Source organism: Pararhodobacter marinus, from assembly GCF_003122215.1.
Taxonomy (GTDB): Bacteria; Pseudomonadota; Alphaproteobacteria; order Rhodobacterales; family Rhodobacteraceae; genus Pararhodobacter; species Pararhodobacter marinus.
The window spans coordinates 1-57,671 of the sequence record NZ_QEYD01000002.1; the positions used below are offsets into that span (position 1 = coordinate 1).

Here is a 57,671-nt window from a genome sequence, read left to right on the forward strand (position 1 = left end):
CCAGCACCAGCACCAGCACCAGCACCAGCACCAGCACCAGCACCAGCACCAGCACCAGCACCAGCACCAGCACCAGCTTAGACCTTGTTACCCTCGCTGCCGACCTCCGTCGTTTCGAGCGAGGCCGCGACGCCAAGCAGGTGCACAGCCCATGCCGGCAAGCCCGGCGGGCGCGGTGTCAGACCTTCTTGTCCAGTGCGTGCGGCGGTTCGGCGCCGGTGCCAAGAAGGGGCGGGCTGCGCAGCCCGTCGTCGGGCAGGTCGACCGGCTCGCGCGAAGGGGCCGCGCGGTCGTCCTGCGCTTGCCGGGGCGGATCGGGTTCGTCGCCTGCGCCGGGCGCATCGGTGTGGGGCGTGTCGCGCGGGGCGGCACTGGCGGGGGGCTCATTGGCCGGCTCTGTCGGCGGCGTGGTCAGCCGTGAGCGGATATCCTGCAACACGTTGATATCGAAAGCCGGCGGCGGGCCGACCGGGCGTCCGGCCGGCACTTCGGGCAGCGCCTGGTTGCGCGCGGTGTCGGGGCGGTGCGCGGCGTCAAGGGGTTGCGGGGCGCGCGCGGTCAGGGGCGCGGATGCCGGCGCGGCATTGGTCGGCGCGTTCGCCGGGGCGGTGGGCGGCGGCGATCCGGCGGCGTCGCGCAGCGCGGGCGGCATCGTCGGAGAGATCGGCGAGAGGACGCTGGTCATCGTGAACTCCTCGTCAACGGGAAACCGTTACGGTCGGTAATGTCCCGGTGATCCGCAGGTCCTTTACGGGGAGGCCCGCGAAGCCGGGTGCCTTCGCTCCAGATAAGCCGATCGCGCTTAACACTCCCTTAACAGATAAAATTCGTTCGAAGTTTAGACCGACCAGACCCCGCCTGATACCTTGGCGCCCCAACAAAAAGCGCCGCGCAGGTTTTCCCGCGCGGCGGTCGTCAATTGGCGCCGTCCGTTCTGGGCGGCAATCAGCCCTTCAGGATCGAGCGGCCGGCATATTCCGCCACGTCGCCCAGCATTTCCTCGATACGGATCAGCTGGTTATACTTGGCCAGCCGGTCCGAGCGCGCGAGCGAGCCGGTCTTGATCTGCCCGCAATTCGTGGCCACGGCCAGATCGGCGATGGTCGAATCCTCGGTTTCGCCCGAGCGGTGCGACATGACGTTGGTGTAGCGCGCGCGGTGGGCCATATCGACGGCCCGCAGCGTTTCCGAGAGCGAGCCGATCTGGTTGACCTTGACCAGCATCGAGTTCGCGACCCCGGCCTTGATGCCCTCGGCGAGACGCGCGGGATTGGTCACGAACAGATCGTCGCCCACCAGCTGCACCTTGTCGCCCAGCTTGTCGGTCAGGATCTTCCAGCCGTCCCAGTCATCCTCGGACATGCCGTCCTCGATCGAGATGATCGGATATTGCGCGCAGAGCTTGGCGAGATATTCGGCATTCTCTTCCGAGGTCAGCGACAGGCCTTCGCCCTTCATCTCGTACTTGCCGTCCTTGAAATACTCGGTCGAGGCGCAGTCGAGCGCGAGGTAGATGTCCTCGCCCGGTTTGTAGCCGGCTTTTTCGATGGATTTCAGGATCAGGTCCAGCGCGGCGGTGGTCGAGCTGAGATTCGGCGCAAACCCGCCTTCATCGCCCAGACCCGTCGACAGGCCCGCCGCCGTCAGTTCCTTTTTCAGCGTGTGGAACACTTCCGAGCCCATGCGCACGGCGTCGCGGATATTGCCCGCGCTGACCGGCATGATCATGAATTCCTGGATGTCGATCGGGTTGTCGGCATGTTCGCCGCCATTGATGATGTTCATCATCGGCACCGGCAGGATCCGGGCCGAGGTGCCGCCCACATAGCGATAGAGCGGCTGGCCGCAGGCATCGGCGGCGGCCTTGGCCACGGCCAGCGATACGCCAAGGATCGCGTTGGCGCCCAGCCGCCCCTTGTTGGCGGTGCCGTCGAGCTCGATCATCGCGCGGTCGATGCCCACCTGATCGGTCGCATCCGCGCCCACCAGCGCCTCGGCCAGCTCGCCGTTGACGGCGGCAACGGCGTGCAGGACGCCCTTGCCCAGGTAGCGTGCCTTGTCGCCGTCGCGGCGCTCGACCGCCTCGTGCGCGCCGGTCGATGCGCCCGAGGGCACGGCGGCGCGGCCCATCGAGCCGTCTTCGAGGATCACGTCGACCTCGACCGTGGGGTTGCCCCGGCTGTCGAGGATCTCGCGGCCGACGATGTCGAGAATGGTGGTCATGATGCGCCTCTTTGGAAACTGGTTGGCGACTCTATACGGCAGCGCTTGTGGCGATGAAAGGGCGCCCCTGTGGCGTTACCGCTGCCGGTAGCGCCCGATTGACCGCTCAGGGCAGGGTTGCCGTTTCCGGGGTCGGAACCGGCTTCCGGTTGAGCCGGATCTCCCGCATCAGCGTATAGAGCCCGGCGCCCACGATCACGGCCGAGCCGATCAGCGTCAGCGCGTCGGGACGCTCGCCGAAGACGATCACGCCGATCAGCATCGCGAAGAGCAGGCGCGCATAGCGAAACGGCGTGGTCGAGGCGATGTCACCCAGCCGCGTGGACAGAACCAGCATGACATAGGCGCCCATGCCCACGGCCACGGTCAGCGCCATCAGCAAGGCTTCGACGGGCGTGGGCACAACCAGGGATTCGCCCCGGATCAGCAGCAGCAGGATCCCGCCCGGCACGACCGAGAAGAAGCCCCAGGCCGACAATTGCAGGGACGAGATCGTCGGATCGACCTTGCGCGTGGCGATGTCGCGGGCGCTGAGGAAGAAAACCGCCGCCAGCGGGATCAGCGCCAGCGCGTCGAAGCCCTGCGTGCCGGGGCGCAGGATCAGCAGGACGCCCCCGAAGCCCACAAGGATCGCGGTCCAGCGCCGCCAGCCCACCGATTCCTTCAGGAACAGAGCCGCACCCAGCGTCACCGCCAGCGGCATCGCCTGCAGGATCGACGAGACCACGCTCAGCGGCACCAGCGCGACGGCCAGGATCATGCACATGGCGGCGCACATCTCCATCACGTTGCGCATCAGCGCCGCGCCGCGGATCGCGCGAGGGTCGAGAAACCGCTCGCCCTTGCGGCGCAGCGCGACCCAGAAGGCAAGCGCGCCGCCCAGCCCCAGCGCAAGCCCGACCTCGCCTGGGGGGACACTGGCCGAAAGCGTCTTGATGAACGCGTCCTCGATGGCGAAGCCGCCCATCGCCGCCGCCATCAGCAGCGGCCCTTTCAGGCTGGAATTGCCGCCGGACTGATCCCCGGCCCGAGAACCGGCTTGGGAACTGGACATGGATCGTTCTCCTCTGGTCCGGACCGAATACCCGGGCGGGCAGGGGGCGGAAAGGGCGAAGTTGGGCCCCTGGTCCCCCGACGCGACGTTCCGCGCGCCATGCCCCGACCCGGGGTTGACCCCGGCCCGGATCGGCGGTTCAGTCTCCACCCTTAACTTGTGCAGGACCACCATGTCACCCGCAGAACGCCGCCCTCTCGATGTCCCGGGTTTCTGGATCATGCTGGGGCTCGCCACCCTGTTCGCCGCCAACAACCTGATGATCAAGATCGGCAATGACGGGCTGCACCCGGTTTTCTTCGCCGGGGTGCGGTCGATCCTGGCGGTGCCGGTGATCGGCGCGTGGATGGCGTGGCGCGGCTATTCGCCCCGCTGGGACCTGTGGCGCGGCGGTCTGATGCTGGGGCTGTTGTTCTCGTGCGAGTTCTTCTTCCTGTTCCTCGCGCTCGACAATACCTCGGTCGTGCGCGCCTCGTCCCTGTTCTACGCGATGCCCATCTGGCTGGCGCTGGCCGCGCATTTCCTGTTTCCGGGCGAACGCCTTACGCCGAAACGGGCCTTGGGTTTCGCGCTGGGGTTCTCGGGGGTGGTGCTGACCTTCGCGGGCAGGGGCAGCGTCAATGCGGGGGGCAGCGTCTGGGGCGATCTGGCGGCGGTCCTGGGGGGCATGAGCTGGGCGGGGCTGGTGATCGTGTCGCGGCTGAACCCGATCGGGCAAGCCCGGGCCGAGACGCAGATCTTCTGGCAAGTGCTGATCTCGGCCCTGCTGCTGACCGCCGCGGCACCGCTTTTCTCGGACGAACTGGTGCGCGATTTCGACGGCTTTCAGGCCGGTCTTCTGATCGTGCAGGCGGTGGGCGTGGTGTCCGTGGGGTTCATCACGTGGTTCTGGCTGATCGGGATCTACAAATCCTCGACCGTGGCCAGTTTCAGCTTCCTTACGCCCGTGCTCAGTGCCGGGCTGGGCTGGCTGGTCCTGGGCGAAAGCGTGGGGATCGTGACGCCCGTGGCGCTGGCGCTTCTGGTGGGCGGGCTTTTCCTGATCAACCGGCGCTGAGAGCGGGGAGGCGCGGGGCGCGCCGCCCGACAGGGTCAGAGCCGCGCGAGACGCTCGGTCAGCAGCGCGTAGAAGCCGTCCGCATCGCACGAACCCACGAAATACGCGTTCTTCGCCCGGTCCGTCACGCCCCACCAATCGGCGACCGTCATGCCCAGCGTCAGGTCCGAGACGGTCTCGATCTCGACATTGATCTGGCGGCCGCTGAACAGCGTGGGGTCGATCAGCCAGGCGATGGTGCAGGGATCGTGCAACGGCGCGCCCTCGGAGCCGTATTTCTCCATGTCGAACCGCTCGAAGAAATCCGTCCAGCTGGCGACGACCTCGCCCACCGGACCCAGCGCGCGCAGCGCCTCGATCCGCGGGCGGGTGGTCAGGACCTTGTGCGTCACGTCGAGCGGCATCACCGTGAGCTTGACGCCCGAGCGGAACACGATCTCGGCCGCCTCGGGGTCGACAAAGATGTTGAATTCGGCCGTGGGCGTGATGTTGCCCACCTGGAAATAGGCGCCGCCCATGATGACGATTTCCGCGATCCGTCCGGCAATGTCGGGCGCGCGGGTCAGGGCCGTGGCGATATTGGTCAGCGGCCCGATCGGCACCAGCGTGACATCGTCCTCTGCACGGCAGGTCTCGATGATGAAATCGACCGCGTGCTGGTCCTGCAAGGGCATGCGCGGGTCGGGCAGGGTGATCCCGTCCAGCCCGGTCTTGCCGTGGACATGCTCGGCCGTCACCAGCTTGCGCCTGAGCGGCGCATCGCAGCCCGCGAAGACCCGGACGTCCGTGCGCCCGGCCAGTTCGCAGACGATCCGCGCGTTCTTCGCCGTCAGCGGCAGCGGGACATTGCCCGCCACGCAGGTGATGCCCAGCACCTCGATGTCCTCGGGAGAGGCCAGCGCCAGCAGCAGGGCAACGGCGTCGTCCTGTCCGGGATCGGTGTCGATGATGATCTTGCGGGGCATTCAGGGTCCAATTCTTCAGAATCAGTGCATCTTTTGCGGAAGCGACCTGCCTAAGGCATTTCCCCCCTCCGTGTCGAGGGAGGTGGTCGCGGCGCGACGCAGGGTTATTTTGCCGCAAAATGGCCCGGTTTGACTGGCATACCGGGCGCAACACAGGCTAGGAAGACCGTAATGAGTTATGCACGCGCGGAGCGTATGAGCGACCCGACCGAGCCCGAGACCTTCGTACCCGGCGATGGGAACCAGCGTCAGTTCCGCGATGCGCTGGGCGCTTTCGCGACCGGAGTCACGGTGATCACGGCGCAATCGCCCATCGGCGCGCTGGGCATCACCGCGAACAGCTTCGCCTCGCTGTCGATGGACCCGCCGCTGGTGCTGTGGTCGCCCGGCAAGTTCTCGCGCCGTTTCGACGGCTTCATCGAGGCCGATCATTTCGCCATCCATGTGCTGGGCGCCGAGCAATACGATCTGGGCGCGCATTTCGCGCGGCAGGGCCACGATTTCGACCTGCCGGGCGTGGCGCTGAACGCCCAGGGCGTGCCGGTGCTGCCGGGTTGTCTGGCGGTTTTCGAATGTGCGCGCGAGGCCGTGCATGACGCGGGCGATCACGCCATCGTCGTGGGCCGCGTGCTGGCCGCGCGGCATCGGCAGGGGGCGCCCCTGGTGTTCCAGGGTGGCAATTACGGCGGCTTTGGCGGCTGATTTTCTTGTATTTCTGTTGTCCGGGAGCGAGGGAGGATTTACCCTTGCGTCAACCCGGCACAGACCGGGGCAAGCGAGTTCGGGCAGTGAAAGACAACATGACAGACGGTGCGTCCTTCGGCGCGGCCTCGTTCGAATCCCATCCTTGGGTCGATCAGGGCGATGCGGCGCCGTTCCTCTTCATCGACCGCACGGCGGGGCCGGGCGGCGCCCAGGCGATGGTGCAGGGGCAGGCGGTGGCGACGGTCGGGCACAAGATGCGCGTGCCGGGCGACGCACGGCCGCGCGGGCTGTGGGGCGCCTGGCGCTGGGACGGCGAGACGCTGACGGCCGAGGTCGACGCGCTGGGATATTTCACGCTCTTCGTCTATCAGAAGGGCGACCAGATCGGCGTCTCGCCCTCGATCTTCCAGCTTCTCGCGCATGGCGCCGATGCCGAGATCGACCCCGTGGCGCTGGCCGTTTTCCACCGCGTGGGCTTTTTCGTCGGCGGGGACACGCCGTTCCAGCATATCCGCGTGATGCAGCCCGCAAGCCGCCTGACATGGCGCGCCGGGCAGGCGCGCTACGAGGGCGGCGAGCCGATCCCGAAACCGCTCGACATCACCCGCGATCAGGCGGTCGAGGCTTTCATCGACCTGCCCCGCGCCGCGATCCGCCGCTTCCTGCAGGATTGGGGCGGCCCCATCGCGCTGCCGCTTTCGGGCGGGCGCGATTCCCGTCATATCCTTCTGGAAATGGCCCATCAGGGTCGGCTGCCCGATACCTGCGTGACCTTCCATCATGGCGGCAAGGTGATGAACGCCGAGGTGCAGGCGGCGCGGGCCGTGGCCGCGCGGGTGGGGGTGAAACATACCATTCTGGGCCATCCCCGCTACCGGATGCGCGACGCGCTGCGCGGGCTGTTGATGACCCAGCTTTGCGCTGACGAGCATGCGCAGATGATGCCGATGCACGATTTCCTGTCGGGCAGCGACTATTGCGCGGTGGACGGGATCGGCGGCGACATCCTGACCAATCCCGACGACTGGGCCGCGGGCTTCATGGAGCGCGCGCGTCGCGGCGACTGGGAAGGCATCGCGCGGGGCATGGCGGATGGCCATGGCGGCGTGATCAGCCGTCCGGGGCATCACGGCGGCGCCGGGGCGGTTTTCTCTCCCGACCTGGAAGAGGCCGCGATCGACCGGCTTGCGCGGGCCATCGCGGTCTACAAGGACGCGCCCGATCCCTATCAGTGCTTCTGGTTCTACCACCGCACGCGGCGCGAGATTTCCTTTGTCTCGACCGCCGTGATGGGCGGGGCGCCGATGGTCTTCTGCCCCTATCTGGATCCTGATTTCGTCGAGCTGGGCCTGTCTTTGCCGTGGGACGTGACTTGCGACCAGAAGCTGCATGACGACGCGATTTTCCGCGCCTATCCCGATTATGCCGACATTCCCTTCGCCTCGGGCTTCCGCAACCAGCCGCTGCCGCGCCTGCGCGCGCACCGGCTGACCAACGCGCTCGACAGCCTGCGCATCGCCGCGCTGACCGGGCGCGAGGGCGCGCTGTCGGGGATGCGCGCGGCGCTGAAATCCACGCCGCTCAAACGCGGCCCTTCGGATATCCTGCGCCTGCATGACGAGATGGTGCGCGGGATGGATCCGCAACGGGCGCGCCATCTCATGAGTCTCGACCGGCGCCTTCGGGCCGCCGCCCCCAAACGGCAGGAGCTGGTGAGCGATGTCCATCTCGGCGCTTGAAGTCCAGATCAACCGCATCCGGCTCTATGCCCGCCGCCGCCGCGCCGAAAAGGCCCGGGCGGGCGCCATGGACAAGCCCTTCGACGCGGGCGCGGGCGAGACGCTGTTGCTCGTCACCCAGCCCGAACGGATCCCGCAATCGCAGATCTACCCGTTCCACCATTACGCCGGTGACCTGAAGCGGCTCTACGGCGCGCAGGTGCGCGAGGCCGATACATGGGCCGTGCTGAGGGGCGAGGAACCGGCGGCAAAGGGCGCCAGCACCGTCGCCTTCCAGACGCCGTTCGATATCGGCGACGACGAGCTGCACAAGCTCGTCGAGACCCTGCGGGCGCAGAATCCCGGTGCGCGGATCGTCTGTCTGGACTGGTTCGCGCCGACCGACCTGCGCAACGCCGCGCGGATGGATCCTCTGGTCGATCTTTACGTCAAGAAACACGTCCTGCGCGACCGTTCGCTTTACGGTCAGCCGACGCTGGGCGACACCAACCTGACCGATTACTACAACCGTCGCTATGGCATCGACGAGCCCGAGCAATGCTTTGAGGTCCCGCCGGGCTTCTGGGACAAGCTGGTGGTCGGCCCGTCCTTTGCCACCGCGCCCAATATCCTGCCCGCCCTGATGGGCCGGATGCCCGGCGGACGCCGTCCCATCGACATGCATGCCCGCTTCGCCGTCGGCGGCACGCCGTGGTACGCAGGAATGCGCGGCGAGGCGGAAGAGGCGCTGAACCAATTGCCGGACCTCAATATCGTGAAGGGCGAGGGCGTGCCGCTGCCGCGCTTCATGGTCGAAATGACCAGCTCGAAGATCGGCTTCTCACCCTTCGGCTATGGCGAGGTTTGCTGGCGCGACTACGAATCCGTCATGGCGGGCGCGCTGCTGCTCAAGCAGGACATGAGCCATATCGAAACCGCGCCCGATATCTTCCGGCCGTGGGAGACCTATGTTCCCGTGGCCTGGGACCTGTCGGATTTCGAAGCGGTCACGCGCCAGGTGCTGGAGGACGACGCCTTGCGCGCGCGCATCACGCGGAACGCGTTCGACTTGCTGCACGACTGGCTGCATTCCGACGCCTTCGCCCGCGCCATGGCGCCGCTTTTCGGACGCTGAAGACGGGCCGTTCCTGAAAAGGGAGGCGGCAGGCACGGGGCCCGCCGCCGGGAACAAAGGATCAGGTCATTGCAAAAGGCTCACGTGGAGGAACCGCGACGCGCCTGACCGTGCCGGAAAGCGGGCCGGGTCGCCGACGATTCGACGCCAGATTACCCGCAACCCGGCGGCGTGGTCTTGGCCCCGGCGGAAGTCTTGCGGGCTGGACGGCAGAAACGGGCGATTTGTTAACCGACAGCCCGCAGGAACGGGCAGGGCGCGCGGGCTAGGACGACCTCTGCGCGGTCATCGCCTCGATCCGCGTCGTGCGCGAGGTCTGGCCGAAGCGCCGCCGATAGCTCGTGTTGAACCACGACAGGTCATCATCCTCGCTGGTGAAACCGATCTTCGGAACCCGTTCCTTTCCACAAAATCTGATCGCGCACGACGGCTTTGGGATCGGAACGGTGATTACGCAAACCCGCTTCGAGTTCGCCTCCGGCAAGCTTAGAGCATCGTCACCGCTGCGCGCCATTCGCCCAGCGCACCCAGCGGCTACGCCTCTCGCTTGTTGCGGCTCTGTTCCCTTTGAGAGCGATGGAAACAGGGGGAGAGTTTTTGGCGGAGTTGAAACTCAGGCCATTGGAAAAGCGTGAAGAAATTCGACCGAACCGAATTTGGCGAGGTTCGCCCGAACAGAGACGGAGGGCCATTCAGAGCCCGAAACAGGCCTGGCGCGCAGTCTCAGAGGTTCGCATGGCGGAGGCAAAGTCCTTTGAAAACACAACTATCTCAGCGCCGAAGGGGGCGCCTGTCCGTGTTCGCAACAGGGATGATGGCGGAGGGAAAGCGATACGCAAAAACTCCGCTCAGCGGGCAGGTTCGAATCCCGGCCACCTGCCACGTTTCTCCAAGCATAGCGTCCGATACGATTGCCTTCTCTCGCTCTCGCCGGGTGCGTTGACGGCTCTGCGCGGCCGCGGCTCCTTTGCGCACAGCGCCTCAAGACACTGACTTGCCTCTCTTTTTCTTTCACGCCTTCGTACTCCTGCAACCGCCGTGAGTTGCGAAGAAGGAGATGACGATGAAACCAAACTGCTTGAACCAGAAAGAACTGGCGGAACGCTGGACCATTTCGCACCGCACCCTGGAGCGGTGGCGGTGGGCCGGCGAAGGTCCTGCATACATGAAGATCGGAGGGCGCGTCGTCTATCGTATCGCCGATATCGAGGCCTTCGAACGCGACGTGATGAATGCCACTTCCGATCAGGGCGTCCCGGCCTACTGACACCGACCTTATCCTCCCAATCCTCGATGTCGCTACAAAGCTCGGGCGCATAGCTGGCGATGTCGTAGCCCGCGCCGTCGCCGTCCTCCTCCGAGACCCAGCGGACCTTGCGCGCCAGATCATCCCGTCCTGCAGCCTTCAGCGTGGCATGCTCATGGGCCAGGACGCGCTCCTCACCCGCGCGCCCAACGATGCGATTGCGCTCGTCCCGGCCCGCGACGTCGAACTTCCTCGCGATGTGCAGCATCTGATCCATCTCCTCTGGCGGAGGCTGGTTGGAGAGCGTGGGCGGAGGACCGATCCAGATCGGTGCCGCCTCGCGCAAGCCGTCCGCGGGCCGCATGCCTGGTAAGCGGCCGAGCCAGTCCGGATGCAGCTCCAGCCACCGCGCCACCGCGTCGACCAGCGTCATCTGGAAATTGAAGGCGGGCTTGTAGCCGGGGATCCAGTCCTCGCCGAGCCCCTTCAGCACCGCGCTGATGTTCTGGTGCTTGAACTCGACGGACCCCTCGGACCGGTCGTTCAGCAGCGGCAAGAGCGCCCGGCGGTGTTCGGCTTTGCTGTAGCGGCGCGCGGAGATGTCGTCGGCCAGCATCGCGAAGTAATCCGCGACGATCAGGTCGTTCTCTTCATCTGTCCACGCCCTGTTCGACATTGCGCCAGGCTATGGGCGTGAAGTCTGTTTGTCATCAGAGACTTCTGGCAGGGTTCTGGCTCGCTTCGAACGCTGCCGCCTGCCTTCGGGATCGGCCGCTACGGAACCGTCCTCCCGACCGTCCTGCGCTTTCGTGTAGGTCTCCGCCATCAGATTATGTCGCGAACGGGACGACCCCATGAACGCGGCAACCCATTGGAAATGCGAGGATGTTTCACGCCGTCCCGTGACCACCGAGGGGCGCTTGAAGAGAGACACGGGCCATTCGGAGACCCATTCTGCGTCAACCGCTGAGTCTCCGAAGGGCGGACGACCTTGCCAACGCCCTTTGAAACAAAAAAGAAAAAAGGCCCCAATCGGGGCCCTTGGACGCATTCAGTAGCTGAATGTGGCGGAGCGAGAGGGATTCGAACCCTCGAGACGGTTTCCCGCCTACACACTTTCCAGGCGTGCGCCTTCGACCACTCGGCCACCGCTCCGTGGGCGCAGCAATACCGGTGCGGGGCAGGCAAGGCAAGAGGGGGGAAGCTCGGTCGATGCGGGATTGCGTCAGCTGGGTGGCGTCGGCTCCGGCGCAATAGTGTCCATGCTTATCGTCAGCATGGATCGTATTCCCTCAGCCCTGCAGCGGAGCGGTGGAGTGGCGCACGACGAGATGGGCGTCGATCAACTCTCGACCGGGGGCGAGGGGGCGGTGTTCGGTCAGGGCGGCGATCAGTCTTTGCGCGGCGAAGCGGCCAAGGCGCACGCGGGGCTGGTGGATCGTCGTCAGCGCCGGAATATAGTGATCCGCGAAATCCACATCGTCGAAACCCACCACGCTGACATCATCGGGAACCGAAATCCCCATACGGTGACACTCGGCGATAAAGCCGAAGGCGCATTCATCTGAGGCCGCGAAGACCGCGCTGGGACGGTCTGGCCGGGATACCCAGTCCCGCGCCGCACGCGCCCCCGAGGCCATGGTGAAATCGCCCGCCGCAATCGACGCTGCGACACCGCGTTGTGCCGCGCTGGTCAGGAAGCCGTCGCGCCGGGTGACCGCCAGCACGTTCCCCTCGGGCCCGGCGATATGCAGCACGCGCCGGTGGCCCAGATCGGCCAGATGATCCACCGCCAGCCGCGCCGCGGCTGCGTTGTCGATGGCGAGCCCCGGCAGCGTCGCGCGCGTGTTCCATTCGCACAGCTCGATCACCGGAAGACGCCAACGGGCGAGGATCTCGGGGGCGAGCGAGCCGTCGAGAAGGATGATGCCGTCGGCGCGCCCGTCATGGCCCAGCGCCTCGATCCGGCCGGCCTCGGCGCGGCTGTCCGAGACCTGAACGCTTAACCCCGCTGACCCGGCAACCTCTTGAATTGTCGCGATGATCCGACCGAAAAACGTGTTCGCAAGGTTCGGCGCCAGCACCAGGATCGAGCGTGCGCGCCGCTGGCGCAGATCGCGCGCGGCTGTGTTGACGCGGTAGCCCGTCGCCTCGACCGCGGCCATGACCCGGGCGCGTGTCTCGATCCCCACGACCGCCGGATTCGACAGCGTCCGGCTGACCGTCGCGGTCGAGACGCCGGCCGCGCGGGCCACGTCGGCGATGCGGATGTTCTTGTTCATGACGCATCTGGGGACGCCAGCGCGCGCCTAAAGTCAAGGCTTGCCAGACGGCATGAGGTGCGATGTAATCGATTACACGACGTCGATTCGCGGCTGCAAGACCGCCATTTGACGCAGGGAGGATATATGAAGACGATCAAGGGCCCGGCCCTGTTCCTCGCGCAGTTCGCGGGGGACGAGGCGCCGTTCAACTCATGGGACAGCATCACCCGCTGGGCCGCCGATTGCGGCTACAAGGGGGTGCAGGTGCCAAGCTGGGACGCGCGGTTGATCGATCTCGCCACAGCGGCCAGCAGCAAGGATTATTGCGACGAGTTTCTCGGCGTCGCCCGAGACAACGGCGTCGAGGTGACCGAACTTGCAACCCATCTGCAGGGCCAGCTGGTCGCGGTGCATCCGGCCTATGACGCGGGTTTCGATGGCTTCACGGTTCCCGAAATGCGCGGCAATCCGAAGGCGCGGCAGGAATGGGCCGTCGACCAGGTCAAGAAGGCGCTCAGCGCATCCGTAAACATGGACATCAAAGCCCATGCGACGTTTTCGGGCGCGCTGGCCTGGCCCTATCTGTACCCGTGGCCGCAGCGGGCGCCAGGGCTCGTCGAGACCGCGTTTGACGAGCTTGCCAAGCGCTGGCTGCCGATCCTGAACCATGCCGAGGAATGCGGCGTCGACATCTGTTACGAGATCCACCCCGGCGAAGATCTGCACGACGGTGTCACGTTCGAGATGTTCCTTGAGCGGGTGAGCAATCACGCGCGGGCGAACATGCTGTACGACCCGTCGCACTACGTCCTGCAATGCCTTGATTACCTTGATAATATCGACATCTATGCGGACCGGATCAAGATGTTCCATGTCAAGGATGCCGAGTTCAACCCGACCGGGCGGCAAGGCGTCTATGGCGGGTTCCAGTCCTGGGTCAACCGCGCCGGGCGCTTCCGCTCGCCGGGCGACGGGCAGGTCGATTTCAAACAGGTCTTCTCGAAACTCACCGCTGCCGGCTTCGACGGCTGGGCGGTGGTCGAATGGGAATGCTGCCTGAAACATCCCGAGGACGGCGCGCGCGAGGGCGCGGCCTTCGTGCGGGATCACATCATCCGTGTGACCGAGAAAGCGTTCGACGATTTCGCCGATGGGGGTGCGGACGACGCCGCAAACCGCCGCATGTTGGGGATCTGAGCATGAAACCGATCAGACTGGGCATGGTCGGCGGCGGGCAGGGCGCCTTTATCGGTGAAGTGCACCGCTTCGCCTCGCGGCTCGACGGGCATTACGACCTGGTGGCGGGGGCGTTGTCGGCCTCGCCGGACAAGGCAAAGGCGAGCGCCGAGGCGCTGAATATCGGGCGCGCCTATACCTCGTACGAAGAGATGGCGAAAGCCGAGGCCGCGCGTCCCGACGGGATCGAGGCGGTCGCGATCGTCACGCCCAACCATGTCCATGCGGGCCCCGCGATCGCCTTTCTCGAAGCCGGCATCCATGTCATCTGCGACAAACCGCTGACCGCGACGCTGGATGAAGCCGAAGCGCTTCAGGCGGCGGTCAAACGCTCGAAGGCGTTGTTTTTCCTCACGCATAATTACACCGGCTACCCGATGGTCCGGCAAGCGCGCGAGCTGGTCGAGAGCGGTGCCCTGGGCAAGCTGCGGCTCGTGCAGGTGGAATATGTGCAGGATTGGCTGACCGATCCGGTCGAACGCTCGGGCGGCAACAAGCAGGCCGAATGGCGCACCGATCCCGCGCGGTCGGGGGCAGGCGGCTCGGTGGGCGACATTGGTACCCATGCTTACAATCTGGCCGGGTTCGTCTCGGGGCTTGCCGTCGAACGTCTGGCTGCCGATCTCGACGCCTTTGTCGAGGGGCGCGCGCTTGATGACAACGCGCATGTGCTGCTGCGCTATCAGGGCGGCGCCAAGGGGATGCTGTGGTGCAGCCAGGTCGCGCCGGGCAACGAGAACGGGTTGAAACTGCGGGTCTTTGGCGACAAGGGCGGGCTGGTCTGGGCGCAGGAAGATCCGAACCGGCTGTGGTTCACCCCGCATGGCGAGGCGACGCGCCTGATCACCCGGCGCGGGGCCGCCGCGAGCGCCGCCGCCGATGCCGTCAGCCGCATTCCCGGCGGCCATCCCGAGGGGTACCTGGAAGGCTTCGCCAATCTTTACACCGGCGCCGCGCTTGGCATCCGCGCCCATCAGGCGGGTGAGCCCATGCCCGAGCTCGCCCGGCTTGTGCCGGGGATCGAGGCGGGAATGGCGGGCATGCGCTTCGTCGGCGCCTGCGTCGAAAGCAGCCGCCGCGACGCCGCCTGGGTGTCGCCGTGACGCCGATCCTTGCGCTCGATGACGTCTCGAAGCATTTCGGCCCCGTCGAGGTGCTGCACGGGCTGTCCTTCGCGCTCTATCCCGGCGAGGTCCACGCGCTGATCGGCGAGAACGGCGCGGGGAAATCCACGACGATGAAGATCCTCGCGGGCTATCAGCCGGCGAGTTCCGGTCGGATCCTGCTCAACGACGCGGCCGTCACGTTCGACACGATGCGCGACGCCGAAGAGCAGGGCATCGTGATGATTCACCAGGAATTCAACCTGGCCGAATTGCTGACCGTCGAGCAGAACATGTTCCTGGGACGCGAGCTGCGGCGCGGGCCTTTCCTGCGCGGCGCCGAGATGCAGCGCCAGACGCGCGAGCATCTCGCCCGCGTCGAATGCCATGCCGATCCGCGCGCGCCGGTGCAGGAATTATCCAATTCCGACAAGCAGATGCTGGAAATCGCCAAGGCCCTGTCGCGCGACGCACGGGTGCTCATCATGGACGAGCCGACCGCCGTTCTGACCAGCAACGAGACCGAGATCCTGTTTCAGCAGGTGCGCGCCCTGCGCGAGCGGGGCACGGCGGTGATGTTCACCTCTCACAAGCTCGACGAGGTCAAGGCGATTGCCGACCGGGTCACCATCATGCGCGACGGCAAGGTTGTCTTCTCGGGACCGGCCGAGGGTCTGAGCGAGCATGACATGGCCGAGGCGATGGTCGGGCGCGAGCTGTCCGACCTGTATCCCGCCCGCCCGGAAACCGTGCCCGGCGAGGTGGTGCTGCGCGTGCGCGATCTCGACGTGCCGGGCCATGCCCGTGATATCGGCTTCGAGCTGCATCGCGGCGAGATTCTGGGGATCGCCGGGCTTGTCGGTTCGGGCCGGACAGAGGCGATGGAAGGGCTTTGCGGCCTGAGGCCCGCCACCGGCGCGGTCGAGATCGAGGGCGAGCCTGTCACCATTCGCCGCCCCTCGGACGCGCTGGATCGCGGGCTGTGCTACCTGACTGAGGACCGCAAGACGCGCGGCCTTCTGCTGGACAAATCCATGCGCGAGAATGTCACGCTTCAGGCGCTGCCGCGCCGCGCAGGCATGATGATCGACCGCGCGGGCGAAGAGCGCATCCTTGACGAGGCGATCCGCGATTTCGACATCCGCGGCGCGCGCGGGGTTAGGGTGGGCAACCTGTCGGGCGGCAATCAGCAAAAACTGTTGCTGGCCAAGGTCATGCAATCCGAACCGCGTATCCTTGTCACCGACGAACCCACGCGCGGCATCGATATCGGCACCAAGCAACAGATCTATCGCTTCCTGCGCGGGCTGGCCGATCGGGGCACCTCGGTCATCGTCGTCTCGTCGGAAATGCAGGAGCTCATCGGCCTGTGCGACCGCGTGCTGGTGATGCGGCTGGGCCGGATCACGGGCCAGTTGGCCGGGCGTGACATTACCGAGCGCGGCATCGTCCGGCTGGCGATGGGCATCGCGCAGGAGCCGGGTAGCCGGACAGGGCAGGGCGACGTGACGCCCGCTTCCAACACCATTGACGCGGACCGACCCACATGACGCAGACCGATACCGCAACCGCCAGACCCGCGCGCCGCCTGCCACCGATGACCGTGATCGGCCCGGTCGTGGCGCTGATCGCGCTCATCGTCATCGGCGCGATGCTCAATCCCAATTTCCTGGGTTACGCGAACCTCACGAACGTGCTGTCGCGCTCGGCCTTCATCGGCATCATTGCCGTGGGCATGACGTTTGTGATCACAGCCGGCGGGCTCGACCTGTCGGTCGGCTCGATGGCGGCTTTCATCGCCGGGCTGATGATCGTGGTGATGAATGCGGCCCTCCCGGTTCTGGGCGTGGGGCTGCCCGTCATCCTGCTGGGGGTCGCCACGGCGCTGATCGCGGGCCTGATCGCGGGCCTTATCAATGGCTTGCTCATCACCAAGGTGGGGATCGAGGCGTTCATCGTCACGCTGGGCACGATGGGGATCTATCGCTCGCTGGTCACCTGGATGGCCGATGGCGGCACGCTGTCGCTCGATTTCGGCCTGCGCACCTTTTACCGGCCGGTGTATTACGACGGCATCCTTGGCATTTCCTGGCCGATCATCGTCTTCGCGCTCTGCGTGATCGTGGGCGAGATCTTCCTGTCTCGCGGTGTCTTCGGCCGCCATGTCGCCGCGACCGGCGCCAATGCCGAGGTCGCGCATTATTCCAGCGTCAACACCACCCGCGTGCGGCTCGCCACCTATGTGCTTCTGGGCCTGCTCGTGGGGGTGGCCACCATCATGTATGTGCCGCGCCTCGGCTCGGCCTCGCAGACGACCGGCATTCTTTGGGAGCTTGAGGCGATCGCCGCCGTGATCATCGGCGGCACCTATCTGAAAGGTGGTTTCGGGCGCGTCTGGGGCACGGTGATCGGCGTGCTGATCCTGAGCCTGATCGAGAACATCCTCAATCTCACCGACCACGTGTCGCCCTATCTCAACGGCGCGGTGCAGGGGGTGATGATCATTCTCGCTGTGATCCTGCAGCGCGGAGCGAAGACCGGCAAATAGGCCCCGATGGCCGCTGCCGGAAGACTATCCATCGGTCAAACAGGGAGGAGAACCGACATGACCCGCCATTTCCCCAAAGCCGCCCTCGCGGTCAGCTTTCTGGCGCTCGCCGCACCCGCGGTCGCGCAGGACACGACTGTGATCGGCGTGTCCATTCCCGCCGCCACCCATGGTTGGGCGGGGGGCATGAACTACCACGCCCAGGCCACCGTGGACCGGCTGGAAGAGGTCTATCCGCAGCTCGATTTCGTGCTCGCCACGGCCTCGAACGCGGCCGAACAGGTCAACGATATCGAGGACATGGTCGCCACCCGCGACATCGCCGCGCTGGTCGTTCTGCCCTTCGAATCCGAGCCGCTGACAGGCCCGGTTCAGGCGCTGTCGGAAAGCGGCATCTGGATCACTGTCGTGGATCGCGGCCTCTCGGTCGAGGGGATCGAGGATCTCTATGTCGCCGGCGACAATCCGGGCTTCGGCCGCGTCTCCGGGGAATTCTTCACCCAAGCCATGCCCGATGGCGGCCAGATCGTCGTGCTGCGCGGCATCCCGACCACCATCGACAACGAGCGTCTCGCGGGCTTCGAGGAAGCGATCGAAGGGTCGGGGATCGAGATCCTCGCCGCCGAGCACGGCAACTGGAACCGCGACGACAGCTTCACCGTCATGCAGGACTTCCTGTCGCGTTATCCTCAGATCGACGCGGTCTGGGCGTCGGATGACGACATGGCCATCGGCGCCATGGCCGCCATCGATGCCGCCGGCCGTGATGATATCCAGTTCGTCCTGGGCGGCGCGGGCATGAAGGAGATGATCCAGCGCACGATGGAGGGCGACGAGATGGTCCCCGCCAATGTCACCTATCCGCCGGCGATGATTGCCACGGCCATCGAGATGACGGCGGTTGGCATGACGTCGAACGCGCCGGTTTCGGGTACCTTCACCATCGGCTCGGTGCTGATCACGCCCGAGAATGCCGAGCAGTACTACTATCCCGACAGCCCGTTCTGATCCTCCCGGACAAAACGCCGTCGGCAGGGCCGGTTCTTTCGGGGGCCGGCCCCTTCTTTGCCGTTGCCGTCGGGCGAAGGGCGCGATCCGGATGTCTCGTCGCCGGAGTGTCGCGGCCGGTCGGTGACGTGCTGCTCCCGAATGTCGTCCTGCCTTCAGGCCGGTTTCCGATTCCAGACCGGCCGTTGAAGCGGGGCCCCCTCTGCAACCGTCCTCAACGCGCTTTTTGAGATACATCTGTAAACAATCGCGGTCATCGTCGGATCGCTCGCCGCACCTGGACGCTGAACGTGGCCTGATCTGGCGAAGCAAGGGCTGTTTGGGGGCCGCAGAAGGGGCAGCAGCGCAGGGTATCGCACTATCCGCTACAGGTTGCGGCTGACGAAAACACCGCCCGGTCATCTGCTCCGGTTCGGCTCCCGCACGATCGCATCGGCGCGGCCCTGATCGCTCGCTTGCGGCTGCTACGCTCGGGTATCTTCATTCCCTTTGCCGGTGGAGTCCCTCCCTCTTCTTCCCGCTTACGTTTCGCTCTTCTTTCCACGCGAATGACAGCAACCGGCAACAACCGACCTGCCGCCATTCGCCAGACGCTCCCGTCCGCTTTCGCACCGCAACATCGGCAGCCGTTCGCGCGTCGCGGACAGAACACGTCTATCGAGTCACGCGATCTGGCGTCAGGCTTGGAACCGAAGGGCGATCATGACGCCGGCAAAGGCGGAGAAGCCGGTCAGCACGGTGCCCCACAAGGTGTCTGTCACGACCATCGACCACGACCAGTCCTTCATCACCGACATCGAGGTGAACTCGTAGGTTCCATAGGCCATGGCGCCGACGAGAGCTCCGTAGAGCAGCGCGCGCATCGGATCCGCGTCGCGCAAGGCGGGCAGCGAAACCAGCACGACAAGGCCCGCGACATAGGCGAGGTAAAAGGCGCCCGCCGCGCCCAGCATGGGCGAATCGCGCATCGCATCGCCGAGGTGACGGGCAAAGAGCGGTTTCATGACAAGGCTCAACATGACAGCGTCGAGCGCAAGGAAGATTACGGCAGTAGCGATATACAGGATCATGACCATCTCCGGTTCGTTTGAACCGCAGGTAGCGCACCGCACGCTGCCGGACAGGCCCATTGTCGGAGAGGCCCGTGTTAGGACAGGCCTGTGGGACGACTGGCTCGTCTGACCGTATGCTGACCGCGGAGATTCCGCAGGCGAGGCCCTTGCGTCGACGTCCAAGAGCCTGCTTTCCCCGCTTCTTTATTATCAGCACGTGTCTCAGTTGCCTGGTCTGCACCTTTTGCGTCCCGACGCCCGGCGCCGGGTAATCCCTTTCAGAAAGACAATCTGGACCGATGCCACCTCCTTTCGTCTGCGCGCGGCGTTTAAGGAACACGGATTCGAAGCCTCGCCCCGTTATGAAGGGAACATCTTATCGAAACGCTAACGGGGTCCTGCCCATCGCGGAATTATCACGCCAGACGCCAGCAACGGATCGCGCGCTCTTGTACGTTTAGCGCGTGCTTGTGTATACATAGAGCGGGTCTTGATGGAGGATCCCGTGGCCAACCAGACTGAAACCATCCTTGCGGCGCTTCACGACTGGATCGATGCGGGGCGGCTCAACCCCGGGGACGAGATCGATGAAGCGTCCTTGGTGCAGCATTTCGGCGTCTCGCGCACCCCGGTGCGCGAAGCGCTCATGCAGATCGAGGCAACGGGTCTCGTACGGCGTTTGCCGCGCAAGGGAGCGGTGGTGTTCAAGCCTACCCTGAGTGATTTCCTGTCCATTCTCGAAATCCATGCTCAGCTCGAAGGGCAGGCGGCGGGGCTAGCCGCGCGGCGCATCTCGACCCCCGGGCGCGAGGATTTGCGCTTGATCACGCAGGCTTGCGAGGACCACGCGGCGCGTCATGGCGATCACGATCCCGATGCTTATTACCAGTTGAACCTGCGCTTTCACGCCGCTGTGGGCGAAGCGGCGTCCAATCCGTTCCTGCTGGATCTGATCAAGACGAATGCGCGAAAGCTCATGGCCTATTATCGGGCACGCTATCGTTATGCCGGCGCCATTGCTGAATCCGCGCGCGATCACCGCGCGATTGCCGACCTCATCCTGGCCGGCGATGCTTCCGGGGCCGAAGCCGCCATGCGGAACCATGTCCAGCTTGACCAGCTTACCGCGATGGATGTGCTGGCCGCGCTGGGTTAGGCGGATTGGGCTAGGCGGATTGGCGAAGTATCGGGACCGAAGGCCCGATGCTTGCGGGGACGCCGTCTTCGCCAATCCAGAACCAGGAAACCCGATTCGGTTTAACAAAGCGTGAAGACAGGGTCACCGCCAAGAGGCGCCACGGAGACCCTGTTCGCGCGCCCCATTTTCATGGGCGATGAGCGTGCGCAAAAGGATGCGCATCGCCAATCCCGCCTGGGTTTCGCTGTCTCCCAACGGTTCGACCAGCCGCGCTTCAAGCGCGGCAACCCGGCTGCGCGCCTGACGCAAAACGGTGCTGCCGCGTTCGGTCAGAACAAGACCGCGGGCCCGGGCATCGCCGGCGACAGAGGCCCGCGCGATGAGGCCATCGCGCTCCAGCGCGCGGGCGAGTTTCGAGGCGAAGATCGGCGAGATGTCCAGCGCCCGGGCAAGATGGCTTTGGATGAAGGGCGGGGCGGAAGACGGTGTATGCGCTTGGCCCGAACCAGAAAACGCCGGCTCGCTGCTCTGACCGAGAAGATCGAGCGCCGCGAACTGGGCGTGGGTCAGGCCGAGATCGGCGAGCGCGCGATCGGTCAGGTTGCGCCAGCGAAGAGAGAGCGACCAGACGAGAGCGCCGAGGCTGGGACGGTGCCGCATATCATGTCCATGGTTACAATCAGCATGGACATCAAAGACAGCCAGTCCTTGCCAAAAGGCTAACACGGCTCAGCGCGAAGAGGCTTGCGCGAAAAAATCGGCAATCCACCGGGCCATCCGGCCGTTGTCGACATTCTGGTCCAGCGACGCGCGGGCCCGGGCGAGCGCCTCGGCCGGAACATCGGCGGGGTCGTGACTGGCCAGTTCCTCGATCAACGCGGCCATGAAATCCGGTGTGATTTCAGGGTGATATTGGGTCGTGAAGACGGTGTTGCCGATCGCGAGATGACCGTAAGGCGTGGCCTCGGTGCCGCCCAGAACGCGAGCGCCCGGGGGCGGCATGAGGACCTGTTCATTATGCGCGGCGTTCAGGGCGACAGGGCCGGCCGCGGTCCAGGACGCCGGATCGCGCAGATCGCTTTCGACCCGACCCAGAACCCAGCCGCCCGGATTGCGCCCGACGCGCCCGCCCAAAGCGCGCGCGACCGCCTGATGGCCGAAACAGGCGCCGAAAACCGGCATCCCGGCCAGAATGGAATCGCGCAGCATCGCCAGCAGGCCCGCCACCCAGGGGGCATCGTCATGAACCGAAGCCGGGCTGCCCGAAACGATCACGCCATCGAAGGTTCCGGGGGCGAGCGAGTCCGGCGCCTCGCCATCGGGAAGCTTGAACGCCGTATACCGCCAGCCCTGCGTCACCGGCGCCAGAAGCGCCTGGAATTTCTCGGCTTCGCTGGAATGCCGGGCGGCAAAAGCCGAGCGGTCGGTGTTGGCGTCGAGAAGAGCGATATGCATGAACATTCCATTTGCATACTGTAAGGTGACATGAATATACATAAAGGGGTAGGCAATCAAGGAGTGTCGCATGACCATCTGGACGCCCAGCGATGACGGCCACGCCGATCTGACCTCGCACGACACGTTCGTGAACGGCCCGCCGCACAATACCTTCGCGCGGATGCGTGCCGAGGATCCGATGGCCTGGACCGACTGGGAGGCGGGCGAGGGGTTCTGGTCCGTGACCCGCCATGCCGACATCCTGTCGCTCAACCGCCAGACCGACTTGCTGTCCTCGGCCCGGGGGATCCGGATGGAGGACCAGACCTACGAGGAATACCTCGCGCGGCGCACCTTTCAGGAGACCGACCCGCCCGAGCATACCCGCACCCGCATGAAGGTGATGAAGGCCTTCTCGCCCCGCGTGGTGGCGGGATTCGAAGGGCAGATCCGCGATCTGTGCGACACGATCCTCGATCAGGCGCTGCAGCACGACACGTTCGACGCGACGAAACTCATCGCGCGCCAGTTGCCGATGCTGATGCTGGGTCGGATCATCGGCACGCCCGACGAGGATCTGCCCTGGCTGGTGGAGAAAGGCGACGCGCTGATCGCCAATACCGATCCCGATTTCACCGAGCATGTGCTCGACCGGATGACGACCGATGAATACCGGCTCATGCCCTTCAACTCGCCCGCGGGGGCCGAGCTTTACAATTACGCCAAGGACCTGATGGCGTCAAAAGCCGCGCGTGGCGATGCCGAAGGCGTGCTGCACCTGATCCTGCAGCCCGACGAGAATGGCGAGGTGATCAGCGAGACGGAATTCCGCAACTTCTTCTGCCTTCTGGTCGCGGCCGGCAACGATACCACGCGCTATTCCATCGCTGCCGGCATTCAGGCCATGGCGCATCAGCCCGAATTGCTGGGACAGATGCAATCGGGCGCGGTCGATGACACGATGGCCGACGAGATCATCCGCTGGGCCACGCCGGCCTTGTATTTCCGCCGCACCGCCACGCGCGATTTCGACATGCATGGCAAGACTGTGAAAGCGGGCGACAAGGTGCTCTACTGGTTCGCCAGCGGCAACCGCGACGAGGCCGCTTTCGACGATCCGTTCCGCGTCGATCTGGCGCGCAAGCCCAACAAGCATCTGAGCTTCGGGCAGGGCGGGCCGCATCTGTGCCTGGGCATGCACCTGGCCCGGCTGGAAGTGCGGGTGCTGTTTCAGGAACTGGCCCGCCGGATCACAACGGTGGAACCGGCCGGTGAGCAGAAATTCCTCCGCTCGAATTTCGTCGGCGGGATCAAGGAACTTCCGGTGCGCGTGACGCGTGCCTGACAAAACCAAGAAAAGAACAGACCAACATCAGGGAGAAACCCATGCGCGACCGCCTCAGACCCGTCTGGTGCGACCACCTGTCCATCCTGCGCGGCAAGTACCTGCCGCAGGAAAAGATCGGCACCGGCTCGACCCGCTTCGCCCAGCCGTGTTTTGCCGTCCATTACGACAAGGACCTGATCGTCGATGCCCCGGGCACGAATTGTCTCGAAGGGTTGCCCGACATGACTTTGAGCTGGCAGGCGCAGGATATCCGCCCGGGCTGGGAGCCGGGCGTGCACATGGTCACGGGCGACCTGACCGACCGCGACGGCGCGCCGATACGCATCGCCGGGCGGCACGCGCTGAAGACCGCGATCGCCGACTGGCAGAAACACGGGCTGACCCCGAAAGTGGGGATCGAGCTGGAAGCTTACGCCTTCGTGCGGGGCGAGGATGGCAGCCTGCAGCCCTATGATACGCCCGGCGCGCATGTCTATGGCGGCGGACCCTTCAACGACCCGCTGGGCTTCACCGATGCGATCTGGGAAGCGGCCGAGGCGGCGGGTTTCCGGCTGGACCTGATCACCACCGAATACGACGCGCCGCAATTCGAGTTCACGCTGGCCTTCGACGAGGCGCTGGCGGCGATGGACGATCTGGTCATGTTCCGCCAGCTGGCGCGCGAGGTGGCCTTCCGCAAGGGCGTGATCCTGACCTTCCTGCCCAAGCCACTGTTCGAGAAGGGCGGCAACGGGATGCATATCAATCTCAGCTTCGCCGACGGCGCGGGCGAGAACGCGTTGAGCCAGGGCGAAGAGGGCGGCATCGCCGGGATGACCGACCTAGCGCGCGGCTGTATCGCCGGCTGGATGGCGCATCACAAGGGGCTGGCGGCGCTGGTCGCGCCCTCGGTCAATTCCTATGCGCGGCTGCAACCGGCCTCGATGGCGGGTTACTGGGCCAATTGGGGCGTCGATCATCGCGGCGTCACCGCCCGCGTGTCAGGCGAGGGCGGCAAGAAGGCGCGGCTGGAACACCGGATGGCCGATGCCTCGGCCAATCCCTATGGCGCGGTGGCGGCGGTTCTGCAGGCGGCGCGGCTGGGCTATGAGGCGGGACAGGCGCTGCAGGCGGCCGAGACGCAGGATTGCTTCATGGGTCAGGATACCGAGACCGGCGTCGCGGCTTCGCTGAGCGACGCGCTCGACGATCTGGAAGCGGATAGCGCGCTGGTCGCGGCGATGGGGGCCGAGTATTGCGCCCACCACGTCCATATGAAGCGCGTCGAGGTCGACAAGACGAAGGACATGACGGCAGAGCAGGCGCGCGACTTCGCGATCTGGTTCGTCTGACCAGCATGGGCGTCGGGGCAGGGCGGCTTGCTCGGACCCCCGCAAGGGGGGCCGCTCGCCGCGCCGGCGGGGCTTGCGCCCCGCGCGCCCGGCCCGACCAGTACGGCATCAGAAAAAGGCCGGGTGAGCGCACCCGGCCTTTTCTTTGCGCGCGTTCGAAAGGACCTGAGCGCCATCTCAGGTGATGACATCCGGCCCCGTACGCCCCGTCCGTTTCGAGATCCCCGCCAGCACATCCGCCGCCGCGATCACCGGCGCCAGCGCGGCCTGCGGGTCCTGACCGAAATCCTGCGGGTCGAAGCGTTCCAGATAGACCCTCAGCGTAGCGCCTTCGGTCCCGGTGCCCGAAAGCCGCATCACCACGCGCGCGCCGCCCTCGAACCGGATCTGCAGGCCCTGCTTCGCCGCGACCGAGCCGTCGACCGGATCGGTATAGCTGAAATCCTCGGCGCTTTCGATCACCAGCCCGTCATGCGTCCAGCCGGGCAGGCCGCCCAGCTCGGCGCGCAGATCATCGACCAGCCGGTTGGCCACATCGCTGTCGATCGCCTCGTAATCGTGGCGCGAATAATAGGTGCGCCCGAATTCAGCCCAGTGATCGGCCATCACCTCGGCCACCGATTGCTTCTTCACGGCCAGGATGTTGAGCCACAAGAGCACGGCCCAGAGCCCGTCTTTCTCGCGCACATGGTCCGAGCCGGTTCCCGCCGATTCCTCGCCACACAGCGTCGCCATTCCGGCATCGAGCAGGTTGCCGAAGAATTTCCAGCCGGTGGGCGTGGCATAGCAATCCATGCCACGGGCCTCGGCCACCCGGTCAACGGCGCAGGAGGTGGGCATCGAGCGCGCGACGCCCTTCAGCCCGCCCGCATAGCCCGGCGCCAGATGCGCATTCGCGGCCAGCACGGCAAGGCTGTCAGAGGGCGTGACATAGGCGCCGCGCCCGACGATCATGTTGCGATCCCCGTCACCGTCCGAGGCCGCGCCGAAATCGGGCGCGTCGGGGCCGTGCATCGCGTCCATCAGGTCCTTGGCCCAGACCGGGTTCGGGTCGGGATGGCCGCCGCCGAAATCCGGGGACGGCACGGCATTGACGACCGACCCCCTGGGGGCGCCCAGCCGGTTTTCCAGGATCTCGGTCGCGTAGGGGCCGGTGATCGCGTGCATCGCGTCGAAGCGGATGCGGAACCCGCCCGCGAGCAGCGCGCGGATCGCGTCGAAATCGAAAAGCTGTTCCATCAGTGCGGCATAGGCGTCGACCGGATCGACGATTTCCAGCGCCATGCCGCCGAAATCGCGCTCGCCCAGGGCGGACAGATCGGCATCGGGGCCTTCCCAGATGTCGTAGCTGTCGATCGTCTCGGTCGCCTCGAAGATCGCCTGCGTGATCCCTTCGGGCGCGGGGCCGCCATTGGCGATGTTGTACTTGATGCCGAAATCCTCGTCCGGGCCGCCGGGATTGTGGCTGGCCGACAGGATCACGCCGCCATCGGCCTTGCGCATGCGGATCAGGTTCGACGCGGCGGGGGTCGAGAGAAAGCCGTTCTGGCCGACGATCACCTTGGCCGCGCCCGAGGCGGCAGCCATCTTCAGGATCGTCTGGATCGCGCTTTCGTTGAAGAACCGCCCGTCGCCGCCGACGACCAGCGTGCGCCCCCGGATCCCGCCGATCCCGTTCCAGATCGACTGAACGAAATTCTCGAGATAGCCGGGCTGCATGAAGACGCGGGTCTTCTTGCGCAGGCCCGAGGTGCCGGGCTTCTGGCCAGCGATGGGTTGCGTGGCGATGCGGGTGTGTTCGGTCATTCTCAGGGTATCCTTCCAGCCTCGGCCATGATGGCGCTGGTGTGCTCAAGCGATGGGGCGGAAATGAGGCCCGACAGCGGCAACGGAAGCCGTCGGCACCAGTTGGGGTGCTCGAAGACCGTGCCGGGCAGGTTGGCCTGCTCGACGGCGCCGGCCAGATCCTCGCCCTGAATGGCGACGAGGGCGCTGGCGCTCCGTGCGAGATGGCGGTGAAGGGCGGCCATGTCCGAGCCGCCGGTGAGGGCGTCGAAGGCCGCGACATCCTCGGCCCGCGCCTGACGCGCGGCGGCCTCGTCGGGGACTTCGCCCAGCTGGGCGCGCCAGTCGATGTCGCGCCCCTTGCGCCAGCCTTCCCATGTGGGCAGGTCATGCGTGCCCCAGCTCGCGAGCGCGGTGGGCGTATAGGCTTCGGGCGGCAGGAAGGCGCGGGTGCCGTTCCAGTCGCGCTCGAACATCGCGACCCGGCAGCCCATCACCCCCGCCGCGTCGAGCGCGGCGCGCAGGCCGTCGGGGATCGTGCCCAGATCCTCGCCGATGACCGGCGCATCGGCGCGCTGGGCCTCGATCCTGAGCACCGCGAGCAGTTCGTCGCGGGGCATGGTGACATAGAGGCCGGGCAGGCCGTCGGGCAGCCAGAAACTGCGCTCAAGCCCCAGAATATGGTCGATGCGCAGAAGGCCGCAATATCTGAGCTGTGCGCGCAGGGTCTGGGCGAAGGCCGCGTAACCCGTGGCGCGCAACACGTCGGGACGCAGCGGGGCAAGGCCCCAGCGCTGGCCGGAAGGCCCCAGCAGATCGGGCGGCGCGCCAAGGCTCACGCCCTGCGCGAACGAGCCGCGCTCGGCCCAGGTTTCGGCCCCGTGGGGATGGGTGCCGACGGCGATGTCCAGATACAGGCCAAAGGGCATCCCCGCCATCTTCGCGCGGTGCTGGCTGTCCGAAAGCTGGGTTTCGGCCATCCACTGCGCCCAGGCATGGAAGCGCAGGCGCTGTCCATTCTCGCGGGCAAAGGCGCGGACCGCCGGGTTCGCGGGATCCTGCACGGCGTCGGGCCAGGCGTGCCAATAGGCGCCGTGGACCTCGCTCAGCGCCTGATGGATCGTGAATTCTTCCAGCGCGGCGCCGCCCGCCATGCACCATGCGTCAAAAGCCTCGCTCCCTTCGAACGCGGCAAAGGCGGCTTCGAGCGCGGCGCGCTGGGCGGGTATTGTGCGCGCGTAATCGATCAGCGCGCCGGTTTCGGGCAACGGGCGTCCGGTGTCGATATGAAGAATGTTCAGCCGCCGGCGATGCGACGGCGCGTAGGGCGAGAAATTCGTCGCATCCTCGGGGAAGCCCGCATGGATCGGGTTGATGCCCAGAAAGGCCGCGCCCCTGGCCGCCAGCCCCTCGGCCAGAAGGCCCAGCTGCGGATAGCTGCCCATGCCCGATTGCGCCTCTTCCCAGCAGGCGAAAAGCGGCAGGGTCGCGCCCCAGCGGCGGGGCGGCAGGGGCAGGCGCGGCGGGGCGGCCAGCAGGTGCACCAGCCAGCCGTTATGGGTGATCCGGTGATAGCCCAGCGGCAGCGGCGGCAGAGGGCCTTCGCCGTCGAGCGTCGCGCCGTCCTCGGTCTGCAGCCGCCACGGGCCGGGGCCCCAATCGACCGAGACGCCCGCCGGGATCGCGCGCGAGGTGGCCCGTTGCAGCGCCTCCGGCAGCGCTGCCTCGGGATTGCCATGGCCAAGTGCCGCCAGCACCGCCTCGCGGCTGGCCTCGGGCGCTTCCTGCATCCGGCCCGCGCCGTCGCGATAGACCCAGACCAGCCCGGCCTCGCGGCAAAGATCGTCCAGCGCCGACATCACGCGTCTACCAGAACCAGCGCCGAGACCGAATGCGCGGGCACCACCAGCTTGCCGAAAGCGATCCGCTCGGGCGGGGCGCCGGGGGACACGGTGTTGATGCGCCGCGACCAGACCTTGCCATCGGGGGCCGGCGTGAGCGTGACCTCGATCTCATCGCCCGCGTTGAAGGCCAGAAACAGCGCGTCCTCCAGATCGGAATAGGCGGGCGTGCCCGAGGCGGTTCGCAGCTCGACGCAGACGAAGCCCAGCGCGGGATCCTCCCAGTCTTCGGGCGTCATGCGGCGGCCGTCGGGGTGCCACCACAGCACATCCGCCTTGCCGTCCGAACTGCGTGCCTTGGAATGCAGAAACAGCCGCTGGCGCAGGATCGGGTGGTTCTTTCGAAACGCGATGAGCCGCTTGGTGAAGGCCAGCATGTCGCTGTCGGCGTTCTCCCAGTCCAGCCACGAAATCTCGCTGTCCTGACAATAGGCGTTGTTGTTGCCCTGCTGCGTATGGCCGATCTCGTCCCCCGCAAGGATCATCGGTGTGCCCTGGCTCAGCAGCAGCGTGGCCAGCAGGTTGCGCCGCCTGAGCGCACGGGCCTCGACGATGGCGGGATCGTCCGAGGGCCCCTCGACACCCATGTTATCCGAGAAATTCTCGGAATGGCCGTCGCGATTGTCCTCGCCGTTGGCGGTGTTGTCCTTGTGGTTGTAGCTGACCAGGTCCATCAGGTTGAACCCGTCATGCGCGGTCAGGAAGTTGATCGAACTGGTCGCGCCGCGCCCGGAATGGTCGAACTGGATGGCCGAGCCAGTGATCCGCGCCGCAAGCTCGGGCGCGGGGCGATCGTCGCGCCGCCAGAACCGGCGCACACCGTCGCGGAACTTGTCGTTCCATTCGTGGAACGGATGCGGAAAGGCGCCCAGCTGATAGCCGCCCGGCCCGATATCCCAGGGCTCGGCAATCAGCTTCACGCGGTTCAGGACCGGGTCCTGCCGGATCGCGGCGAAGAAGGCGGAATTGGGCTGAAACCCCGCATCGTCGCGCGCCAGCGTCGAGGCAAGATCGAAGCGGAAGCCGTCGACATGCATGACCTCGACCCAGTAGCGCAGGCTGTCCATCACCATCCGCAGCACCATGGGATGGTCCATGTTGACCGTGTTGCCGCAGCCGGTGTCGTTGATGTAGTGGCGCGGATCGGGGGCGAGGCGGTAATAGCTCTTGTTGTCGATGCCCCGGAAGGACAGCGTCGGGCCCAGCTCGGACCCTTCGCAGGTATGGTTGTAGACGACGTCCAGGATCACCTCGATCCCCGCCGCGTGCAGCCGGGCGACCATGTGCTGGAACTCGTTGATCTGCCCATGCGCCAGATAGCGCGGATCGGGCGCGAAGAAGCCCAGCGTCTGGTAGCCCCAGTAATTGGTGAGCTTCTTTTCCACCAGCCAGCGATCGTTGAGAAATGCCTGAACCGGCAACAACTCGATCGCGGTGATGCCCAGATCGACCAGATGGTCGATCACCCGGTCCGAGGCCACGCCCAGAAAGGTGCCCGGATTGTTGCCGCCGAGACGCTGGGTCAGGCCCTTCACATGCGCCTCGTAGATCACGCTGTCGCTCGACGGCGTGACGGGCGGGCGGTCGTTGCCCCAGAAAAAGCTGGGGTCTTCGACCACGCATTTGGGCATGAACCGGGCGGAATCGCGGGTGGAAAAGGTCAGATCCTGCGTTTTCGACCCGGTATTGTAGCCAAACAGCGCATCCGACCAGCGCACATGGCCGGTCAGCCGCTTGGCATAGGGGTCGAGCAGCAGCTTGTTGGCGTTGAAGCGGTGGCCTTCCTCGGGCTTGTAGGGGCCATGCACGCGGTAGCCGTATTGCTGGCCCGGAAACAGGCCCGGGACACGGCCATGCCAGACATAACCCGTGCGCTCGGGCAGGCGCAGGCGGTGCGTCTCGCGCTGACCGTCCGGGGCGAAGAGACACAGATCGACCGCGGTCGCATGTTCCGAGAACAGCGCGAAATTCACGCCGTCGCCGTCGAAGGTCGCGCCGATACGGTCGTGGCGACCGCGTTCGATGGTCAGGGTCATGCCTGCGGATTCCTCTGATCGGCAAGGCGGGCATAGAGCGCGGCGTAGAGCGGCGCGCTGGCTTCCCACCCGACCGGGTGCTTCATGGCATTGCGCTGGATCTTGCGGAAGGTCTCGGGCTGGGCATGCAGCGCGCACAGATGCCTCAGCGCATGGGCCAGCGCCGGGATCGAGCCGGGCGCGTGCAGGATGCCGGTGGCGCAGCAAGCGGCCAGCGCGGCGGCATTGGCGTCGATCACCGTATCGGCCAGCCCGCCGGTGCGCGCGACGACCGGCACCGCGCCATAGCGCAGCCCGTACATCTGCGTCAGACCGCAGGGTTCGAACCGCGACGGCACCAGCACCGCGTCGGCGCCCGCATACATCCGGTGCGAGAGCGATTCATCGTAGCCGATCCGCACCGCAACCTTGCCCGGATGGCGCGCGGCGGTCTGCAGCCAGTCATGCTCCATCCGCCGGTCGCCCGAGCCCAGAAGCGCCAGTTGCCCCCCCGCGGCCAGATAGTCGGGCAGGGCGCCCAGAAGCAGGTCCAGCCCCTTCTGGTCCGACAGGCGAGAGACGACGACCGAAAGCGGTCCACTGGCCTCGTCCAGCCCGAACTCGGCCCTGAGGATACGGGTATTGGCGACTTTCGTGGCGGGCGTCTTGAACGGCGCGATCATCGGATCGCGCGCGGGATCCCAGGTGTCGGTATCGATCCCGTTCAGGATACCGCACAGATCCGCCGCGCGTTTGCGGATCACGCCTTCCAGCCCCATGCCGAACGCCTCGGTCGTCAGTTCCTGCGCGTAGCTGGGGCTGACCGTGTTGATCGCGCTGGCGCCGGTCAGCCCGGCTTTCAGCGCCGAGACATGACCGTAATACTCAAACCCGTCGACGGTGAAGCGCTCGGACGACAAATCGAGCGCGGGCAACCGTTCGGGGCCGGTCAGGCCGTGAAACGCGATGTTGTGGATCGTCAGCACGCTGGGTTGCGGCGCGTTCAGCTGTGCCAGGTAGACGGGCGTCAGCCCCGCCTGCCAGTCATGCAGGTGGATCACCTCGGGGCACCAGCCGTCCAGGCCGTCGCGGGCGATGAGCGCGGCCGCTTTCGACAGCGCGGCGAAGCGCAGGTCGTTGTCGCGCCAGTCATTGCCATCGGCATCGAGATAGGGCGAGCCCTCGCGGTCGAAGAGCGCCGGAATGTCCAGCACCAGCAGGTCGAGCCCCGCCACCTGCGCCGCCAGGATCCGCGCGGGATGGCCCAGCAGGTCAGGGATCTTCAGCGCGACCTTCGGCCGGTCAAGCGCGGTCATCACCTTGCGATAGCCCGGCAGTAGCGTGCGGATCGCCCAGCCCTGGCGCGCCATGACATGGGGCAGGGCGCCGACCACATCGGCCAGCCCGCCGGTCTTGACCAGCGGCGCGCATTCCGAGGCAACGGCAAGGACCGGGCGCGGGCCCTCGCAGCGGGCGCTTTGCGTCATCGCTGCCCCGCGCGCCGGTCAAGCATCGTCTGGGTGATCAGCGTCACGCCACCGGGCGTCACGCGGAACCATTTCGCGTCCTCCTCGGGGTCTTCGCCGACGATCAGCCCTTCGGGGATCGTCACGCCCCGGTCGATCACCACTTTGCTCAGCCGCGCATGGCGGCCGATATTCACATAGGGCAGGACCACCGCCTCGGTCAGCGTGCTCCAGGAATTGGAATGGACGCCGGTGAACAAGAGCGAATTGCGCACCTCGGTCCCCGAGATGATCGAGCCGCCCGACACCAGTGAGGACAGCGCAAGCCCGCGGCGGCTTTCCTCGTTATGGATGAACTTCGCGGGCGGGACGGTTTCGGAATAGGTCCAGATCGGCCAGTCGCGGTTCCACAGGTCCAGATCGGGGTCGAAATCCGTCAGGTCGATATTGGCCTTCCAGAAAGCGTCGATCGTGCCAACGTCGCGCCAATAGGACGGGGCCTCGGGGCTGTGACGCACGCAGCTATCTTCGAAGCGATGGGCGACGGCCTTGCCGTTGCGCACCACGTTGGGAATGATGTTGCCGCCGAAATCGTGCTGCGAACTTTCATCCGCCGCGTCGTCCATGAGCAACTGGCGCAGGAACTTCCAGCGGAAGACATAGATCCCCATCGACACAAGCGCGCGGTCGGGATCGCCGGGCAGCGCGGGCGGGTCCTTGGGCTTTTCCACGAAATCGGTGATCCGGCCCGACGCGTCGATGGCCATCACGCCAAAGGCCGTGGCTTCGGGGCGAGCGACGGTCAGGCAGCCCACGGTCACGTCGGCGCCGCTCTCGACATGCTCGCGGATCATCACCTCGTAATCCATCTTGTAGATGTGGTCGCCGGCCAGGATGACGACGTAATCGATGTCGTAGCTGTCGACGATGTCGATGTTCTGATAGACGGCGTCGGCGGTGCCTTCGTACCAGTGGTTTTCATCGACCCGTTGTGAGGCAGGCAGGATGTCGAGATATTCGTTGCGCTCGGCACGGAAGAAGTTCCAGCCGCGCTGGCAATGGCGGATCAGCGAATGCGCCTTGTATTGCGTGGCGATGGCCATCTTGCGGATGCCGGAATTCAGCGCGTTCGACAGGGCGAAATCGATGATCCGCGTCTTGCCGCCGAAATAGACGGCGGGCTTGGCGCGGTTGTCGGTCAGTTCGTGAAGTCTCGATCCGCGTCCCCCGGCCAGGATGAAGGCCATCGAGCGCGCGGACAGGCGTTGCGTCGCCGGTGTCATGGATTCTCCTCCGGTATCAGATACAGCACCGACAGGGGCGGCAGCACCAGTGTCGCGCTGTGGGGTTGGCCGCTGCGGGGCGGACCATCGGCGGTCACGCGTCCCAGATTGCCATGGTTTCCTCCTCCATAGCGGGCGGCATCGGTATTCAGCGCCTCACGCCACGCGCCTGCCTGCGGCAGGCCCAGCGTCCAGTTGCGCTCGACGGGGGTGAAGTTGCACACGACGACCACGGGCGGCGTGCCTTCATGGCCCAGTCGCAGCCAGGAAAACACCGATTCCGCCGCCGCGTCGCGGTCGATCCACCGGAAGGCCTCGGCATCGGCATCGCGCTGATAGAGCGCGGGCGTGCCCCGGTAGAGCGTGTTGAGATCGCGCACCAGGGTCTGCAGCCCGGCATGGCCCGGCACGTCCAGGACGCCCCAATCCAGCGCGTGATCGTGGTTCCATTCATGCCCCTGAGCGAATTCGCAGCCCATGAACAACAGCTTCTTGCCCGGATGGCCCCACATGAAGCCGTAATAGGCGCGCAGATTGGCCAGCTTGGCGGCATGGTCGCCCGGCATCTTCTGCAGCATCGAGCCCTTGCCATGCACGACCTCGTCATGGCTGATCGGCAGCACGTAATTCTCGCTGAACGCGTAGACGAGACCGAAGGTCATCAGCTCATGGTGGTGGCGGCGGTGGATCGGGTCCTTCTCGATGTAGCGCAGGGTGTCGTTCATCCACCCCATGTTCCACTTGAACCCGAAACCCAGCCCGCCGTGATGCACGGGCACCGTCACTCCGGGCCAGGCGGTGCTTTCTTCGGCCACGGTCATGGCACCCGCCGGGCCTTCGCCGTAAGCCAGCGTGTTCATCTCGCGCAGGAAGTCGATCGCTTCGTAATTCTCGCGCCCGCCATCCCGGTTGGGGATCCAGGCATCATGCGCACGGGAATAATCGCGGTACAGCATCGAGGCCACGGCATCGACCCGGAGCCCGTCGAGATGGAACTCGCGCAGCCAGTAGACGGCGTTGGCGGACAGGAAATTGCGCACCTCGGTGCGGCCGTAATTGTAGATATGGGTGTTCCAGTCGGGGTGGAACCCTTCGCGCGGATCGGCATGTTCATAAAGCGCCGAGCCATCGAAATAGGCCAGCCCATGCGCATCGTTGGGGAAATGCGCGGGCACCCAGTCCATCAGAACGCCCAGACCCTTGTCATGCGCGGCCTCGACCAGCGCGCGGAAATCGTCGGCGCTGCCGAAGCGGCTGGTCGCGGCATAAAGGCCGGTGGGCTGATAGCCCCACGACCCGCCGAACGGGTATTCGGCCAGCGGCATGAATTCTATGTGGGTGAAACCCATGTCATGGGCGTAGTCGACCAACTCCTCGGCCGCCTCGCGGTAACTCAGCGCGCGCCCGTCGCGGTGACGCCACGAGGCAAGGTTGACCTCGTAGATCGAGATCGGCGCTTCGCGGCTATTGGCCTGCGCGCGGGTCTGCATCCATCTCTCGTCGCCCCAGTCGCGTGTCCGGGCCGGGGGGATGCGCGAGGCGGTGGCGGGCGGGCATTCGGTCGCGCGGGCGAGGGGGTCGGCCTTGAGGAAAGGCGCGCCGTCTTGCGGGCGGATCTGGTATTTATACGCCTCGCCGGGTTGCAGGCCGGGCAGGAAAATCTCGTAGATGCCGTGGCCCCGGTGGCGCATCGGCGCGCGGCGTCCGTCCCAACCGTTGAAGGCGCCGACCACGGAAACCCCGCGCGCAGCCGGGGCCCAGACGGCGAAATGCACGCCCTCGACACCCTCATGCGTGATCGGGTGTGCGCCAAGCGCCTCCCACAACCGCCGATGCGTGCCTTCGCCGATCAGATGCAGGTCCAGATCGCCCAGCACCGGGCCAAAGCGAAAGGGGTCCTCGTACTCCCATGACCGTTCCCCGTCCGAGGCGCGAAGACGGTAAGTCCGCCGCCGGCCAAGGTCGCCGCAGAACACGCCGTTGCCCTTGGGCTGAAGTGTGATCACACCAGTCGGCGTGACCGCTTCCATGCTTCTGGCATAGGAATCGAACGCGACCAGAACGCCCGGCCTGCCGCGATGGCGGGGGCCGAAAACGTCGAAAGGATCGCGGACAACACCTTCCGAAATCGCGGAAATATCCGCGTCTGAGATGTCTCGCGATGTATTGGATTTCGCCCGGGCCATGCGGAATTTGTCGCGCAGGTCCGGGCGAAAGGCAATGGATTTATTGGCTTTTGGGGAACGATCCGTCTCTCGATTGAAAACGAGGCAGATCAGATCATCGGCGCCACTTTCCAGATATCGGCCATGTATCCCTTGATCGTCCGGTCCGAGCTGAACCAGCCGGTGCGGGCGGTGTTGAGGGCCGCGATCCGGGTCCAGTCGTCACGCTGGAACCAGGCCCGATCGACGCGGCGCTGGGCGTCCCAGTAGCTGTCGAAATCGGCGCAGACGGTGAAGTAATCATGCGTCCGCAGGTTCTGCGTCACGCCGCGATACATCGCCTTGTCCCCGTGCGAGAAGGCGCCGCTTTCGATCATCTCGATAGCCGCCTTCAGCCGTTTGCTCTGCGCGATGGCGCGCGCGGCATGGTCGGGCGTCTTGCGGCACTCGACCACCTCGTCGGCGGTCATGCCGAACAGGAAGAAATTCTCGGCCCCCACCAGGTCGCGGATTTCCACGTTGGCGCCGTCAAGCGTGCCGATGGTCAGCGCGCCGTTCAGGCTGAATTTCATGTTCCCGGTGCCCGAGGCTTCCTTGCCCGCCGTCGAGATCTGTTCCGACAGGTCCGAGGCCGGGATCAGCCGTTCGGCCATCGTCACGTTGTAGTTGGGCGGATAGACCACGGTCAGCAACTCGCGCGTCGTCTTGTCGGCATTGATGATGCGGGCGACGTTGTTGATCAGGTGGATGATCTCTTTCGCCATGACATAACCCGGCGCGGCCTTGCCACCGAAGATCTTCACCCGCGGCGCCCATCCGGCATCGGGATTGGCACGGATCTCCTGCCACAGGGCGATGGTTTCAAGGATGTTCAGATGCTGCCGCTTGTATTCGTGGAAGCGCTTGATCTGCACGTCGAACATCGCGTCGGGATTGACCGGGATGCCCATCTCGGTCCCGATCCAGTTGGCCAGCGCGACCTTGTTCTCGGCCTTGATCGCGGCGAAACGGTCGCGGAACCCCTGATCGCCGATCGCGGGTTCCAGCTCGACCAGACGCTCGAGATGGTCTTCCCAGCCTTCGCCGATGGTCTCGGTGATCAGGCCGGCAAGGCCCGGATTGGCGCCCTTCACCCAGCGGCGCGGCGTCACGCCGTTGGTTTCGTTGACGATACGGTCGGGATGCAGCGCGTGCAGTTCGGCAAAGACGGTGTCCTTGACCAGCTCGGTATGCAGCGCCGAGACGCCGTTCACCTTGTTGGCCATGATGAAGGACAATTCGCCCATCTTCACTTCGCCATTCTCGACGATCGAGACCGTGCGCGAGGGATATTGCCGGGCATGGCCCGCATCGATGCGCTCGATGATCTGCATATGGCGCGGCAGGACCTGCGCCATCAGCGTTTCGGGCCAGCGTTCCAGCGCTTCGGGCATCAGCGTGTGGTTGGTATAGCCAAGACAGGCGCGGGCGGTTTCGACGGCTTTGTCGAACTCCATCCCCCGCTCGTCATGCAACAGGCGCACCAGTTCCGGGCCGGCGATGGCCGGGTGGGTGTCGTTCATCTGGATCGCCACGCGCGAGGACAAGGCGGAAAGATCGCTGTGCTCGGACGCGAAACGGCGCAGGATGTCGCGCAGGCTGGCGGCGGTGAAGAAGAATTCCTGCTTCAGCCGCAATTCCTTGCCCTGCGCGGTGGTGTCGTCGGGGTACAGCACGCGGCTGATCGTGCGCGCCAGCGCCTCGGGCGCGGCGGCGCCGGTGAAATCGCCCTTGTTGAAGGCGTTGAGGTCGAAGGCGCGCAGGGGCTCGGCCCCCCACAGCCGCAGCGTATTGGCCCATTTGCCCTGCCAGCCGACGATCGGCGTGTCATAGGCTTTCGCCATCACCGCGGATTCGGGCGTCCACACGGCCGAGCGGCCGCTTTCGGCCACGGTGCCGCCAAAGCCGATGCGGAACGCGGCTTCAGGGCGTTCGAATTCCCAGCCATGCGACTGGCGCAGCCAATCCTCGGCGGTTTCGATCTGGCGACCGTCGGGGCCGAAGCTCTGGCGGAACAGGCCGTGCTCGTAGCGGATGCCGTAGCCATAGGCGGGGCAGCCCAGCGTCGACATGGAATCGAGGAAACAGGCGGCCAGCCGCCCCAGCCCGCCATTGCCGAGCGCGGCGTCGGGTTCGTCATTGAGAACCGCTTCGAAATCGAAGCCCAGACCCAGCACCGCCTCGCGCGCCGACTCGGTCAGGCCCACATTCATGATCGCGTCTTCCAGAAGCCGCCCGATCAGGAATTCCATCGACAGGTAATAGACGCGCTTCGACTGCGCGGCATAGGTGGCGCGGGTGGCGCGGAACCAGGGCTCGATCACCTTGTCGCGGATCGCCAGCGTCAGTGCCATGCGCATGTCGTACAGGCTGGCATGGGCCAGGTCCTTGCCTTGCGAGTATTCGAGGTGCTTGAGGATCGCATCGCGCAGTTCGGTGGCGCTCATCGGCAACGTGTCCTTGCTGATCTTGGTGGGATTCCAGCCACTCAGGCTGCTCGTCCCCTTGTCGAAGGTCATGGATCGGTTCGTACGCATTCCCTGCTCCTGTTCGGCACATCGTTACAATGGCCCCGGCACGGAAGGGGCCTTGAAATCCGGTATTCCGCCGGAACAGGGCCAAAAGCGGGCAGGTCTGCAGTCGTTTGGCGACAAAAGAAGGGTTTTTTGCAGCGGCAGCATCGCGGGCGCGTTCTCGGGGGCGCCGCGATGCTGCGGGTGCAGTGTCAGCGCGTGACCTCGGAGAGGCGGCGGGTGACGTAGGTTTTCACGGTGTCGAGCATCGGGTTCATGTGCTGCTCTTCGTCGCGGAAGAAGTGATCCGCGCCTTCGATCTGCTCATGCGTGATGGTGATGCCCTTCTGCTCGTGCAGCTTGTTGACCAGCGTGGTCACGTCCTTGGGCGGCGCGATGCGGTCGGCGGTGCCGTTGATGATCAGCCCCGAGGCCGGGCAGGGCGCAAGGAAACTGAAATCATACAGATTCGCGGGCGGCGCCACCGACACGAAGCCGGTGATGTCGGGCCGGCGCATCAGCAATTGCATGCCGATCCAGGCACCGAAGCTGAACCCGCAGACCCAGCAATGGCGCGAGTTCTGGTTTTGCGATTGGAGGTAGTCGAGCGCTGCCGCGGCATCCGAAAGCTCGCCCACGCCCTGGTCGTATTCACCCTGGCTGCGGCCCACGCCCCGGAAGTTGAAGCGCAGCACCGAGAAGCCCATCGAATGAAAGGCATAATGCAGGTTGTAGACAACCTTGTTGTTCATCGTGCCGCCGAACTGCGGGTGCGGGTGCAGCACGATGGCAACGGGGGCGTCGCGGTTGGGTTGCGGGTGGTAGCGTCCTTCGAGACGGCCATCTGGACCGGCAAAAATCACTTCGGGCATAAAGGACCTTCTGCTGCCTTGGGTGTTCCGGGCGTCGCGGGCTTTGTTGACAAAAGCGCTCGGCCATTCTAGAACGGTTCTAACTTCTGCCCAAGCGCGGGCGAAGCCGGTTCAGGCGGGATAGCAGTTAAGCAAGGCCACGTCATCCGTCAATTACTTTGCGTCCGCGACTTGCCGTGGCGGCACAAGAGAGGGTTCGTGCCATGAAGCTTTCCACCAAGGGTCGTTACGCCACCGTGGCCATGGTCGATCTGGCCATCCTGCAAAGGCGGTCGGAGGCGCGGCATGTCTCGCTGGCCGAGATCGCGCGCCGTCAGGATGTGAGCCAGGCCTATCTGGAGCAGCTTTTCGTCAAGCTTCGCCGCGCGGGGCTGGTCGAATCGGTGCGCGGGCCTGGCGGCGGCTACCGGCTGGCGCTGGCCCCCGAGGATATCCGCGTGGCCGACATTCTCGAAGCGGTCGAAGAATCGGTCTCGGCGCTGCAATCGGGGGCCGGGGCCTCGGGTGGGGTGTCGGGCAGCCAGGCGCAGTCGATGACCAACCGGCTGTGGGAAGGGCTGTCGGCCCATGTCTATGTCTTCCTTCATCAGACCACGCTGGCCGATGTCGCGGGCAACGGGCTGCGGCCCTGTCCGGCGGTGCCCAGCCTGTTCCAGGTCACGGCCTGATCGCCGATGGCTGAGCGTCTGTATCTCGACTGGAACGCGAGCGCGCCCCTGAGGCCCGAGGCGCGCGCGGCGATGATCGCGGCCATGGATGTGGTGGGCAATGCCAGCTCGATCCATGCCGAGGGACGCGCCGTGCGCGGCCTGATCGAACGCGCCCGCGCGCAAGTGTCGCAGGCCCTGGGCGCCGACGGAGCGGATCTGGTGTTCACCTCGGGCGCGACCGAGGCGGCGGCGCTGGCGCATGCCGGGCGCGGCCTGCATTGCGCGGGGATCGAACATGACGCGGTCGCCGCATGGTGCGATGTCGATCTGCCGGTGGATCGCGACGGGGTCGTGCAGGTGGCCGACCCGGCATTGAGCAGCCTGCAGCTGGCCAATTCCGAAACCGGGATCGTGCAGGATCTGCCGCAGGGGCTGGCCGTCAGCGACCTGACGCAGGCTTTCGGCAAGTTGCCCTTCGCCTTCAACTGGCTGGGCTGCGACATGGGGCTGGTTTCGGCGCACAAGCTGGGCGGCCCCAAGGGGATCGGCGCGCTGGCGCTGCGGCAGGGGCTTGACGTGACGGCGACGATCCGGGGCGGCGGGCAGGAGATGGGCCGCCGCGCGGGCACCGAGAATGTCATCGGGATCGCCGGCTTCGGCGCCGCCGCCGAGGCCGCCGCGCGCGATCTCGAACGCGGGGTCTGGGAGGCGGTGGCCGAAACCCGAAATCTTCTGGAACAGGCTCTGGAAGCCGAATGTCCAGGGATTATCTTGGTGTCAAACGGCAAGCCCCGGCTGCCCAACACGCTGAGCCTGATCGCGCCGGGGTGGAAGGGTGAAACCCAGGTCATGGCCATGGATCTTCAGGGTTTCGCGGTTTCGGCCGGCTCTGCCTGTTCGTCAGGCAAGGTCACGGCCAGCCGCGTCCTGACGGCCATGGGCTATTCCGAGGCCGAGGCGGGATCGGCGCTGCGGCTGTCGATCGGGCCCGGACTTGGCACAGAGAACGCGCTGCGGTTCGCCGCGGCTTATGGCAAAGCCTGGAAACGGGCGGGCCAACGCATGAAACAGGCGGGCGCAGACCTGCCGCGACAAACGGGAAACTGACTTATGGCGGCTTTGGACACTTCCACAGAGGTCCGCGACGGCGTGGACCGCGAGACGGTCGAGACCGTCCAGTCGATGGCTGGCAAGTACAAGCACGGCTGGGAAACCGAAATCGAGATGGAGTTCGCCCCCAAGGGGCTGAACGAAGACATCGTGCGTCTGATCTCGGAAAAGAACGACGAGCCGGAATGGATGCTGGAATGGCGTCTGGGCGCCTTCCGCCGCTGGCTGCAGAAGGAAGAGCCCGACTGGGCGATGCTCGACATTCCGATGATCGACTATCAGGACCAGTATTACTACGCCAAGCCCAAGAGCATGGCGGAAAAGCCCAAATCGCTGGACGAGGTCGATCCCAAGCTTTTGGCCACCTATGAGAAACTGGGCATTCCCCTGAAGGAACAAATGGTTCTGGCCGGGATCGAGGATCCGGACGGCGAGATCGCGCCCGAGCGCAAGGTCGCCGTGGACGCGGTCTTCGATTCCGTCAGCGTCGGCACGACCTTCAAGGACGAGCTGAAAAAGGCGGGCGTGATCTTCTGCTCGATCTCGGAAGCGATCCGCGAACATCCCGAGCTGGTGAAGAAATATCTGGGCTCGGTCGTGCCGGTGACCGACAATTACTTTGCCACGCTCAACAGCGCGGTCTTCTCGGACGGCTCGTTCGTCTATGTCCCGCCGGGCGTCAAATGCCCGATGGAGCTGTCGACCTATTTCCGCATCAATGCCGAGAATACGGGTCAGTTCGAGCGCACGCTCATTATTGCCGATAAAGGTGCATATGTGAGTTACCTTGAAGGCTGCACCGCGCCCAAGCGCGATACCGCGCAGCTGCACGCGGCGGTGGTCGAGATCGTCGTTCTGGAGGATGCCGAGGTGAAATACTCGACTGTCCAGAACTGGTATCCGGGCGACGAGGACGGCAAGGGCGGGATCTACAACTTCGTCACCAAGCGCGCCGATTGCCGCGAGGACCGGGCCAAGGTGATGTGGACGCAGGTCGAAACCGGCTCGGCGATCACGTGGAAATACCCGTCCTGCGTGCTGCGCGGCGACGATACGTCGGGCGAGTTCTACTCGATCGCGATCACCAACAATTACCAGCAGGCCGATACCGGCACGAAGATGGTGCATCTGGGCAAGAATTCGCGCTCGCGCATCGTGTCCAAGGGGATCTCGGCGGGCCACGCGCAGAACACCTATCGCGGCCTTGTGTCGATGCATCCCCGCGCCACCGACAGCCGCAACTACACGCAATGCGACAGCTTGCTGATCGGCGATCAATGCGGCGCGCATACCGTGCCCTATATCGAGGTGAAGAACGCTTCGAGCCGCGTCGAGCACGAGGCGACCACGTCCAAGGTCGATGACGACCAGCTGTTCTATTGCCGCCAGCGCGGCATGGACGAAGAGGAAGCGGTCGCCCTGGTGGTGAACGGCTTCTGCCGCGAAGTGCTGCAGGCCCTCCCGATGGAATTCGCGATGGAAGCGCAAGCGCTCGTCGCGATCTCGCTGGAAGGGTCGGTCGGGTGAGCTTTGACCGGGTCGAACAGACGGGTAGCCGGGCGGTTGCGCAGGCCCGGCACGATGCCGGGCGGCAACTGCTGGTGTCTTTCGTCACGCTTCTGGGCGTGACGATCGGCACCGCTTTGCTCTTCGCCTCCGTCGGGGGCTGAGCGATGGCGCTGCTGCAATACCTCGTCCTCAAATCCGCGGGCGTCGGGATCGGCGTGTTCGTGGGCACGATGATCGGCCTTGGCCTGCGCCGCTCGAAGGGCAAGACCGAGGGGCTTCTGGCCGGCTCGGTGCCGCTGACCGCGCTGGCGGCGGGATTGTTGGCGATGGCCGTGATGATGTTGATCACCTATATGGGGATGCGCTGAGATGATCGTGACCACCACACCCAATGTCGAAGGCCGCCCGATCCGGGCCTATCACGGCATCGTCGTGGGCGAGGCCATCGTCGGCGCCAATGTCGTGCGCGATTTCTTCGCGCGGGTCACCGATGTGATCGGCGGGCGCTCGGGCGCCTACGAATCCAAGCTGCAGGATGCCCGCGAGATCGCGCTTCAGGAAATGCAGGATCGGGCCGCGAGGCTGGGCGGCAACGCGGTGGTCGGCGTCGACCTGGATTACGAAGTGGTGGGCGATTCGATGCTGATGGTTTCGGCGTCGGGCACGGCTGTCACTCTGGGGTAAGGAACAGGCGATGAACCTCAAATGGTGGCTTTCGACGGCCGAACCGCGCTCGCGCTACGTGCTTCTGGTGGCGATCGGCGTGGTGCTGATGATGACGCTGACCTATTCCATCTGGTATCCGGGCGGGCGCGGCATGGCGGCCTTTGCCGCGATCTGCGCGGTGATCCTGTCGCATGTCTCGGCCAAGCTGGTGATGCGGAGCCGATGACCATGACCGTCCCGATGTTCAGCCTTGCCCTTGTGCCGGCCCGCTTCGCGCGGGGCGGGAGGGTCTGCGCGTGACATCGTGGTTCGACCATACCGCCGAGCGCCCGCGCGCGCAGCCGATGGCCGGGCGTCTGGCGGCGTGGCGGGCGGGGGCGCCGTTGTCCCTGCCGCCGATGGAGACGGTGCATGCGACCGTGCGCGGCCGGCCCGTCGTGTTCTGCCTGACGATGCAGGACGACCCGATCCAGGGCGCCCATCGCAAGGGCCGGTTTTACGAAGGCGCGGACCTGACGCGGGTGATCGGGCACGTGGCCCCCGGCGGCACGGTGCTGGATATCGGCGCGAATGTGGGCAATCACACGCTCTTTTTCGCCATGTTCACCGGCGCCGCCCGCGTGATCCCGGTCGAGCCGAATCCGCTGGCGCTGGAGCCTCTGGTGGGCAACGTGCTGGCCAACCGGCTGCAGGGGCTGGTCGACCTGTCGTATCTGGGCTTCGGCCTGGGGGCCGAGGACAGCGCCGGCTGGGGCATGAAAGAGCATGACCGCAATCTGGGCGCCACGAAGATGTTCGCCGGCAAGGGCGATCTGATCGTGCGCCGGGGCGACGGGGTCTTTCCCGACCTGCGGCCCGATCTGGTCAAGATCGATGTCGAGGGGATGGAAATGGAGGTTCTGGCCGGGCTGGAGGCGCTGATCGCACGGGCCCGTCCGGTGATCATGATCGAGGTCCGCGAGGATCGCGACGACGACTTCATGCATTGGGCAGGCACGCGGGATTACCGTGTCGATCTGCTCAGTGCCGAAACGAAACACACCAATTACCTGCTGCAGCCGGGCGGCGCGACGGTGCGTCCCGTCCCTGTGCGCGAAGAATGAGAAAGAGGATACGATGCTGGAAATCAACAACCTGCACGTCAAGCTGGAAGACGAAGACAAGCAGATCCTGAAGGGTCTGAGCCTGACGGTCGAGCCCGGCTCGGTTCACGCGATCATGGGGCCGAACGGCTCGGGCAAGTCGACGCTCAGCTACGTTCTGTCGGGCCGCGACGGTTACGAAGTGACCGACGGCACCGCCACGCTCGATGGCGAGGATCTGCTCGATGCCGAGCCCGAAGAGCGCGCCGCGCGCGGCCTGTTCCTGGCCTTCCAGTACCCGGTCGAGATCCCGGGCGTGGGCAACATGACCTTCCTGCGCACCGCGCTCAACGCGCAGCGCAAGGCGCGCGGCGAAGCCGAGATCAGCTCGGGCGATTTCCTCAAGCTGGTGCGTGCCAAGGCCAAGGATCTGAAGATCGACGCCGAGATGCTGAAGCGCCCGGTCAATGTGGGCTTCTCGGGCGGTGAGAAAAAGCGCAACGAGATCCTGCAGATGGCGATGCTGGAACCCAAGATGTGCATTCTGGACGAAACGGATTCGGGTCTGGACGTGGACGCGATGAAGCTGGTCTCGGACGGCGTGAACGCGCTGCGTGCGCCGGATCGGGCGTTTCTGGTCATCACCCACTACCAGCGCCTTCTGGACCATATCAAACCCGACGTCGTGCACATCATGGCCGCCGGGCGGATCGTCAAGTCGGGCGGCCCGGAACTGGCGCTCGAGGTCGAGAAGAACGGCTATGCCGACATCCTCGCCGAGGTGCAGGCATGACCACCGCCGCTGCCAAATCCCCCCGCGCGGCCCGGCGCGAGGCGCGACAGGCCTCGACCGCGGCCTATCTGGAGACGCTGACGCTGCCAGAGGGCCCGGCATGGCTGACGGGTCTGCGCAAGGACGCGATGTCCCGCGTGGCCGAGCTGACGCTGCCCGACCGGCGCGACGAGTACTGGGGCTACACCAATCCCGAGCGGCTGATCGCCCAGGAGGTCCGCGCGGCCGAGGTGTTCCGGATCACCGACGAGCCGCCCATGTATCAGGGCATCGACCGGCTGAAGCTGGTCTTCACCGATGGCGTGTTCGATGCCGAAGCCTCTGATTCGCTGGAAGGCGAGGGGCTCGAGATCACGCGGCTGGCCGAAGCGGGCGATATCCACTGGGCCAAGGATCTCTACGGCGCGCTGGAAGCCAAGGGGCAGAAGCCCGTCGCGCGCCCGCTGGCCGCGCTCAATACCGCGCAGGCCCGTGACGGCGTGCTGATCCGCGTGACCGGCAAGGTCTCGCGCCCGGTCTCGCTGGCTTATTACCGCAAGTCCGAATCCGCCACCGCGGTGCTGCATCACGTGGTGAAGCTGGAAGCGGGCGCCGAACTGACGCTTCTGGAAAACGGGCCGGTCGCGGCGCGGTCGTCCATGTGTCTGGAAGCCGAGATCGGCGACGGGGCCGTGCTGCACCATGTGCGCACCATGGGCCGCGACCACGAACGCAAGGGCGTGACCAACCTGTTCGCCCGCGTGGGCAAGGGCGGGTTGTTCAAATCCTTCTCGCTGTCGATGAATGGCCGGCTCATGCGCAACGAGGCCATGGTCTGGCTGACGGGCGAGGGCGGTTCGGCCCATCTGGCGGGCGCGGCGATGGGGGACGGCACGTTCCACCACGACGACACCGTCTTCATCGCCCATGAGGCGCCGGGCTGCGAAAGCCGTCAGGTCTACAAGAAGGTGCTGCGCGACGGCGCGGTGGGCGTGTTCCAGGGCAAGATCCTGGTCGAGCAGGCCGCGCAGCTGACCGACGGCTACCAGCTGAGCCAGTCTCTGCTTATGGACGAGAATTGCCAGTTCCTCGCCAAGCCCGAGCTCGAGATCTACGCCGACAACGTGAAATGCTCGCACGGCTCGACCTCGGGCGAGATCAGCCCGGACCACATGTTCTACCTGCGCTCGCGCGGGGTGTCCGAGGAAGAGGCGAAGCTGCTTCTGGTGCTGGCCTTCCTGGCCGAGACGCTGGATGAAATCTCGAACGACCATATCGCCGAGGACATGCGCCTGCGTCTGCGCCGCTGGCTCGAGAAGCATTCGCACTGAGCCATGGCGCTGACCACCGACATCCTTGCCAGCTATCGCCGTCCGCGCACCGTGTTGCGGCGGCAGGCGGGCCGTCCGGGCGAGGCGCGCCGCGAGGCGCGCATTCTCGTCTACCTGATCATCGGCTGCGCGCTGATCTTCGTCGCGCAATGGCCCCGGCTGGCGCGCGAGGCGCATCTCGACGACACGATCCCGCTTGAAGCGCTGATGGCGGGCGCGCTGTTCGCCTGGGTCTTCGTGGCGCCGCTGGTGTTCTACGCGCTGGCGGGGCTGCTGGCGCTGATGCTGCGGTTGACCGGCCCGGTCGATACCTTTGCCGTGCGGCTGGCGGTGTTCTGGGCGGTGCTGGTGGCCAGCCCGCTGATGCTGCTGCAGGGGCTGGCGGCGGGGATGATCGGTCCCGGCCCGCAGGCGGCGCTGGCCTTCGTGCCGGCGGCGCTGGCCTTCTTTGCCAATCTCATCGCCGGGCTGCGCGTTTCGCTTGAAGGCCGCGCCCCCGCGCCCTACGAGGGGTCATGACCGCGCCCGCCACTTATCCCGCGATGCTGATCCTGTCCCTGACCGACCCGGTCGAGGGCGGCCGGCAATTGCTGACGCGCAGCCCGCAAATGTCCACCCGCTGGATGCTGCTGCTTGCCGCCGTGCTGGTTTCGGTGGTGATGCTCTACACATTGCCGGTCCTGACCGGCGAGACCGAGCTGATGCCGTCCCCCTTTGCCTTCGCGCTGACGCAGGGGGTGATGAACGTCATCGTCATCGCCGCGATCACGCTGGTGGGGCAGGGCTTTGGCGGCAAGGGGCGTTTTGCCGATGTCCTCTGGCTGGTCGGCTGGCTGCAGATCCTCACCGCCGGGCTGCTTCTGGTGCAGATCGTCACGCTCTTGTTCCTGCCCGTTCTCAACATTCCCGTCGGCGTGGCCTCGGTCGCGGCGACGATCTGGATCCTTGTCGGCTATATCTGCGCGGTGCATGGCTTTTCCTCGCGCATCGCGGTGCTGATGGGCGGGATGATGACCTTCGTCATCCTCAGCTTCGTGCTGTCGATGATCCTTCTGCTGTTCGGATTCGCACCCCCGGAGGTAAGCAATGTTTGACGTCGATACGGTGCGGCGCGATTTCCCGATCCTGTCGCGCAAGGTCAACGACCGGCCGCTGGTCTACCTGGACAGCGGCGCCTCGGCCCAGAAGCCGCAAGTGGTGATCGACGCGATCACGCAGGCCTATTCTCAGGAATACGCCAATGTCCATCGCGGCCTGCATTTCCTGTCGAACCTCGCCACCGACAAGTACGAAGCCGTGCGCGGGGTCGTGCAGCGCTTCCTCAACGCCGCGCATGAGGACGAGATCCTCTATACCTCGGGCACGACCGAGGGGATCAACCTCGTCTCCTATGGCTGGGCCGCGCCGCGCCTGCAGGCGGGTGACGAGATCGTGCTCTCGGTCATGGAGCATCACGCCAATATCGTGCCCTGGCATTTCCTGCGCGAGCGGCAGGGCGTGAAGCTGGTCTGGGTCGAGCCCGAGGCCGACGGCTCGCTCGATCCCCAGCGCGTGCTTGACGCCCTCACGCCGCGCACGAAGCTGGTCGCGGTGACGCATATGTCCAACGTGCTGGGCACGGTCGTCGATATCAGGACGATCGCCGCCGGATGCCGCGAACGCGGGGTCCCGGTCCTGGCCGATGGCAGCCAGGCCGCGGTGCACATGCCGGTCGACGTGCAGGATCTGGGCGTCGATTTCTACGCGATCACTGGCCACAAGCTTTATGGTCCCTCGGGATCCGGCGCGATCTATATCCGCCGCGAGCGTCAGGCCGAGATGCGCCCCTTCATCGGTGGCGGCGACATGATCCGCGAAGTCACCCGCGACGCGGTGACCTATAACGATCCGCCGCACAAATTCGAGGCCGGTACCCCCGGCATCGTGCAGCAGATCGGCATGGGCGTGGCGATCGAGTACATGACCGGGCTGGGGATGGAGGCCATCGCCGCCCATGAGCGCGATCTGTGCGCCTATGCCCACGAGCGCCTGTCGGGGCTGAACTGGCTCAACATCCAGGGGAACGCGCCGGGCAAGGGCGGGATCTTCAGCTTCACCATGAGCAACGGCGCCCATGCGCATGACATCTCGACCGTGCTGGACAAGAAGGGCATCGCCGTGCGCGCAGGCCAGCATTGCACCGGTCCGCTGATGGAGCATCTGGGCATCAATGCGTCCTGTCGCGCGTCCTTCGCGCTCTATAACACCCGCGCCGAGGTCGACGCGCTGGTCGAGGGGCTGGAGTTCTGTCACGAGCTCTTTGCCTGACCCCGGCCGGCCCCTGACGGCGCGCGCGGGGGGACGGCGGGGCCGTCTCACCAAACCCCGCCCGAAGCGAAAAACACCGATTGCAGCCCCCGGACCTTTCCCCTATACGAGGGCTGCGCTGCACCCATAGCTCAGCTGGATAGAGCGCTGCCCTCCGAAGGCTGATGTCAAGGGGATGCCGTGATGAATAGGACTAAGAAAGATACGTGATACCAAACTCTTGCCGAGCAGATCGTTTTTCGATTTAAAGGCTGGAGAAGTCGCGTAAGCACTGCGTAAGCAGTCAGGGCCTGACGGTTCTACTGCGCACCCATAGCTCAGCTGGATAGAGCGTCGCCCTCCGAAGGCGAAGGCCTCAGGTTCGAATCCTGATGGGTGCGCCATTAACCTCGAAATTCCACGATTTGGGCTCGCTGGTCAGGTTGCCGCGGCGCTGCCAAGTTTGCCGCGCGGTTGCCGTTCATCCAGTGATGGAATGGAAATATTAATTATAAATATCAATGACTTGCGTTCGTTTGTGTGCAAATTTTGCACACGAAGGTTCTTGTATTATTTCCTTTTCGTTCGCGCGAAGGAGTACGCCACAGCGCTCTAATGCAGTCTAGGGCCTCAATTTTCGGGGCCTTGCTCTGCAATTCAGACCGATCTCATTAACCAGCAGGGCACCGTGAACTGCGGTCGTGCTCCACCGGATAAGCTGGAGTAGGGTTCCGATCTCGGCAACTCGCTCGCGGCGTCGCTGTTCCACGTGAGGACTTGGGCCTGGGCACCTCGGCGAATTCGCGGCCCATCGGGAGTCACACGACGAAGTGGCAAAATGTGCATCTAAGTTGTTTAGAGGCTATCCCCTCGCTCTCTCGCAAGTGGGTCGCCGGCCGTATGTTCTTTATTTGTTCACTTTCATCTGCTACCTTGCTATTTAGGAGCGCTTGGGGCAATGTGGCGGTGCGCCGCGGAATGCTGCGGATCACCGCGGAGGTCTCAAGTGGGCAAAGATGGTAAGGACGCCGAGCGCGTTACCACGACTTTGACCAGGACGCAGAAGGCCGAGCTTGATCGCCTTGCCAAGTCGCAGGGGGTGAAGGTCGCCTGGCTCGTCCGTCGCGCGGTCGAGCGTTATTTGGAAGAAGCCGCTGGGGGGCCAATGCTCCCGCTCGAGCTGGAAAGGGGCGAGGATGGAAAGCGCTGAACTCTTCGCCGGATGCGGCGGACTTGCTTTGGGAATGTCCCAAGCTGGTTTCAAGCATCGCCACATGGCTGAATTCGACCGGGACGCGGTGGCGACCGTTCTGCACAACAAGGCCAATGGCGTTGAGCATGTCCATGCGTGGCCGATGAATCTCCAGGACGTTCGGGAAATCGACTGGAGCGCGTTTGGCGCTCTGGACGCGGTCTCGGGCGGTCCACCTTGTCAGCCCTTCGGGATTGGCGGAAAAAAGCTGGGCCAGGCGGATAGCCGTGACATGTGGCCGGAGGCGATTCGCGCGGTGCGGGAAGCGCAGCCACGATCCTTCCTTTTCGAGAACGTGCGAAATATTTCCGGGCCGCGTTTCCGGCCTTATCTCGATTGGATACTCGCGCATCTCGAGCGACCCTCGATACAGCGTAAGACCAACGAGACGCACGATGAGCATCTCGAGCGGCTGCTCGCGTCACGAGCGAAGCCGGAATATCGGGTGGTGTGGCAGCTTGTGAACGCTGCTGACTTCGGCGCGCCGCAAATCCGGCATCGCGTGCTCATTTTTGGTATTCGCGCCGACATGGCTGTGGATCCGCTGCCAATGACCCCGTCCCATTCCCGCGACAAATTGCTCTGGGATCAGTATGTGACGGGAGAATACTGGGAGCGTCACGGCCTCAAGGTCCGAGCCGAGCCGCAATTGCGGCAGGACCAGACGAGGGTGGCGGCCTTGAGACGCGAGGGTCGGGAGCCCAAGGGGTTGCCCTGGGTGACGGTTCGCGACGCCCTTGCCGACCTGGGTGATCCGAATGGTGTTGGAAACCATGTGTTTCAGCCGGGGGCGAAGGTTTATCCCGGACATACGGGGAGCCCACTGGATCTGCCGGCGAAGGCATTGAAGGCTGGCGACCATGGCGTGCCCGGCGGTGAGAACATGATGGTTCGCGATGACGGCTCGGTTCGCTACTTCACCACTCGTGAGGCGGCGCGTCTGGTCGGCTTGCCGGATGATTATGAGTTTCCGCGCTCTTGGACGGAGAGCATGCGTCAACTCGGAAACGCGGTACCGGCGCAGCTTGGAGCGGCGGCTGGAAGATGGCTTTCCGGAATGATCAACAAGCAACGGCCGGGCGAATTGGATTCAAATCGGAAGGCGGCATAGTATTGCCGATGTAAACAGCCGGGGGCGAATCGCGACCGAGAGACCTCGTATCGGCAAACCGGGAGGCCTAATTTATGGTGCGTTCGCCGGATCGGACAGCGATCAATGAGCTGGAGAAGGCGCTGGAGGCGGTGCTGGCCGCCGCCGGGGATAATCCTCCTCCGGCTGTTGTTCGGCGTATTCGTGACGGGCTCGCCGCGCACGCGGAGGCCGTCGAGGCGGCGCGCTCATCCACCGATCCGATCCGAATGCCGCGCGCGACCTTTGATCCCGCGGACCCGAAGGCGATTGGCCGGATGGTCTCGATAGCGCTTCTGGCTCAGCCGTTGATCGCGCTCGAGGATATCCAGCCCGCCTATGGCTCGGGGGTGTACGCGATCTACTATCGCGGCGAGCATCCACTCTACGCCAGCATCTCGGGATCCGAGACGCCCATTTACGTGGGAAAGGCAGACCCAGCCAATCATGACGCGAGCACGGCGCGGGAGCAGGGCGCCAAGCTGACGGCGCGGCTCCTGGAGCATGCCGGCACCATCGGAACCGCTGAGGCCTACGCCGATCAATTGCCGGCGCATTTGTCGCCGATTCATCTGCGTGATTTCGTTTGCAGGAGGCTGGTCTGCGCGACGAACGCTCAACTGGTCGCCGAAAAGCATCTCATTCGAACATTCTGGCCGATATGGAACTCGGAGACCAAGGCTTGCTGGGGCATGAGCAAGCACGGGGACGCCGCCAAGACCAGGGCGAACAAACGCTCGCCATGGGATGTCGTGCATCCCGGCCGCGCTTGGGCACTTGATGAGCGTTTGGTGGACTCGCTAACGCCTGACCAAATCGGGCAGCGAATAGCGGAAACCCTGGAAAGGGTGCCGGTTCGCCGGGATCATGCCGCGTTGCTGGAGGAAATGCTGGAGGGCTTCCGACAGGAGGACGCGGCGATTGAATCACATACTCCCCCGGTTGGTGACGACGTGGAGGGGCCTCAACCAGACGAGGCTGGTGGTGCTGACGACGAGTGATACGCGGACTGCGCGCAGCGCCCAGATGGCGCGTATTCGGGCGCGCGACACGAAGCCAGAGATGCGGGTGCGCCGCGCGCTGCATTCCGCCGGGCTGAGATATAGGCTGCACGCGAAGGGGCTCCCGGGCAAGCCAGATATCGTTTTCCCACGTGCCCGCGTCGTCGTGTTTGTTCACGGTTGCTTCTGGCACCAGCATCCGGACCCGGCGTGCAAGCTCGCGCGCATGCCGAAGTCGAGACTGGAATTCTGGCGGCCCAAGCTGGAGGGGAATCGCGCGCGCGACGAAAGGATTCGGGCGGAGCTGGAGGAACTGGGCTGGGCGGTGATCGAGGTTTGGGAGTGTCAGACCAAGTCAGGTCAATTGGGACAGCTCGCCGACGAGGTGCGGGATATCGTCAGGGCGCGCTTGGCGGAAGGCAAGGACAGGTGAGGAAATGAACCAGGACTTCGATCTCACGCCGGACCCGAGGGTCCTACAAATGCTGGGCGAGATCAACCTTCACCAATGGCGTTGCCTGGCGGAGCTTATAGACAATTCCATTGACGGATTTCTGCATGCCGCCCGCTCGGGATCCCCGGTTGATGCTCCGGAGATAGGCGTGAGCCTTCCCACGGCGGATAACGAGGACGCCCGTGTTGTTGTCAAGGACAACGGGCCGGGTATGTCGTTCGAGCTTCTTGAGAACGCGGTGAAGGCTGGCTGGTCGGGAAACAGTCCTCTTTCAAGTCTCGGTCTGTTCGGCATGGGCTTCAACATCGCGACCGCGCGACTTGGGCTTGTGACCGAGGTTTGGACCAGCCGGGCGGGTGACCCAGAGGAGGTGGGAGTCCGGATCGATCTGAACGATCTGCGCGCCACCGGAAATTTCAAGGTTCCCAGGCAAACCCGGGCTAAACCGGATCACAATGCTCATGGCACCTCGATTGTGATCACCGGGCTTAAGCCGGATCAACGAGCCTATTTGGCGAGAAGCAACAACCAGAAGACCATCCGTAAGCATCTTTCGCGGGCCTATTCCTCCTTGCTTGGTAAGTCCGAGGCCGGAAAGATCCGGTTGATGGTTGGCGGCAGCCGGCTGTCGCCGCGCCGGCATTGCGTGTGGAACGAGGAACGTACTGTTTCGTATCCGGATGGAACGGTCGCGCGCGCCGTCGAGATGATCGACGTCAAGTTGGCGCCACGGCGATATTGCACTCATTGCATGCGCACTTTGGCGCCGAGCGAGGAGAAATGCCCCACAGGAAGCCCGAGTTGCCAGATCGTCGAAACGGAAAGGCGGATTCACGGCTGGATTGGCTTGCAGCGGTATCTGCACAACACCGAGTTCGGGATCGACTTCATCCGGAATGGCCGAAAGATCGAGATCTCGAACAAGGATCTCTTCTCTTGGAGTGACGGCGAGACACCGGAGGTCGAGTACCCCACGGACGATCAGCGGAACCGAGGCCGTTTCGTCGGCGAGATTCATATCGATCATTGTCGTGTCAGTTACACGAAGGACAGATTCGAGCGCGATGATCCGGCATGGAATGAGATGGTGCGCATCGTGCGGGGCGATGGGCCGCTTCGTCCGATCGTGGCCAAGCAGCGTGGATACGCGGGCAACGACAGCCCGCTGTACCGGCTATATCAGGCCTTCCGGCGCTCCAGTCCGCAGGGAAAAAACGGATTGTGGTCGCGCGTGCTCGTTGTCCGTGACAACGATCGAGCGCAGCAGATGGCGGAGCTCTTCGAGGCCGATGACCCGGACTATCTGACGGATGAGCGCTGGTGGCAGCTTGTCCAGGAGCAGGATAAGGAGGTTTTGGGGGACACGCCGTGCGATGCCGGCGAGACGCCTCTTCCGGCGGGCTTTGTCGACGACGACGCGACGCCGGCGGATGGGGAGGGCACCCCGCCTGAGAGTGAGCCTGAGCCGGAGCCTCCAGCACCACCACCTCCGCCCGTTCGTCATCAGTTGTATGAGCTCTCAAGGAAATACGTTCATCCGACTTTCCGGGTCGAATACGACGTCCAGGCATATGCGGTGGAGCCGGATGATCCGGACTTACCGAGCGGTCTTCCGTGGGTGCTGAAGCTCGATGATGTCGCCACGAGAACCTATGGTTTCCTCGTTGACGCTGCGCACGACGTGTTTCGGTCAACCACAATGACGCCGCTTGATGGTCTCTTGACGGAACTCACGCATCGCACGGTCGAGTTTCTAAGGGGGCAATCGCAGGACCCGTCTGTCGCGGGAGTCCTCGCTGATTTCAGACGGCAATACTGTGTCGATACAAGGCTGGATCCCCAGGAAATAATCGCCCTGGCGACCTCGGTGCTTGGCGACATCGCGCGGGCCATTCCCACAATGGCAGAGGTGTCCGGTGTGGAGCTCTATGAAGAGCTGGAGGATGGCGAGAAGGAGACCATCGCCCGGCGCATGGCGAATAGGGATGTGCCCGACCACAAGCCGGTCATCAAGGAGGGGCGGTTCTGGGAATACGCGGACCTTGAGTCCCTGCGAAAGCCGGAGCAGTTCACCGCGATCAAAAGGGAAGGAGATGATCGCTACAACCGGAAAATCCCGCCTGGCTATAAGGACGCGAAGAAGGATTCTGGTGATCTGGATAAGTTCGGTGATCTGATCATCTGGAAGGAGATGATGGCGACGGCGAAGGCCGAGGGCCGCCCCATCATATTCATTTCCGACGATGTGAAGGAGGACTGGTGGTGGATTCATAAGGGACGGAAACTTGGTCCACGTCCGGAGCTGATCGAGGAGTTCAAGGCTGAGAGTGGGCAGGATTTCCACATATACGAATTCAGCCAGTTTCTTCGTTTCGCCGCTGAGCGGCATCCTGAAATCAAGGAAAACCTCGGTCAGGTGGAGGTGAGCCTGCTCGCTGATGAGGAGGCGAAACGCAGATTGGACGAGCAGGCCCGTGGTGATGCCGAGCGCCTGCGTAACCTCGAGGACGAGCGTGATCAGATTGTCGGCGTATTGTCGGGTGCGCCTGGCTCATCCCGTGAAACAAAGGTCGCGGATCGTCCCACACTTCAAAGCCGGTTAAGTGAAATCAACGAAGAAATAGCAGCGTTGGCCGAGTCAGAAGACCAGGAGAAGACCGATGCAGGCCAAAGTGATACAAATGAGCGAGCCTGATATCGCAGCAGCCGGTGGCGCTCCCGGGAAATGGGGGATCGATGAATGGCGAGACCAATTGGAGAAACCATTTGTCGGCGGCAACTAGCCGCTTTTCTGTAGGAGATTCAGGTTCAGGGTGCCGCATCCGCACCGCAAGGCTTCCTTTTTGCCGCGGTCGGGTGCGACGAAATACATCTCGTTGCAGGTTTCGCAGCCGAACGCGCCGGTGAAACCCCGGAACGCGGAGACCACTGGGGCGAAGTCCTCTTTCTTGAGATCTGCCCATTCGTTGAAGTGGACGGCCGTGTTGATCTGCCAGGTTTCGTATCCAGTGTTGGTCTTGGCGACTCCGAAGGCAACCTCGATGGCGCTTATCCGCTCGACGACCTCCTTCTGGTTCCAGGAATTCGCGGCGACCTTGGCCTTTTTCAGCAGATCGCCCAGCGTACCGGTCGCGTTCGGGAGTAGATCGCCGAGCATGAATTGTGCGTCGCCCCGGAATTCAACATTGGCGCGCAGGCGATCGCATGCCTCCTTGGCGAAGTGCTCAAGGTAGTGCCGCAGGAGAGCGGCGGCGGCCCGAACGTCGTTCTTGGCAAGGTACCCTTCGAGCTCGGCCCAGACATCCCGATCATCCCACTCTGTAGGTCCAAATTCCACCGTCCACGTCCGGAAGTGGGCGAAGTTGCGGTCTTTGATTAGACCCTCCGACTTCATGTGGCGAAGCCAGATCTCGTCATGCGTCGTGAAGATGAATTGCGTGTTCGGGAATATTTCCTTGAGCAGCGTGCAGACCTGACGCCGGTGGCCGGCGTCGACCGACATGAGCACGTCGTCGAGGACCGCGAATGTGAAATTCGCACCGAGCAGATGGTTCATCAGCGCGAGGTACAGGCAAAGACCCATTCCGTCCTGATGACCCTCGCTGTGATACGCGCCCGGTGGGAAGTGGCCGCGACCATAGAAGTCCACGTCGAAGCCGAGTTTACCGATCGAGGGCATCAGCTTTGCCGTGAATGCCTTCTCATCGTCCTCGTTGATCTTACGGTAGTAGCTGGCGAAGGCGGTCTCGACGTCCTTGTAGATTTTCTCGAGCGCGGTCGTCGTCAGGGCGCCATAGCTGCTGAAGACCTTCGTGGCGCGTTCCGCGCGGACTTTACCGGCCGCGTGCTTCAGCCGCGCGGTTCGGTAGATCGCAAGCCGCTCCTGCGCGAGGACCAGGAAGTCGCGCGCGGCGTCCTGCTTGGAGGGTTCCGGTATTTCGGCAATCGCGGCCGCAAGCGCGGCCAAAGTTGGCTCCATGTCCGGGACGTTGTGAGCCGACGACAAGATGGCGCGCGTGTCGTTAAGCGGCAGGAGCTGTTGCAGTTGCTGGTATCGTCCACGGAGAACGGTCCTGAATTCGGCAAGCGCGGTGGCGTCGATCTTCGGCGAAAACAGACTGGCGTGATCGATCATGGTGTTCAAGGCCGTGCCTGCGGCATGACGAGCGTCGAGGATCGGCTTCAGTTCAGTTTCGAGCGCAACGCGCCTTTTGCTCACATCTTCAAGGTGCGCCAGCTTTCCGGCCAAGTGACCCGTGAAGTCGTCGGGCTCGAACGGCGTGTCGCACACCGGGCAAGCGGCCCCGTCATACAGCTCCAGCGCCGATGTCAGGAGGGATTCGCGTGATAGGCTGTTGAGGCTCTCGGCATCCTTTCCGAGCTCCGCGGCGTTGGCGTCAGCGGTTGAGCATGCTTGCTTGAATGGCTCTGTCTGGAGCGCGTGGAGCGCTTCTCGCAATGTCGCAAGATCGGCGGCAGCCTGCACCTTCGGCACGCGGCCGGGTGCGTTGGCGTTGGCCGTGGTCAGCCCGTCCTTGACCGAGGTGTTGGCGTCGAGGTCGGTCAACGGCGGGAGGCCGAGCAGTTCTCGGCGCGGATTGGCTGCCTCGAGGACAGAATTCTTGGTAAGTTGGGCTGAGTCGAGTACGGCGAGAAGGTTGGTGGTGGCATCCTTCTCTCCGCGCTCCAACCCCGGAAGGTCCTTGCTGCTGGCGTTGGCGATCTTCTGCAGCACGCCCCGCAACTTCTCAATGTCGTCGAGGCGCAGGAGCGATTGGACCTCTTTCGAGCGCTGTCCCGGCTCGGAGAGGACGTACCGGATCAGCTCGCGGCGCGAGAGCACGAACTCCGGGTGAAGGTTGACGCTCTCGAATGCGCCGATGACGTCCTTGTCGGCGGGCTTGATCTCCGGCGCATTCGCCGATTTCACAGTGCGCCGGATCTGGGCCTTCTTGTTCCCAAGAGAGGGGATGGTAACGTCGAGTGTGACCGACGCCGCCTCAGGCTTGTTACGGCTGTCAACGTGCGGACCGTGCGCCTTGACCGAGAGACCTCCGGTCCCGGCGCCGGCCAGGCGCGAGATGTTGCCCGTCAGGGCGAATTCGATCGCATCCACGATACCGCTCTTGCCGGTCCCATTCGGTCCGCAAGCGGCGAAGTTCTGACCCTTGAGCTCAAGCGTCAACTCTCGGATACCACGAAATTCCCTAATATGTATCTTCTCGATCCGAATCATGAGGCGTCCGAAAACAGAGCGGCGCGAATCGTGGGTTCCGCGAAGACGCCGTCCTCGAGAACAACCTTGCGTAGCCTGGGGGCTATTTCGCCGAAGCCTTCTTCCTTTTCCAGGGTGTCGAAGAACTCGCCAAGGATAGTGGCCGCGACCGACTTCACCTTTGTGGGCGGCTCGGCCGCCTCATCTTGATCTTTGGTTGTGTCCACGTTGTTTCCTCCCCGACGCAGGCAAAATAGCAGGAAACGTTGCTTGCGTCAGGGTCTCGCTCGCGTGTCGGACGACGCGGCGCGACGAAACGTGGATGCGCTTGATTAGGAATAGAAGCGGGCGGCGTCGATACCGATTTCGATGATCTCTGTTCCAAGGAAGCCGTAAACGGGCAAACCCGGAAAAGCGGCAATCACATCCGCGAGTGCGAGCCCAACCTGTCCGACAATTGGGCCAGGGTCAGGCATTGACCGGTCGTAGCCGGGGATTTCCGTGAAAGGGACCACCTTGGCGACGACCAGGCTTTCGGCGAGGTTGACGAATACTCCGACCGTATCGGCGTCCGTTACGGTCCATTCGTTATAGTCGCTTGCCTTGG

The 57,671-nt window shown here is 64.8% G+C and carries 49 protein-coding genes, 2 tRNA genes and 1 pseudogene (1 of these 52 running past the window's edge); 31 read left to right on the forward strand and 21 right to left on the reverse strand.

Going from position 1 to position 57,671, the window contains the following annotated elements; translation table 11 throughout:
* Positions 1-178: 178 nt before the first annotated feature.
* The 3 genes from C4N9_RS02665 to C4N9_RS02675 all read right to left on the reverse strand — a co-directional run bounded on the left by C4N9_RS02665 (position 179) and on the right by C4N9_RS02675 (position 3,277).
* Positions 179-685, reverse strand: a complete 507-nt coding sequence (locus tag C4N9_RS02665) for a hypothetical protein (protein ID WP_109531770.1) — start codon at positions 683-685, stop codon at positions 179-181.
* A 260-nt stretch (positions 686-945) separates the two neighbouring features.
* Complete coding sequence (gene eno, locus C4N9_RS02670) at positions 946-2,223, reverse strand: phosphopyruvate hydratase (RefSeq protein WP_109531771.1); 1,278 nt, start codon at positions 2,221-2,223, stop codon at positions 946-948.
* Positions 2,224-2,329: 106 nt separating this feature from the next.
* A complete protein-coding gene (locus C4N9_RS02675; protein WP_109531772.1) occupies positions 2,330-3,277 on the reverse strand; it encodes a DMT family transporter in 948 nt (315 codons plus the stop codon).
* Between the two features lie 172 nt (positions 3,278-3,449).
* Between C4N9_RS02675 and C4N9_RS02680 the strand changes: the two genes are divergently transcribed.
* Positions 3,450-4,334, forward strand: a complete 885-nt coding sequence (locus C4N9_RS02680) for a DMT family transporter (protein WP_168192100.1) — start codon at positions 3,450-3,452, stop codon at positions 4,332-4,334.
* A 35-nt stretch (positions 4,335-4,369) separates the two neighbouring features.
* Here C4N9_RS02680 and C4N9_RS02685 read toward each other — a convergent pair whose 3' ends face one another.
* Positions 4,370-5,299 (reverse strand): nucleoside hydrolase, encoded by a 930-nt coding sequence (locus C4N9_RS02685; protein ID WP_109531774.1) that lies wholly within the window; start codon positions 5,297-5,299, stop codon positions 4,370-4,372.
* Positions 5,300-5,470: 171 nt separating this feature from the next.
* Here C4N9_RS02685 and C4N9_RS02690 point away from each other — a divergent pair, with 171 nt between their 5' ends.
* The 3 genes from C4N9_RS02690 to C4N9_RS02700 all read left to right on the forward strand — a co-directional run bounded on the left by C4N9_RS02690 (position 5,471) and on the right by C4N9_RS02700 (position 8,857).
* On the forward strand, positions 5,471-6,001 hold the full coding sequence (locus C4N9_RS02690; RefSeq protein ID WP_109531775.1) for a flavin reductase family protein: 531 nt from the start codon (positions 5,471-5,473) through the stop codon (positions 5,999-6,001).
* A 98-nt stretch (positions 6,002-6,099) separates the two neighbouring features.
* Positions 6,100-7,743 (forward strand): asparagine synthetase B family protein, encoded by a 1,644-nt coding sequence (locus tag C4N9_RS02695; protein ID WP_109531776.1) that lies wholly within the window; start codon positions 6,100-6,102, stop codon positions 7,741-7,743.
* Entirely contained in the window at positions 7,724-8,857 is a 1,134-nt protein-coding gene (locus C4N9_RS02700) for a glycosyltransferase (protein ID WP_109531777.1), read from the forward strand. Before C4N9_RS02695 ends, C4N9_RS02700 begins: the two co-directional genes overlap by 20 nt.
* 1,307 nt (positions 8,858-10,164) lie before the next feature.
* Here the strand turns inward: C4N9_RS02700 and C4N9_RS02715 are convergent.
* The 3 genes and pseudogenes from C4N9_RS02715 to C4N9_RS02725 form a co-directional block, all read right to left on the reverse strand.
* A pseudogene (locus C4N9_RS02715) lies at positions 10,165-10,779 on the reverse strand (protein NO VEIN domain-containing protein); the annotation flags it as partial.
* A gap of 389 nt (positions 10,780-11,168) precedes the next feature.
* Positions 11,169-11,258 (reverse strand) — tRNA-Ser (locus tag C4N9_RS02720).
* Between the two features lie 137 nt (positions 11,259-11,395).
* Complete coding sequence (locus C4N9_RS02725) at positions 11,396-12,385, reverse strand: LacI family DNA-binding transcriptional regulator (protein ID WP_109531779.1); 990 nt, start codon at positions 12,383-12,385, stop codon at positions 11,396-11,398.
* A 126-nt stretch (positions 12,386-12,511) separates the two neighbouring features.
* Between C4N9_RS02725 and C4N9_RS02730 the strand changes: the two genes are divergently transcribed.
* Genes C4N9_RS02730 through C4N9_RS02750 form a run of 5 tightly spaced genes read left to right on the forward strand, consistent with a single transcriptional unit; the run spans position 12,512 to position 18,262 of the window.
* Positions 12,512-13,564: a sugar phosphate isomerase/epimerase family protein gene (locus C4N9_RS02730; protein ID WP_109531780.1), complete on the forward strand. Its 1,053-nt coding sequence runs from the start codon at positions 12,512-12,514 to the stop codon at positions 13,562-13,564.
* Between the two features lie 2 nt (positions 13,565-13,566).
* Entirely contained in the window at positions 13,567-14,706 is a 1,140-nt protein-coding gene (locus C4N9_RS02735; protein ID WP_245902434.1) for a Gfo/Idh/MocA family protein, read from the forward strand.
* Complete coding sequence (locus C4N9_RS02740) at positions 14,703-16,256, forward strand: sugar ABC transporter ATP-binding protein (RefSeq protein ID WP_245902435.1); 1,554 nt, start codon at positions 14,703-14,705, stop codon at positions 16,254-16,256. Before C4N9_RS02735 ends, C4N9_RS02740 begins: the two co-directional genes overlap by 4 nt.
* Positions 16,253-17,254: an ABC transporter permease gene (locus C4N9_RS02745; RefSeq protein ID WP_210403963.1), complete on the forward strand. Its 1,002-nt coding sequence runs from the start codon at positions 16,253-16,255 to the stop codon at positions 17,252-17,254. Before C4N9_RS02740 ends, C4N9_RS02745 begins: the two co-directional genes overlap by 4 nt.
* Positions 17,255-17,311: 57 nt before the next feature.
* Entirely contained in the window at positions 17,312-18,262 is a 951-nt protein-coding gene (locus tag C4N9_RS02750; RefSeq protein WP_109531782.1) for an ABC transporter substrate-binding protein, read from the forward strand.
* 677 nt (positions 18,263-18,939) lie between these two features.
* Here the strand turns inward: C4N9_RS02750 and C4N9_RS02755 are convergent.
* Complete coding sequence (locus tag C4N9_RS02755; protein WP_210403964.1) at positions 18,940-19,338, reverse strand: DUF2177 family protein; 399 nt, start codon at positions 19,336-19,338, stop codon at positions 18,940-18,942.
* 481 nt (positions 19,339-19,819) lie between these two features.
* On the opposite strand from C4N9_RS02755, the gene C4N9_RS02760 reads away from it, so the two are divergent.
* Positions 19,820-20,470, forward strand: a complete 651-nt coding sequence (locus C4N9_RS02760) for a GntR family transcriptional regulator (RefSeq protein WP_109532181.1) — start codon at positions 19,820-19,822, stop codon at positions 20,468-20,470.
* 123 nt (positions 20,471-20,593) lie between these two features.
* Here C4N9_RS02760 and C4N9_RS02765 read toward each other — a convergent pair whose 3' ends face one another.
* Positions 20,594-21,178, reverse strand: coding sequence for a MarR family winged helix-turn-helix transcriptional regulator (locus tag C4N9_RS02765; protein WP_146195107.1), 585 nt, complete (start codon positions 21,176-21,178; stop codon positions 20,594-20,596).
* A 3-nt stretch (positions 21,179-21,181) separates the two neighbouring features.
* A complete protein-coding gene (locus tag C4N9_RS02770) occupies positions 21,182-21,907 on the reverse strand; it encodes a type 1 glutamine amidotransferase (RefSeq protein ID WP_168192101.1) in 726 nt (241 codons plus the stop codon).
* Positions 21,908-21,977: 70 nt separating this feature from the next.
* Between C4N9_RS02770 and C4N9_RS02775 the strand changes: the two genes are divergently transcribed.
* Together C4N9_RS02775 and C4N9_RS02780 are read left to right on the forward strand one after the other, a co-directional pair.
* Positions 21,978-23,234, forward strand: coding sequence for a cytochrome P450 (locus C4N9_RS02775; protein ID WP_109531785.1), 1,257 nt, complete (start codon positions 21,978-21,980; stop codon positions 23,232-23,234).
* Between the two features lie 41 nt (positions 23,235-23,275).
* On the forward strand, positions 23,276-24,568 hold the full coding sequence (locus C4N9_RS02780) for a type I glutamate--ammonia ligase (protein ID WP_109531786.1): 1,293 nt from the start codon (positions 23,276-23,278) through the stop codon (positions 24,566-24,568).
* A gap of 177 nt (positions 24,569-24,745) precedes the next feature.
* Here the strand turns inward: C4N9_RS02780 and C4N9_RS02785 are convergent, their stop codons facing one another.
* The 8 genes from C4N9_RS02785 to C4N9_RS02820 all read right to left on the reverse strand — a co-directional run bounded on the left by C4N9_RS02785 (position 24,746) and on the right by C4N9_RS02820 (position 38,607).
* Positions 24,746-26,374, reverse strand: a complete 1,629-nt coding sequence (locus tag C4N9_RS02785; RefSeq protein ID WP_109531787.1) for an alpha-D-glucose phosphate-specific phosphoglucomutase — start codon at positions 26,372-26,374, stop codon at positions 24,746-24,748.
* A gap of 2 nt (positions 26,375-26,376) precedes the next feature.
* Positions 26,377-28,212 carry a 4-alpha-glucanotransferase gene (gene malQ, locus C4N9_RS02790; protein WP_109531788.1) on the reverse strand — a complete coding sequence of 612 codons (1,836 nt, stop codon included), beginning with the start codon at positions 28,210-28,212 and terminating at the stop codon, positions 26,377-26,379.
* Positions 28,212-30,290: a glycogen debranching protein GlgX gene (gene glgX, locus C4N9_RS02795; RefSeq protein ID WP_109531789.1), complete on the reverse strand. Its 2,079-nt coding sequence runs from the start codon at positions 30,288-30,290 to the stop codon at positions 28,212-28,214. Before glgX ends, malQ begins: the two co-directional genes overlap by 1 nt.
* Positions 30,287-31,756 carry a glycogen synthase GlgA gene (gene glgA / locus C4N9_RS02800; RefSeq protein ID WP_109531790.1) on the reverse strand — a complete coding sequence of 490 codons (1,470 nt, stop codon included), beginning with the start codon at positions 31,754-31,756 and terminating at the stop codon, positions 30,287-30,289. The genes glgX and glgA overlap by 4 nt, the downstream gene beginning before the upstream one ends.
* A complete protein-coding gene (gene glgC, locus C4N9_RS02805; protein WP_109531791.1) occupies positions 31,753-33,018 on the reverse strand; it encodes a glucose-1-phosphate adenylyltransferase in 1,266 nt (421 codons plus the stop codon). The genes glgA and glgC overlap by 4 nt, the downstream gene beginning before the upstream one ends.
* The gene (glgB, locus tag C4N9_RS02810; RefSeq protein ID WP_109531792.1) at positions 33,015-35,204 is read right to left on the reverse strand and encodes a 1,4-alpha-glucan branching protein GlgB; all 2,190 of its coding nucleotides are present in this window, start codon (positions 35,202-35,204) and stop codon (positions 33,015-33,017) included. Before glgB ends, glgC begins: the two co-directional genes overlap by 4 nt.
* A gap of 89 nt (positions 35,205-35,293) precedes the next feature.
* Positions 35,294-37,669, reverse strand: a complete 2,376-nt coding sequence (locus C4N9_RS02815; protein WP_109532182.1) for a glycogen/starch/alpha-glucan phosphorylase — start codon at positions 37,667-37,669, stop codon at positions 35,294-35,296.
* Positions 37,670-37,947: 278 nt separating this feature from the next.
* Positions 37,948-38,607, reverse strand: coding sequence for an alpha/beta hydrolase (locus C4N9_RS02820; protein WP_109531793.1), 660 nt, complete (start codon positions 38,605-38,607; stop codon positions 37,948-37,950).
* Positions 38,608-38,810: 203 nt separating this feature from the next.
* Here C4N9_RS02820 and iscR point away from each other — a divergent pair, with 203 nt between their 5' ends.
* From iscR to C4N9_RS02910, 19 genes are all read left to right on the forward strand, one after another.
* Positions 38,811-39,275, forward strand: a complete 465-nt coding sequence (iscR, locus tag C4N9_RS02825) for a Fe-S cluster assembly transcriptional regulator IscR (RefSeq protein WP_109531794.1) — start codon at positions 38,811-38,813, stop codon at positions 39,273-39,275.
* A 6-nt stretch (positions 39,276-39,281) separates the two neighbouring features.
* A complete protein-coding gene (locus C4N9_RS02830) occupies positions 39,282-40,364 on the forward strand; it encodes a cysteine desulfurase family protein (RefSeq protein ID WP_109531795.1) in 1,083 nt (360 codons plus the stop codon).
* Between the two features lie 3 nt (positions 40,365-40,367).
* On the forward strand, positions 40,368-41,894 hold the full coding sequence (gene sufB / locus C4N9_RS02835; protein ID WP_109531796.1) for a Fe-S cluster assembly protein SufB: 1,527 nt from the start codon (positions 40,368-40,370) through the stop codon (positions 41,892-41,894).
* On the forward strand, positions 41,891-42,037 hold the full coding sequence (locus tag C4N9_RS21775) for a hypothetical protein (protein ID WP_168192102.1): 147 nt from the start codon (positions 41,891-41,893) through the stop codon (positions 42,035-42,037). The genes sufB and C4N9_RS21775 overlap by 4 nt, the downstream gene beginning before the upstream one ends.
* A gap of 3 nt (positions 42,038-42,040) precedes the next feature.
* The gene (locus C4N9_RS02840) at positions 42,041-42,244 is read left to right on the forward strand and encodes a hypothetical protein (protein ID WP_245902436.1); all 204 of its coding nucleotides are present in this window, start codon (positions 42,041-42,043) and stop codon (positions 42,242-42,244) included.
* Position 42,245: 1 nt separating this feature from the next.
* Positions 42,246-42,560, forward strand: a complete 315-nt coding sequence (locus tag C4N9_RS02845; RefSeq protein WP_109531797.1) for a heavy metal-binding domain-containing protein — start codon at positions 42,246-42,248, stop codon at positions 42,558-42,560.
* Positions 42,561-42,570: 10 nt separating this feature from the next.
* Positions 42,571-42,768, forward strand: a complete 198-nt coding sequence (locus tag C4N9_RS02850; protein WP_109531798.1) for a hypothetical protein — start codon at positions 42,571-42,573, stop codon at positions 42,766-42,768.
* Between the two features lie 70 nt (positions 42,769-42,838).
* A complete protein-coding gene (locus tag C4N9_RS02855; protein WP_109531799.1) occupies positions 42,839-43,645 on the forward strand; it encodes an FkbM family methyltransferase in 807 nt (268 codons plus the stop codon).
* Positions 43,646-43,658: 13 nt separating this feature from the next.
* A complete protein-coding gene (sufC, locus tag C4N9_RS02860) occupies positions 43,659-44,417 on the forward strand; it encodes a Fe-S cluster assembly ATPase SufC (RefSeq protein WP_109531800.1) in 759 nt (252 codons plus the stop codon).
* Positions 44,414-45,727, forward strand: a complete 1,314-nt coding sequence (locus tag C4N9_RS02865; RefSeq protein ID WP_109531801.1) for a SufB/SufD family protein — start codon at positions 44,414-44,416, stop codon at positions 45,725-45,727. Before sufC ends, C4N9_RS02865 begins: the two co-directional genes overlap by 4 nt.
* 3 nt (positions 45,728-45,730) lie before the next feature.
* Entirely contained in the window at positions 45,731-46,246 is a 516-nt protein-coding gene (locus tag C4N9_RS02870; RefSeq protein WP_109531802.1) for a YIP1 family protein, read from the forward strand.
* Positions 46,243-46,821 (forward strand): YIP1 family protein, encoded by a 579-nt coding sequence (locus C4N9_RS02875; protein WP_109531803.1) that lies wholly within the window; start codon positions 46,243-46,245, stop codon positions 46,819-46,821. Before C4N9_RS02870 ends, C4N9_RS02875 begins: the two co-directional genes overlap by 4 nt.
* Positions 46,814-48,034 carry a cysteine desulfurase gene (locus C4N9_RS02880; protein ID WP_109531804.1) on the forward strand — a complete coding sequence of 407 codons (1,221 nt, stop codon included), beginning with the start codon at positions 46,814-46,816 and terminating at the stop codon, positions 48,032-48,034. The genes C4N9_RS02875 and C4N9_RS02880 overlap by 8 nt, the downstream gene beginning before the upstream one ends.
* 306 nt (positions 48,035-48,340) lie before the next feature.
* Positions 48,341-48,417 (forward strand) — tRNA-Arg (locus C4N9_RS02885).
* Between the two features lie 554 nt (positions 48,418-48,971).
* Positions 48,972-49,223, forward strand: a complete 252-nt coding sequence (locus C4N9_RS22470; RefSeq protein WP_425440790.1) for a ribbon-helix-helix domain-containing protein — start codon at positions 48,972-48,974, stop codon at positions 49,221-49,223.
* The gene (locus C4N9_RS02895; RefSeq protein ID WP_109531806.1) at positions 49,210-50,376 is read left to right on the forward strand and encodes a DNA cytosine methyltransferase; all 1,167 of its coding nucleotides are present in this window, start codon (positions 49,210-49,212) and stop codon (positions 50,374-50,376) included. Before C4N9_RS22470 ends, C4N9_RS02895 begins: the two co-directional genes overlap by 14 nt.
* 74 nt (positions 50,377-50,450) lie before the next feature.
* Positions 50,451-51,395: an Eco29kI family restriction endonuclease gene (locus C4N9_RS22215; RefSeq protein ID WP_245902437.1), complete on the forward strand. Its 945-nt coding sequence runs from the start codon at positions 50,451-50,453 to the stop codon at positions 51,393-51,395.
* Entirely contained in the window at positions 51,379-51,828 is a 450-nt protein-coding gene (locus tag C4N9_RS02905) for a very short patch repair endonuclease (protein ID WP_168192099.1), read from the forward strand. The genes C4N9_RS22215 and C4N9_RS02905 overlap by 17 nt, the downstream gene beginning before the upstream one ends.
* A gap of 4 nt (positions 51,829-51,832) precedes the next feature.
* A complete protein-coding gene (locus tag C4N9_RS02910; protein ID WP_210403965.1) occupies positions 51,833-54,544 on the forward strand; it encodes a PIN-like domain-containing protein in 2,712 nt (903 codons plus the stop codon).
* A gap of 84 nt (positions 54,545-54,628) precedes the next feature.
* Here the strand turns inward: C4N9_RS02910 and C4N9_RS02915 are convergent, their stop codons facing one another.
* The 3 genes from C4N9_RS02915 to C4N9_RS02925 all read right to left on the reverse strand — a co-directional run.
* A complete protein-coding gene (locus tag C4N9_RS02915; RefSeq protein WP_109531808.1) occupies positions 54,629-57,085 on the reverse strand; it encodes an ATP-binding protein in 2,457 nt (818 codons plus the stop codon).
* Positions 57,082-57,291 (reverse strand): hypothetical protein, encoded by a 210-nt coding sequence (locus C4N9_RS02920; protein ID WP_109531809.1) that lies wholly within the window; start codon positions 57,289-57,291, stop codon positions 57,082-57,084. The genes C4N9_RS02915 and C4N9_RS02920 overlap by 4 nt, the downstream gene beginning before the upstream one ends.
* A gap of 105 nt (positions 57,292-57,396) precedes the next feature.
* Positions 57,397-57,671, reverse strand: the end of a protein-coding gene (locus tag C4N9_RS02925; protein WP_109531810.1) for a hypothetical protein. 349 nt of this gene lie beyond the right edge of the window; the window shows 275 of its 624 coding nt (coding positions 350-624); its start codon lies off the right edge, out of view; it ends in the stop codon at positions 57,397-57,399.

Bases quoted from the DNA above. Each gene is read 5' to 3' on its own strand.
- C4N9_RS02675 (WP_109531772.1), bottom strand. From the start codon at position 3,277: ATGTCCAGTTCCCAAGCCGGTTCTCGGGCCGGGGATCAGTCCGGCGGC.
- iscR (WP_109531794.1), top strand. From the start codon at position 38,811: ATGAAGCTTTCCACCAAGGGTCGTTACGCCACCGTGGCCATGGTCGAT.
- C4N9_RS02665 (WP_109531770.1), bottom strand. From the start codon at position 685: ATGACCAGCGTCCTCTCGCCGATCTCTCCGACGATGCCGCCCGCGCTG.
- C4N9_RS02895 (WP_109531806.1), top strand. From the start codon at position 49,210: ATGGAAAGCGCTGAACTCTTCGCCGGATGCGGCGGACTTGCTTTGGGA.
- C4N9_RS02780 (WP_109531786.1), top strand. From the start codon at position 23,276: ATGCGCGACCGCCTCAGACCCGTCTGGTGCGACCACCTGTCCATCCTG.
- C4N9_RS22215 (WP_245902437.1), top strand. From the start codon at position 50,451: ATGGTGCGTTCGCCGGATCGGACAGCGATCAATGAGCTGGAGAAGGCG.
- C4N9_RS02815 (WP_109532182.1), bottom strand. From the start codon at position 37,669: ATGAGCGCCACCGAACTGCGCGATGCGATCCTCAAGCACCTCGAATAC.
- C4N9_RS02775 (WP_109531785.1), top strand. From the start codon at position 21,978: ATGACCATCTGGACGCCCAGCGATGACGGCCACGCCGATCTGACCTCG.
- C4N9_RS02690 (WP_109531775.1), top strand. From the start codon at position 5,471: ATGAGTTATGCACGCGCGGAGCGTATGAGCGACCCGACCGAGCCCGAG.
- C4N9_RS02730 (WP_109531780.1), top strand. From the start codon at position 12,512: ATGAAGACGATCAAGGGCCCGGCCCTGTTCCTCGCGCAGTTCGCGGGG.
- C4N9_RS02850 (WP_109531798.1), top strand. From the start codon at position 42,571: ATGAACCTCAAATGGTGGCTTTCGACGGCCGAACCGCGCTCGCGCTAC.
- C4N9_RS02840 (WP_245902436.1), top strand. From the start codon at position 42,041: ATGGCGCTGCTGCAATACCTCGTCCTCAAATCCGCGGGCGTCGGGATC.
- sufC (WP_109531800.1), top strand. From the start codon at position 43,659: ATGCTGGAAATCAACAACCTGCACGTCAAGCTGGAAGACGAAGACAAG.
- C4N9_RS02685 (WP_109531774.1), bottom strand. From the start codon at position 5,299: ATGCCCCGCAAGATCATCATCGACACCGATCCCGGACAGGACGACGCC.
- C4N9_RS02870 (WP_109531802.1), top strand. From the start codon at position 45,731: ATGGCGCTGACCACCGACATCCTTGCCAGCTATCGCCGTCCGCGCACC.
- sufB (WP_109531796.1), top strand. From the start codon at position 40,368: ATGGCGGCTTTGGACACTTCCACAGAGGTCCGCGACGGCGTGGACCGC.
- C4N9_RS02880 (WP_109531804.1), top strand. From the start codon at position 46,814: ATGTTTGACGTCGATACGGTGCGGCGCGATTTCCCGATCCTGTCGCGC.
- C4N9_RS02910 (WP_210403965.1), top strand. From the start codon at position 51,833: ATGAACCAGGACTTCGATCTCACGCCGGACCCGAGGGTCCTACAAATG.
- malQ (WP_109531788.1), bottom strand. From the start codon at position 28,212: ATGTCGGCGCTGGACGATCTTTGCCGCGAGGCCGGGCTGGTCTGGGTC.
- glgA (WP_109531790.1), bottom strand. From the start codon at position 31,756: ATGACGCAAAGCGCCCGCTGCGAGGGCCCGCGCCCGGTCCTTGCCGTT.
- glgX (WP_109531789.1), bottom strand. From the start codon at position 30,290: ATGACCCTGACCATCGAACGCGGTCGCCACGACCGTATCGGCGCGACC.
- C4N9_RS02750 (WP_109531782.1), top strand. From the start codon at position 17,312: ATGACCCGCCATTTCCCCAAAGCCGCCCTCGCGGTCAGCTTTCTGGCG.
- C4N9_RS02845 (WP_109531797.1), top strand. From the start codon at position 42,246: ATGATCGTGACCACCACACCCAATGTCGAAGGCCGCCCGATCCGGGCC.
- C4N9_RS02875 (WP_109531803.1), top strand. From the start codon at position 46,243: ATGACCGCGCCCGCCACTTATCCCGCGATGCTGATCCTGTCCCTGACC.
- glgC (WP_109531791.1), bottom strand. From the start codon at position 33,018: ATGACACCGGCGACGCAACGCCTGTCCGCGCGCTCGATGGCCTTCATC.
- C4N9_RS02770 (WP_168192101.1), bottom strand. From the start codon at position 21,907: ATGCATATCGCTCTTCTCGACGCCAACACCGACCGCTCGGCTTTTGCC.
- C4N9_RS02865 (WP_109531801.1), top strand. From the start codon at position 44,414: ATGACCACCGCCGCTGCCAAATCCCCCCGCGCGGCCCGGCGCGAGGCG.
- C4N9_RS02700 (WP_109531777.1), top strand. From the start codon at position 7,724: ATGTCCATCTCGGCGCTTGAAGTCCAGATCAACCGCATCCGGCTCTAT.
- C4N9_RS02820 (WP_109531793.1), bottom strand. From the start codon at position 38,607: ATGCCCGAAGTGATTTTTGCCGGTCCAGATGGCCGTCTCGAAGGACGC.
- C4N9_RS02680 (WP_168192100.1), top strand. From the start codon at position 3,450: ATGTCACCCGCAGAACGCCGCCCTCTCGATGTCCCGGGTTTCTGGATC.
- C4N9_RS22470 (WP_425440790.1), top strand. From the start codon at position 48,972: ATGTGGCGGTGCGCCGCGGAATGCTGCGGATCACCGCGGAGGTCTCAA.
- C4N9_RS02755 (WP_210403964.1), bottom strand. From the start codon at position 19,338: ATGGTCATGATCCTGTATATCGCTACTGCCGTAATCTTCCTTGCGCTC.
- C4N9_RS02915 (WP_109531808.1), bottom strand. From the start codon at position 57,085: ATGATTCGGATCGAGAAGATACATATTAGGGAATTTCGTGGTATCCGA.
- glgB (WP_109531792.1), bottom strand. From the start codon at position 35,204: ATGGCCCGGGCGAAATCCAATACATCGCGAGACATCTCAGACGCGGAT.
- C4N9_RS02785 (WP_109531787.1), bottom strand. From the start codon at position 26,374: ATGACCGAACACACCCGCATCGCCACGCAACCCATCGCTGGCCAGAAG.
- C4N9_RS02735 (WP_245902434.1), top strand. From the start codon at position 13,567: ATGAAACCGATCAGACTGGGCATGGTCGGCGGCGGGCAGGGCGCCTTT.
- C4N9_RS02745 (WP_210403963.1), top strand. From the start codon at position 16,253: ATGACGCAGACCGATACCGCAACCGCCAGACCCGCGCGCCGCCTGCCA.
- C4N9_RS02695 (WP_109531776.1), top strand. From the start codon at position 6,100: ATGACAGACGGTGCGTCCTTCGGCGCGGCCTCGTTCGAATCCCATCCT.
- C4N9_RS02830 (WP_109531795.1), top strand. From the start codon at position 39,282: ATGGCTGAGCGTCTGTATCTCGACTGGAACGCGAGCGCGCCCCTGAGG.
- C4N9_RS02725 (WP_109531779.1), bottom strand. From the start codon at position 12,385: ATGAACAAGAACATCCGCATCGCCGACGTGGCCCGCGCGGCCGGCGTC.
- eno (WP_109531771.1), bottom strand. From the start codon at position 2,223: ATGACCACCATTCTCGACATCGTCGGCCGCGAGATCCTCGACAGCCGG.